Raw genomic sequence first — 57671 nt, 5'->3', positions numbered from 1 at the left:
TGCCGGCCGAGCGGGCCGAGGCGAAGAACCGCACGCTGGTGACCGGGAAGTCGCGCTCCTCCAGCAGAGCGCGCATCACCTGGCCGACCTGGCCGGTGGCTCCCACGACGCCGATGTTGACCATGGCTACCGCCCCGTTCCGGCGTAGACGACGGCTTCTTCCTCGCCGCCGAGGCCGAACGCCTCGTGCAGCGTGGCGACAGCCTTGTCTAGCTCGGTGTCCTTGACCAGCACCGAGATTCGGATCTCAGACGTCGAGATCAGCTCGATGTTCACGCCGACGCGGGCCAGCGCCTCACAGAAGGTCGCGGTCACGCCGGGGTGGCTGCGCATGCCCGCGCCCACCAGCGACACCTTGCCGATGTGGTCGTCGTAAAGCACCTTGGTGAAGCCGATCTCGCCCTGCAGGGCAGTCAGCTTCTCGACCGCGGTCGGGCCGATGTCGCGCGGGCAGGTGAAGGTGATGTCGGTCTTGCCGTCCTCGATCTTCGAAATGTTCTGCAGCACCATGTCGATGTTGATGTCAGCATCGGCGACGGCACGGAACACCTTGGCGGCATAGCCCGGTACGTCGGGCAGACCGACAACGGTGACCTTGGCCTCGCTGCGGTCGTGGGCAACTCCGGTCAGGATGGCGTCTTCCATAGGGATGTCCTCGATAGATCCTGTGACGATCGTGCCGGGTTTGTCGGTGTACGACGACCTGACGTGAATCGGAACGTTGTAGCGGCGGGCGTATTCCACACAGCGAAGCATCAGCACCTTGGCACCGCACGCCGCCATCTCGAGCATTTCCTCGAAGCTGACTGTGTCCAGGCGATGCGCGTTGGGCACGATGCGCGGATCGGCGGTGAAGATGCCGTCGACATCGGTGTAGATCTCGCAGACGTCGGCGTGCAGGGCGGCGGCCAACGCGACGGCGGTGGTGTCCGAGCCGCCGCGGCCCAGAGTGGTGACGTCCTTGGTGTCCTGGCTGACGCCCTGGAACCCGGCCACCAGCACGATCTGTCCCTCGTCGAGCGCCGACTGCAGCCGGGTGGGCGTGACGTCGATGATCTTGGCGTTGCCGTGGGTGCCAGTCGTGACAACGCCGGCCTGGGACCCGGTGAAGCTGCGGGCCTCGGCTCCCAGCGACTCGATGGCCATGGCGACCAGCGCGTTTGAGATCCGCTCACCTGCGGTCAGCAGCATGTCCAGCTCACGGGCGGGCGGTGCCGGGCAGACCTGCTTGGCCAGGTCAAGCAGCTCGTCGGTGGTGTCACCCATGGCGGAGACGACGACCACGACGTCGTTGCCGGCCTTCTTGGTCTCGACGATGCGCTCGGCGACTCGGCGAATCCGGTCGGCGTCCGACACCGAGGATCCGCCGTACTTCTGCACGACGAGCGCCACTGTCTGCCCTTTCGAAAGAGTGGGATGTCGGCTTTAAGGATAAGGGGTCAAAGCACCTGCTTTTGCCGCCCGGATCGGCGGTAACGTCTCACCAGTGGCTGACCAACGCGCCGTCCCACCCTCAGACCGTGGCGCCCGCACCCTGGTGCCGATCCACCCGCCGATCGCCGCCAGGTGGAGTCCGCGCGCCTTCGACCCGGATGCGGTGATCACGTCTGAGCAGCTGATCGCGCTTTTGGAGGCCGCTCGCTGGGCCGCGACGTGGGGGCATCGCCAGCCGGTGCGGTTCGTGGTCGGCGTGCGGGGTTCGGACCCGTTCAGCACGATGACCGGCCTGCTCCGCCGCGGCAACAGCTACGCCAACGCGGCCGGCGCACTGATCCTGGTGTGCGCCGATGCGGGAGAAGATGACCGGACCGCGCTGTACTCGGCGCTCGACGCCGGTGCCGCAATCGCGAACCTGTCCATCGAGGCCGTGGCCCGCGGCCTGATCGTGCATCCGATGGCCGGCTTCGATGTCGACGGCGCCCGTGCCGCATTCGCCCTGCCGGACGGGGTGCACCCGCTGGCGGTCGTCGCCGTCGGATCCCAGGGCGACTACGTGACGACGGCCCCGGAGGTCGCTGAGCGCGACGCGCGGCCGCGGGAGCGGCTACCGCTGGACGAGATCGTGCTCAATTGGTCAGGAGCAGGTTTTCCGCAGGTCCCCGAGCTTGGTGACGATCCGCTCGTTGAGCAGTGACATCTCGTACATCTGAGGTGGCGGCGGCGCACCCGGTGCGCGGGCTTGAGTCTGCGAGCGCAGCGTCGGCAGGCCTGTCACGAACTGGTTGGCCAGCTGGGCGATCTCGGTTGTTTGCGCCGCCAGGCCGGGATCGGTCACCTTTTGAGAGCGCTCCGCCAGGCCGTCCGCCCACTGCTGGTAGGCGGCGTCCTCGGCGACCGTCGGGATCCCCTCATTGCCCTTGGAATCGATCTTGGCGGCCTGCGACCGACTGAAGTCCAGGAAGTCGATCACCGGCTTGCATTTCTCGGGCGGCCCGTCGAAATATTTCGACCAAACGGCCACACCCACCGCAATGACCAGTACGGCGATCGTGAGGATCCACCGTGGTCGTCGTCGCATATCGCCTTCCTGAAGTCGATCGCCCTGATTCCGAGGACATGGACGGGCCGGATTCAATCCGTGCGACCGCGATCAGTCGTGGAAGTCGGGATAGGCGGTCACCGCCAGGAATCGGATGGGCAGCCGAACCAGATCGCGGGGACCATGCAGCCCTTCGCCGTCCAGAAGCAGCGTATCACCGGGTCGCATGGTGTATTCGCTGTCGTTGTGCCCGTACACCATCACGCCTTCCAGCATGTAGAGGAGCTCGGTGCCCGGATGCTGGAATAGCGGAAAGGGTTCGCTCTTGTCAGTCAACGTGACCAACACCGGTTCGAGCCTCTTGTGTTGGCCCCGCAGGGCACCCAGCAGCTCGTAGTGGTGCCCGACGCGGGTGCCGCGTCCCACGATCACCGACCCCTTGGCCGCCTCGGTGAATACGGCTTCGCGGCCGTTGTCGGCTCCACGAAACAGCGCGGTGACCGGTACATCCAAGGTGTCAGCCAGTTTCGCCAGAGTGGTGAGGCTGCAAGAAGTCTGGGCATTCTCGATCTTGGAGAGCATTGCCTTCGACAGACCTGTCTTGGCGGCCATTTCCGCAACCGACAGCCCGGTGGCGCGCCGCAATGCGCGGACCTGAGCGGCAATGGCCAACTCGAGTGTCGGCCGGCGCGCAGTCGTGCTGGACACTTCCCGCTCCGTGGGTGCGGGGTCGCCGCTGTCGCGGTGTATGCGCCCTTGCAGCTCGGTCATCGGGCGATTTTATCGCAGGGTCTACTGTCAGTGGACGCAACAACCCACGGGCACGACAACCAAAGACTGTGTCGCCGCCGCCCTACCCAGCACGATCGGCGCAGCGACTACCCGGCCTTCGGCATCGAGTCCACGGTTGCGATCGGCCGAAGGCGCCGGCGGAGCTGGCTGTGTAGGTCGCCCTCGATGAGGCGGCGAAGCCGGCCTGCGCTCGAGCCTGCCACGATCACGCGGGTGGCACCGCGACGCCGCACGATGCGCGGAATCGCGCGGTGGGCATGGCGGGTGACGACGATCTGCCCATCGACGTCCACCCCGGCCTTCCGCAGCCGATTGACGGTCGTGGTGATGGCCTCCTCGGCTGCCGCACGTTCCCGGGCGGTGGGCATGAGACCTGGGTTCGGCATCCCGAGCGAATATCCGTGAATCTTTAGCGGAAGCACAACGGCCACAGTGCAATTGGCTTCGCAAGCAGCCGCGATGAGGTCTGCGCAAGCCGCCGCATCCGGCCTCAGGACGATCACCAGGTCGCGGGGCGAGTCCGGCGGTGCATCACCCCTGCGCGCCCCGAGGCGCCGCAGTACCGCGGTCACGCGGGTTCCGCCACCGACGTCGACGCCACGGTTATCCTTCGGTCGGCGATACGTCGCCAGAAGTGCAGCGGGACATAGGCGGCCAGCACAAGCAGCCCCACGAAGAACAGCGAATGGCTTTGCGTTCCGACCACAATCGACGGACTGTTCCAGCCGCCGAAGACCCACAGCACCGCACAGAAGATCCCGACAGCGAGCGCCACCCACCTCATGAAGCCAGGCAGCCGGACGGGTCGCTCAATCGCGGGGCGTAATTGCCGGTGCGCGAAGTAGGCGAAAAAGGCCATGCCACAGGCGAAGAGATAGCCGATATTCGAGATGATGTAGATGCGCAGCGGGCTGCCGAAAAGCAGGATGACGATCGAGCAGACGACATTGAAAGCCATTGCCCGGCCGGGAACACCGTGTTTATTCAAGCGACCGAACCAGCGGGGCAATACGCCGTCCTCGGCCGTCTGGTACAGCGAGCGTGCGCAGCCCATGATCGCGTTGAGGACCGACAGCAACAGCGCCACGATCAAAGGCAGCCCGATCGCCCACTGGACCCACCCACCGGACGTACCGGTGATCTTGTTGATGAACGTGGAGAAGATGGTCAACGGGTCGGCATTGTCGGCCACGCCCAACACCAGCACGAGCACCACCGCGGTCATCACGAAGATGAAGAAGCCATAGATTCCTTCGACTGTCATCGCGATCTTGGCGTCGCGGGCCGGGTTCCGGCACTCACCGAGATAACAGGCCGCCGCCTCCATGGCCAGCACCGACCACGTCATGACGAACATCCACGCGAGGATCAGCGTCGGGCTGCCGACCACACCCGGCGCGAAGTGGAAGCCAGACAGATTGCCGAACGTCATCGAACTCGGGCGGAAGAACGGCAGCAGGATGAGCAAAGTCAGCGGCGCCATGGACACGATGCCCATGACCGTCGCGAATCCGGCCCCCAGCTTGATACCAAAATAGGCCGGCACATACATGATCGCGATGGCGACGATGGAAATGATCAACACCGCCAGAGTTATCGGGCTCCCGATATCCCCGAACGGCAGGAACGACCGCCCCTGGGGGATCGAGAAGAGCTGCGTGATGTAGGCCGATGCCAGGATCATGTTGATGGGGGCCACCGGAAACCAGCCCAGCCAGTAGGCCCAAGCCGACAATCCGCCCAGATGAGTCGCGATGCCGGGATGTATGGGTTCGAAAGACTCTGTCGCATAGGAGGGAAGCCCCCCTGTGCGGTGTGGCATAACGGCCGCCAGTTCAGCCGCGAAAAGGCACAGCAGCACCCCCAGAGCTGTGGTCACCGCAATCAGTGGCACCGCAGCCGCGCCCAGCGACTGTACGGCTGGTGGAGCGATGCCCGTCACCAGGATCGGTCCGGCCAGGCCGATAACGAACGCACCCCACCAATTGGTGCCCTTGTGCAACCCTGAGTTCTCTGCGACGTTCGTGGACGTCATGTCGTGTTCCCTTCGCCTGCCGGCTCTAAGCCCAGTGGTCGTTATGCACTGTCAGTGGACGCCTCGGGTGTTTCACATAAATAAACCGTAAGTAACGATCGGAAACACTTGACCGCTTCGGTGGTCAGTCGGCACCGTCGGCACGCGAGCGCCCGACCACCCCACCGAGGTGCGGTTATCCAGCATTCCTTCAGCAATCTCGCAGAGAGTGGCGTGGCTCCGCGCTCGTGCGACAGGATCCGGATGGACATGCGGAACCCGATACGATGGTTTAATGTCATGAGATAGCGATTCCTCCTGAGAGACAAGGGCTCAGCATGGTCGGCAACCTGCAGACACTGGCACAAGACGCGGGTACCAAATTCGTGCTCGCGCTGTTCGTCGACCTGCGCGGCAAGCCGTGCGCGAAGCTCGTTCCGGTCGAGGCGATAGACCTCTTGGCCACCGAGGGCGTCGGATTCGCCGGATACGCCGTCGGAGCCATGGGCCAGGAGCCCAAAGACCCGGATATCATGGCGATCCCCGACCCCCAGTCGTTCACGCCGATCCCGTTCATCAAAGAGGGCCTGGCGATCGTGCACTGCGATCCGCACGTCGAGGGCCAGCCGTGGCCGTACGCACCGCGGGTCATTCTCAAGTCACTGATCCAGCGGGCCGCTGACGCCGGCTTCGAACCCTGGGTCGGCGCCGAGGTCGAATACTTCCTGCTGACCCGGGCGTCCGACGGCAGCCTGGCCACCGCGGACACCGCCGACACCGCGGCCCAGCCGTGTTACGACGCACGCGGCGTCACCCGGATGTACGACCACCTCACCGCCATCTCTACGGCGATGAACACCCTGGGCTGGTCGAACTACGCCAACGACCACGAAGACGGCAACGGCCAGTTCGAGCAGAACTTCCAATTCGCCGACGCGCTGACCACCGCGGACCGGGTCATCACGCTGCGCTACCTGCTGTCGATGATCGCCGCTGAACGCGGCATGGTCGCCACCTTCATGCCCAAGCCGTTCTCCGATCGCACCGGCAGCGGCTTACATCTGCACCTGTCGCTGACCAGCGGCGGCGCGCCGGTGTTCCCCGAAAACTCCGACGACCGCGGGCTGGGACTATCCCCGACCGCTTATTCGTTCATCGGCGGCATTCTCGATCACGCCTGCGCATTGCAGGCCGTTGTAGGGCCAACGGTCAACTCCTACAAGCGAACCGGAGCGCTGACCACAGCCTCGGGCGCATCCTGGGCGCCGAAGCTACCGACGTACGGCGGCAACGACCGCACCCACTACATCCGCGTCCCGGACTCCCAGCGGGTGGAGCTACGCGGCGGCGATGGATCGGCCAACCCGTATCTGGCCATCGCAGCGGCTCTGGGTGCCGGCATCGACGGCATCAAGCGCAGCCTCGACCCCGGCGCGATCGGAAGTGCGACCGGCCGCACCGCCCTGCCTCCCACGCTGTTGCACGCCGTCGAAGAGTTCGAGGGTGACGCGGTGATCACTGGTGTGCTTGACGCCGTCGGCGCCGGGGTGGCCAGCTATTTCGCCGGGATCAAACGCGACGAGTTCTTCGCCTACCACAGCACGGTCAGTCCGTGGGAGGTCGACCAGTACCTGACCGCATTCTGACCGGCGAGGAAGGAATAACCATGTGCGGGATCGTGGGTCTTCACCTGCGCAACCCTGAGCTCTATCCCCGGCTCGGTGAACTGCTGACGGGCATGCTCTGTGAAATGTCTGGCCGCGGAAGCGATTCAGCCGGCGTGGCGGTCTACGGCGATCCCCGATGGTCGCCGCCCGGGCAGGGCACCGTGTCCGTCCTCGACGTCGATGACAGCCCGGAGCAGATGACTGCCGCACTGCATGCGGCGTTGGGCGTCGACGTGTCGGTGCACCGCGTCGACGAGACGCTGCTGGTGTCGGCCGATGCCGCACCGGAGACTTTGCACGCGGCCGTCACCGCACACTACCCGCACGCGCTGATCGCCGGCTTTGGCCGAAACTTAGCTGTGCTCAAGGGTGTTGGCCATCCCAAGGCGCTCACCGAGGCCTGGGGCCTGGCCAAAGCCCAAGGCTGGCAGGGCGTAGGCCACACCAGGATGGCCACCGAGTCCGCGGTGATCCCGGCCGGCGCTCACCCGTATGCGGTGGGGCCGGATCAATGCCTGGTGCACAACGGTTCATTCGCCAACCACGCCACAATCCGCCGCGACCTCATGGCGGCCGGCGTCGCCTTCGACAGCGAGAACGACACCGAGGTCGGTGCGCGGTACGTGGCCGAGCAGCTGGCGCGCGGCCGGGATGTGGAGACAGCCCTGAAGGAGTTGTGTGCCACATTCGACGGCTTCTACACCCTGCTGGTGTCCAACCACGACTCGTTCGCCGTCGTCCGCGACGCGATCGCCTGCAAGCCGGCCGTGATAGCCGAGACCGGGGAATGGGTAGCGATGGGCAGCGAATACCGTGCGCTGGCAGGGCTTCCCGGAGTCGAGAAGGCGGCGATCTGGGAGCCCGAGCCAGAGGTGGTGTACGCATGGACGAGGTGATCCGCCGGGCAGAAGCGCAGCGGCCCGGGGATACAACCCGGTTCGACTTGAGCACGACACCGCTGCGTGAGGTGAATGCCGCCCTGCACGCGCCTGGCATCTGCGGTGATTTCCTGATCACCAACCCTGCTGGCGCCCACAACGTGGCGGTCGGCCTCGACGCGCCGATCCACGTCGAGATCGACGGCCACGTCGGCTATTACGCCGCGGGGATGAACAAGCACGCCGAGGTCACCGTGGACGGCAACGCCGGCACCGGGGTGGCCGAGAACATGATGAGCGGCACCGTCTGGGTCAAGGGCAACGCGTCCCAGTCAGCCGGTGCCACCGCACACGGTGGGCTGCTCGTCATCGAGGGTGACGCCGCGGCTCGGTGCGGGATCTCGATGAAAGGAGTCGACATCGTCGTCGGTGGCGACGTCGGTCACATGAGCGCGTTCATGGCTCAAGCCGGCCGCCTGGTGATTCGCGGGAATGCCGGGGAAGCACTGGGTGATTCGATCTATGAAGCGCGCCTGTACGTCCGCGGCGCGGTGGCCTCACTCGGAGCCGACTGTATTGCGAAGGAGATGCGGGCCGAACACCACGAAGAGCTCGGCCGCCTGCTGAAGGCCGCCGGCTTCGAGGACGACGACACCGCCGCCTACACCCGCTATGGCTCCGCCCGTCAGCTTTACCACTTCCACGTCGACAACAGCGCGGTTTATTAGATGACATACAACCAAGACGATCGTGCCCGCCTGGGCCTGCGTGAATCGGCGACCTTCGACCGCGCCACCATCGCGGGGATTCAACGTGCCGCCGAGACCGGCATCTACGACATCCGCGGCTGGGGCGCCAAGCGTCCACTACCCCACTTCGACGACCTGCTTTTCCTGGGTGCGTCGATGTCGCGCTACCCGCTGGAGGGCTACCGCGAACGCTGCGGCACCGACGTAGTGCTTGGTGGCCGGCATGCCAAACACCCTCTGCATCTGGATATTCCGGTGACCATCGCCGGCATGTCCTTCGGTGCACTGTCAGGCCCGGCCAAGGAGGCACTGGGCCGCGGCGCAAGTGAGGTCGGCACGTCGACCACCACCGGCGACGGCGGCATGACCACCGAGGAACGGGGTCAATCCAAATATCTTGTTTACCAATATCTTCCGTCGCGCTACGGGATGAATCCTGACGACTTGCGCAAGGCCGACGCCATCGAAGTGGTCCTCGGACAGGGCGCCAAGCCCGGTGGTGGCGGAATGCTGCTGGGGCAGAAGATCTCCGAGCGGGTTGCCGGGATGCGCACCCTGCCTGAGGGGATCGATCAGCGCTCGGCCTGCCGGCACCCAGACTGGACCGGACCCGACGACCTGACCATCAAGATCAACGAGCTGCGCGAGCTCACCGATTGGGAAAAGCCCGTCTACGTCAAGGTCGGCGCCACCCGCACCTACTACGACGTGAAGCTGGCGGTGGCCGCAGGCGCCGACGTGGTCGTCGTCGACGGGATGCAGGGTGGCACCGCCGCCACCCAGGACGTCTTCATCGAGCATGTGGGCATCCCCACGCTGGCCGCGGTTCCGCAAGCGGTACAAGCACTCTCAGAACTCGGGGTTCACAGAAAGGTTCAGCTGATCGTCTCCGGCGGCATTCGCACCGGTGCCGACGTCGCCAAGGCCATGGCGCTGGGCGCCGACGCCGTCGCGATCGGCACCGCCGCGCTCATCGCACTGGGTGACAACAGCCCGAAGTACGCCGCCGAGTACGAAAACCTCGGCAGTGCAGCCGGTTTCTACGACGATTTCCAGGACGGACGCGACCCGGCCGGTATCAGCACTCAAGATCCCGAGCTGGCGGCCCGCCTGGACCCCGTGGAGGGCGGCCGGCGGTTGGCCAATTACCTGCGGGTGCTCACCATGGAAGCCCAGACCATCACGCGGGCCTGCGGCAAGGCCCACCTGCTGCACCTGGAACCCGAGGATCTCGTCGCGGTGACCATCGAGGCCGCGGCGATGGCCCGGGTGCCGCTGGCCGGTACGTCGTGGATTCCCGGGGCGGGCTTGTGAGCGAGACAGCCGACGTCGTCATCGTCGGCGGCGGCATCGAGGGATGTGCTGCGGCCTGGGCTCTGAGCCAACGTGGCATCACTGATGTGGTTGTGGCAGAACGTAATACCGTCGCATCAGGAATGACCGGCAAGTCGAGCGGGATTGTGCGCTGTCATTACGGAGTGAGCTCGCTGGCCGCGATGGCGACCGTCGGCCTCGAGGTGTTCGAAAAAGCCGAGGAGATCTTCGGCGACGATATCGGCTTCCGACAGACCGGGTATGTCGTCGGGGTCGGCGAACCCAACGTCGACGCGCTGCGCAAGAGCATGGCCGCCCAGCGCGCCGTGGGCGTACAGACCGAGGAGATCGGCACCGACGAGGTGGCCCGGCTGTGGCCGTTCGCCGACCTGTCGCCGTTCGCCGCGTTCGGCTGGGAAGCGCGAGGAGGTTACGGCGACGCCTACCAGACCGCACAGGCGTTCGCCGTCGCCGCACGCGGCGTCGGCGTGCGAATCCGACAGGGCGCCATGGTAACCGGACTGCTCACCAATGGTGACGCGGTCACCGGGGTGCGGCTGGCCGACGACAGCCAGATCAGCGCGGGCAGCGTCGTCGTCGCCACCGGGGTGTGGACACGGCCGTTCCTGGCGCCCTACGGCATCGACGTGCCGATCCGGGTGGTTCGCGAGCAGATCGTGATGGTCTCCCCCGGCGTCGAACTCGGGCCGGTGCCGGTGTTCTCCGATCTGGTGTCGCTGCAATATGTGCGCCCCGAGGTCGGCGGCGACGTGCTGTTCGGCAACAGCGACCTGTCCGACGTCGCAACCGTGGACCCCGACGACTACCTGAATCGTGCCACCGAGGATTTCGTCGACCTCACTGTCGACAAGGTGGGCACTCGCTTCCCCGGATTCACCGACGCCGCCATCACCACCAGCTACGCCGGCTGTTATGACGTCACTCCGGACTGGAATCCGGTGATCTCGGCCACCAGCCACGACGGACTGTTCGTTGCGGCCGGCTTCAGCGGTCACGGATTCAAGATCGCGCCGGCCGTCGGCCGGCTGGTGGCCGACCTGGTGGTCGACGGCCGCAGCAACGATCCGCGGATTCCCGAGACGGACTTCCGGTTGTCTCGGTTTGCCGAGGGTGAGCTGTTGAAGAGCCCGTATCCCTATGTCGGTGCCGGGCAGATGAGATAGACACACACCCCGGACCTGATTGACCTGCCGATTCGGTTTCTGTCGGTTATCGCGTTCCCGGACTTGCAGGTCTGACGCCCCGCGCCGACTGCCCTGTACCCGTAGGGGACGCCGTCTCTCTCGCGTCATCGGCGACCTTGCGGGCCGCGGACGGCCGCGTGGCGCCGCGGGCAGTCTTCTGCGCACCGGTGTCCGACGGCGCCCGACGCGTCAGGCCAACCGCGGGAGCAGGGGACGACGACGCCGGCTCGACTGATTCGGCGGTCGGCTTCGTCACGCTGGCCGACGGCTCGGGCGGCGACGGTGTCGCTATCTTCAGTGCCGCCGCGATCGCCGAGCGCACCTGCAGCAGATAGCCGAGGGGACCGGGGTTCAGCAGCCCGAACGACAGGTTGAAAAGCTGGGTCGAGCAGCAGTTCAGCGCGGTGTTGAGAAACACCGCCGGTGCGTCGATGAACGCCTGCACGACGGTCTGCGGGGTGGATGGGTACTTGGCCGTGTCGGCGATCAACTGCACGAGCATGACGCCGGGGGCGATGAACGACCCGACGAAGCTGAGCGGGACCAGGAACAGGTAACTGGACAAGGTAGCGCCGACATTGGCGAGGTGCTCGCCGATCGTCTTCACGACCTTGGCGGGGCTACCGCCGTCCTGGCCGGCAAGCCACTGCCCATACGTGGTGAAGTTCGACGCGAGCTGCGTCAGGATCGGCGTGGATGCGTTGGCGACAATCAGGGCCGACAGGTTGGCCAAGTCTTCGCTGACGTTGGCACCCAGGTCCTGCCAGGCTCCGGCGAGCGCGACGGGCGCGGCGCCAAGTACCGGCAACGGGGCCGCCGGCGGTGGCGGAGCGAACGCGATCGCCGTGGCGGTCGCAGCCGCCGCACCGGTCGCGAGCACTGATCTCATGCTCAATTGCATCCAACTACCCTCGTTCGGAGCTAACACGGCCGTCAATTTACCTTGGCTGACCAGATGCGGGTTGCGTATTGCCCGTGAACGTCCCGCCTAGTGCGGACTGCGGGCGCTCTGTCCCCGCCCGGCACGGCTATCAGCCGCGGATTTCGCAGCCGTCTTTTTCACGCTGGCCTGGTCGGCCGGCGCGGAGGAGTGCTGGGCTGCGTGGGGCGTCGCGGTGTGGGCTCTTTTCGGAAGAGCTACAGAGGCTCGGGTGGCAGACGCAGCACCGGCCACAGCCGCTGTTGCAGCCGTCGGCGGGAAGAAGAAATCGAGTAACCGACCGGAAAGGGACAGCAGTGGTGACCCGTTGCAGAGCCGATAGAAGCAGATCACTCCCTGCAGCAGTCCGAGGGTGACGATCGGCACCACTAGAGGCGAGGTGACGATGAACAACCCAGTCCGGATCGCCCGGTCGATCCGATCCCGCACGACTTCGAAATCGTCCACCGCGCTGCTGGCCACCGGCGACGCGGAGGCGGCCAACAACGCAATGTCCCTGACGTGTACGACGTGACTCACCGCCGGTGGTGCCATGTCTGGAGGCGCCGTCACCGAACCCGCCGTCACCGCGACACAAACACCAAGAGCGCAAACCGATCCCCGAACCCCCGCCCACATGGGCTGAGAAATTATCAGCTTTTTCTCAGGTTTGGGTTATTTGCGCACACATATTCACCAACTCGTACTTTGGCCAGCTGGCATGGCGGGAGTACAGTACGGAACTGTGCAGCGGGTGCTCCTTCTCGGACGCCGCGACGGGGTCTGATCCAGGCTGGCCTCCCGTCGCGGGTATTCGCGATGCGCCGGTCTGAAGTCCAATCCAAGACATCCCGGAGCCAATCGTGACCACCCAAAAGCCGACCATCGAGTCTGCGGACGCCTACGTATCTGCCCGCATCATCAAGACCCCCGCCGGGCCGCGCCGCGACGACCAGCCGTCCTGGAACACCCAGCGCGCGACGTCGATGCCGGTCAACCGATACCGCCCATTTGCTCAAGAAGTCGAGCCGATCGCCCTGGCCGACCGCACGTGGCCGGACAAGGTCATCGAGCGCGCACCCATGTGGTGCGCGGTCGACCTACGTGACGGCAACCAGGCGCTGATCGACCCGATGAGCCCCGCCCGCAAGCGTCGCATGTTCGAGCTGCTGGTCAACATGGGCTACAAGGAGATCGAAGTCGGCTTTCCGTCGGCCAGCCAGACCGACTACGACTTCGTTCGCGAGATCATCGAGCAGGGCGCCATCCCCGACGACGTCACCATCCAGGTGCTGACGCAGTGCCGGCCCGAGCTGATCACCCGCACCTTCGAGGCATGTCAAGGCGCCCCGAAGGCGATCGTGCACTTCTACAACTCGACGTCGATCCTGCAGCGCCGGGTGGTATTCCGTGCCAGCCGTGAGGAAGTCAAGAAGATCGCCACCGACGGTGCCCGCCTGTGCGTCGAGGAGGCGGCTAAGTACCCCGGCACCCAGTGGCGCTTCGAATATTCCCCTGAGTCCTACACCGGCACCGAGCTGGAGTACGCAGTCGACGTCTGCAACGCCGTCGCCGAAATCGTGCGCCCCACACCGGATATACCGCTGATCGTGAACCTGCCGGCGACCGTCGAGATGGCCACCCCCAACGTTTACGCCGACTCGATCGAATGGATGAATCGCCATCTGGCGCCTAGGGATTCGATCATCTTGAGCCTGCACCCGCACAATGACCGCGGAACCGCGGTAGCTGCAGCAGAATTGGGATACCAGGCCGGCGCCGACCGCATCGAGGGCTGCCTGTTCGGTAACGGTGAGCGCACCGGAAATGTATGCTTGGTGACGCTGGGGCTGAACCTGTACTCCCGCGGGGTGGATCCGCAGATCGATTTCTCCAACATCGACGAGATCCGCCGCACCGTCGAGTACTGCAACCAGCTGCCCGTGCACGAACGGCACCCCTACGGCGGCGATCTGGTGTACACGGCATTCTCGGGCAGCCATCAAGACGCCATCAACAAGGGCTTGGACGCAATGAAAGTTGCTGCGGACGAGGCGGATTCGGACGTCGACGATATCCTGTGGCAGGTCCCGTACCTGCCGATCGACCCCAAGGATGTCGGGCGCACCTATGAAGCCGTGATCCGAGTCAACTCGCAGTCGGGCAAGGGCGGCGTCGCCTACATCATGAAGGCCGACCACGGGCTAGTACTGCCGCGTCGGCTGCAGATCGAGTTCTCTCAGGCGATTCAGAAGATCACCGACGGTGAGGGCGGCGAGGTGTCGCCCAAGGAGATGTGGGACGCGTTCGCCGACGAGTACCTGTCGCCGATTCAGCCGCTGGAACGTATCCGCCAGAAGGTCGTCGGCGCAGAGGTCGACGGCGGCACCGATGTCATCGAGGCCACGGTGAAGATCGACGGGGTGGAAACCGAGATCGCCGGCCGGGGCAACGGGCCGCTGGCCGCATTCGTCGACGCGCTGGGCACCGTCGGTTTCGACGTCAGCGTGCTGGACTACTCCGAGCATGCGATGTCCGCTGGCGAGGAGGCCGCGGCCGCGGCCTACGTCGAGGCATCCGTCGGCGGGCGCACGGTGTGGGGTGTCGGCATCGCGACATCGATCACGACTGCATCACTGCGCGCGGTGGTCTCTGCCGTGAACCGCGCAGCGCGGTTAGGCTGAGAGCGGCGCGAATCAGCGCTCCCCCAACGACTTAAGGAGTAGGCCGTGGACTGGGGTTCAACATGGGATTTCCTGTGGCACTTCCTGATCATCTTCGCCTGGATCGCGTATTTGCTTGTGCTGTTCCAGATCCTGGTGGACCTGTTCTGGCGTGATCACACGACATCCGGCTGGATCAAGGCCGTCTGGGTGATCTTCCTGATCGTGTTCCCGTGGCTGACCGCGCTGGTCTATCTGATCGCGCGCGGACAGGGCATGGCCCAACGCGCTCGGGACGCCGCACTGACCGCCAAAAAGGAGACCGACGACTACATCCGGGATGCCGCCGGACGGTCGCCGGCGCAGGAGATCGAGCACGCCAAGCAGCTCTTGGACGCCGGAACGATCTCCCAGCAGGAGTTCGACTCACTGAAGGCCAAGGCCCTCTCCTAGGTCGCGACGACCGCACGAACAGCAGATAGATCAGCCCGGCGGGGTCATGCCCGCCGGGCTGATCGTCCGTGAGATTGCTGGATGCCAGCCCGCCCGAGCAGCCGGGCCGACAAAACCGCGACGCCCGCACGATTCATCGGAGTGGACGTCAAACAGAATCCGCCGGTGAAATATTCACCAGATCGTGGTTGCCATGGCGCGCAGTGCGTCGACAGCGGCCCCTAGCTCAGTGGATCACCGGAGCTGTCGTGGTGGTCGCAACCCCAGACACCAACGCAGGCGAAGGTGCCGTGGGTGTCGGGAATTTCGACTCCTGCCCGGAATCGGCCGAGGTGCGGTTGAAGGTGGAGCCGCTAATGGCCGCGGTGACGGCAAAGGTAGCCAGCAGCGCTATTGCCGCCACACCGAGGGTGGCGGCGAGTGCATTTTTCATATTCGAAGCTGCCTTCTGTCAACAAATTGTCAGTGGGCTCAACGTCAAGTTACGCCAACATATTTCGATTTCGCGTAAACCTCAGGGGGTTGACCAGAGACACACAGGAGGCTCTGAGGCTCGGCCGTTGTCGCAGCTAGGGGCGTTGCGGCGCTTGCTGAGCCACCAAACGAGGGATCTCATCGGCGCTTACCGGCCGGCCAAAGAAATAGCCCTGTCCGATGTCACAGCCGTGTTCCCGCAGCCACGCCGCGGTTTCGGCGTCCTCGACGCCTTCGGCGACCACCGTGATCCCGAGGTTGTGGTTCAGTTCGATCACCGCGCTGACCACGGCCGCGGCCCGCTCCTCGCTGGCCACCGAAGCGATGAAATGCCGATCGAGCTTGACTTCGTCGATCGGCAGATCACGGAGATAGCTGAAAGCTGAATAACCGCTGCCGAAGTCGTCGATCGAAATCCGGATCCCGTCGTCGCGCAGCCGTTGCAGTACCCCGGTTACGCGGCCGACCTCATCGAGCACCATGTCTTCGGTGATTTCGATGGTTAGCAGCCGTGCCGGCAGGTCGCGCTCCTGCAGCACGCTGCAAATCACGTCGGGTAGCTGCACGTCGCGCAGCAGTGGCGCGAAGAGGTTCACCGCAACCGGAACTTCCATCCCCATCGAAAGCCATCGTGCTGCGTCGTTGAGAACTTTGTTGAAGACCAGGTCGGTAACCGGCCGCATCAATCCGTGCCGCAGTATCAGTGGTAAGAACGCTGCCGGCCGTAGGACTTTCAGCCGCGGGTGGGGCCAGCGCAGCAGCGCTTCCACGCCCGCGATCCGGCCGGTGTTCAGGTCCAGTTTGGGCTGGTAGACCATGTCCAGGCCACCGCGGTCGATGGTGCGCCGCAGTTCCCCGAGCAGTCGCACCTGAGCCGCACCGCTTCCCACCGAACGGGTGTCGACGCCGTTCGGGACCTCCTCGGCCCGCGGGTCGAGCAACGTCATATCCGCGCTGAACGTCTGGACGGTCGAATTGCGGGAACGTTTGGCGAAGTACATCGCGATATCGGCCCTGCGTACGAGTTCATCGGGTGCGACATCAGAGTCGGCCGGCGAGGTGACCGCCATACCTGCACTTGGTCGCATCAAGATCTCGTGGCCGTCAATGGTGAACGGGGTGTCGAATGACGCAATCACGCGCTCACACACCAGGTGTGCCTCGTCGACTCCGCTCTCGAGTAGCAGTGCGAATTCGTCACCGCCGACCCGTGCGACAGTATCTCCCGGCCGTATGCAACCGGCGATGCGCTCGCCCACGCGGATCAGGAGGCTGTCGGCGGCGGGATGACCCATGCTGTCGTTGATCAGCTTGAAGTCATCGAGATCCAGCGACACCACCGCCACCGCGCGATCGTCGCGACGCCGCAGAGCCATCACGTGAGCCAGCCGATCCTGGAACAGGGTGCGGTTGGCCAGCCCGGTCAGCGGATCGCGCAACGCCTGGTCGGCCGCGGCAGCGAGCAACCGCCGGTTCTCCAGCCCGGAGAGCACCTGGCGTAGGCAGATCAGCGCCATCAGGACTGGCACGCCGATCTGCAGGACACCGGTGAATCCGAGCGCCGGCCCGATAGTGCCCGCGATCAACAGCGGTACATACGGCACCCACAAGGCGATCGAAGACTGCGGCACGGTTGTCGGCGGCGTTGGCGGCCGTGGCCGTCTGCTGAGCAGTGCGGCCGCGCCGAAGCACGACATTCCGAGCACCCAGCCGATGCTGGTGAGGTGGCCGGGGTGGTAGCGGTCAGCACCCTGGAGGAACGCGAACGAGACCCCGGAGAACGCCATCAGAGTGACGGCGGCCATGAGAAGCCACATCACCACGCTGTTGCCGGTTCCGGATCGAGCGACGAACACCACCGCGGCCACGAAGATGACCAGGATGAACAGCGGGTACAGCAGCGCGCGCCCTTGCATGACAGTGTCCACCCGCGTGGCCTGATACACGTTGCCCAGGACTGCCACCCACAGCACCAGGAACAGCGCCAGGGCGGCGACCAGCGCATCACAGAGCAATCGGACGCGGGAGCCCCGCGTCGGTTCGGCCGGAAATTGCACGAACGCGACGGAGACCAGCACGACAAATGCGAGGTAGAGGAAGTCCGCCGGCGATGGGAACACCGGCCGCAAGACGAGGGTGTACAACGCCCTGGTCAGCTCGCCCGCGGTCCACGCGGCCAAGGCGAGCGCCATGGTGGTCCAGGCGGTGCGGTTTCGTCCGTGGCTGGCGCGGGCCGCAACAGCGGAGCAGGCGGCTGCATAGGACCCGAAAGCCGCGAACACGAGAGCGTCGACAATCCGAACGGTGCTGTCGCCACCCCACTTGTAGGTGAACGCGATCGCCAGCAGCAGACAGCCGATCACCGAGGAAATGATCGGCAGCGTCGATCGCGCCCCGCTCGTGCGCTCGTCCACTACATCACCACCCGAGTGGCGATGTTAGCGAAGCAACACCTCAGAACAGCGCGAACTGCTGACCCTGGTCCACCGAGGGAGCGAAATCGTCAATCCCTGTGCCGTTGGCCACCGAGGCAACCGAATCCATGAACTGCCGGTCGGAGACCACCGGCACCCCGAGCTCACGCGCCAGGTAGCCCTTGCCCTGTTCAGGCGTCCGCTCGTTACAGATGACCAGTGAGGTCTGCGGGTCGACACCGTCGGAGTACGCCAGCCCGGCGTGAATGATGCGCTCGACGAGTTCTTCGTGCGTGCGCTCCACCTCGGCCGACAGGGCGACGCGCATGCCCTGGACCAGCGGGCCGCCGCGGCGGTACGGACCGGGATTCAGGTAGGGGCAGGGCATCCGGGAGGCCAGCATCTTCAGCGGGCGCAGTTCGTCGTGCGTCACCCGGCCGTTGGGCCAGCGGCGCCGCGTCGCGGGCCGCACGGGCAACCACACCTCGCGGTCGCGGGCGCGCTGCAGCGCCGGCGCCAGGACCCGGGACAGCACCAGGGCGTCGTCGAACGCGTCGTGGGCCCGGGTCTGAGGTACCGCCCAATGCCGGGCCAAGGTTTCCAGACGCAGATTGTCCAGGCCGAGGTCCAGGCGACGGGCCAGCTCGACGGTGCACATCACGGTGTCGACCGGCAGCGCGGTGTCGGCCAGTTCGGCCTCACTGGCGAGGAAGGCATAGTCGAACGCCACGTTGTGGGCGACCAGGGTGCGGCCGTGCAGCAGGTCGATGACGTCGGGGGCGATATCGGCGAACGTCGGCTGGTCTTCCAGCATCTCCGAGGTCAGGCCGTGGATGTGTGTAGGACCGGGATCGACGCCGGGATTGAGCAGGCTGACCACCGAGTGTTCGACACGTCCCTGCGGGTCCAGGGCAAGGGCGGCGAGGCTGATGATCCGGGCGTAGCCAGGGCGAAAGCCCGAGGTCTCAACGTCAACGACGACCCAGCCGTCGCCCGGCTCGCGGGCGGGTCGACCCCAGGTGTGGCTCACACAGTCAGGATGGCACGCAGGTCCGACAGTGCCTGGGACATCGAATCCGTGTCGGCCTGCGGCTCGTGAGGCACCTAAACTTGCCTCCGATGCCTAGGCCGACGATGACATTGCGGGGGCGCGCCGCGCTGGCCGCCGGTTCCGCCGCGCGCTGGGCTTCCCGGGCGACCGGCCGCGGCGCCGGCGCCATGATCGGCGGTCTGGTCGCGATGACCCTCGATCGCTCGATCCTGGGCCAGCTCGGCACTGGCCGCCGCACCGTCGTCGTGACGGGTACAAACGGCAAGTCGACCACGACGAGGATGACGGCCGCCGCACTGGCCACTCTCGGTCCCGTCGCCACCAATGCCGAGGGCGCCAACATGGACGCTGGACTAGTGGCGGCACTGGCCGGCTCACGCGATGCGTCGCTGGCCGCGCTCGAGGTCGACGAGATGCACGTCCCGCATGTCGCCGACGCGGTCGACCCCGCGGTGATCGTGCTGTTGAACCTCTCTCGTGACCAGCTGGACCGCGTCGGCGAGATCAACCACATCGAACGCACCCTGCGCACCGGGCTGGCCCGGCACCCCGACGCAGTCGTCGTCGCCAACTGTGATGACGTGCTGATGACCTCGGCGGCCTACGACTGTCCCCGCGTTGTGTGGGTCGCCGCGGGCGGTGGCTGGGCCAACGACTCGGTCAGTTGCCCGCGCAGCGGCGAGATCATCGTTCGCGACCAGTCACATTGGTACTCAACGGGTACGGATCCCGATGCGGAGCCCGGAGGCCCTCCGCCTTTCAGACGCCCCAGCCCGCAGTGGTGGTACGACGACTCCAAGATCTACGGCCCCGCCGGGCTGGAGCTGCCGATGCGGTTGTCACTGCCGGGAAAGGTCAACCGGGGCAACGCAACTCAGGCTGTGGCGGCAGCGGTGGCGCTGGGCGCGGATCCCGCGGCCGCGGTGGCCGCCGTCTCGGCTGTCGATGAAGTGGCCGGTCGTTACCAGACAGTGCCGATGGGCGCGCACACCGCGCGCATCCTGCTGGCCAAGAATCCCGCCGGTTGGCAGGAGGCGCTCTCCATGGTCGACGCGACCGCCGACGGAGTGGTGATCGCTGTCAACGGCCAGGTCCCCGATGGTGAAGACCTGTCTTGGCTGTGGGACGTCAACTTCGAGCACTTCGAGGGTGTGCCCGTCGTCGCGGCCGGTGAGCGAGGGACCGACCTGGCGGTGCGCCTGGGCTATGCCGGCGTGCCGCATACTCTGGTGCACAACACTGTTGACGCGATCGATTCATGCCCTAATGGGCACGTCGAGGTGGTGGCGAACTACACCGCCTTCCTTCAGCTGACCCGCGCATTGGGACGGATGCATCCGGCGGTCGGGACCGCGGCGGCGCGGGGCAAGAACAGTGGCTGATATTCAGATCGGGCTGGTGCTGCCCGACGTGATGGGCACCTACGGCGACGGCGGCAATGCAGTCGTGCTGCGACAACGATTGCGGCTGCGCGGGATTGACGCCGAGATCATCGAAATCACGCTGGCCGACCCGGTACCCGACTCGCTGGACCTGTACACCCTCGGCGGTGCCGAGGACTACGCACAGCGGCTGGCCACCAAACACCTTCTGACGCATCAAGGTTTGCAGCGGGCCGCAGCGCGCGGTGCCCCGGTGCTGGCGATCTGCGCGGCGATCCAGGTACTGGGGCATTGGTATGAGACCTCGGCCGGTGAGCGGGTGGAAGGCGTGGGCCTGCTGGATGTGACGACGTCGCCGCAGCCGAGCCGAACCATCGGCGAAGTGGTGTCCACACCGTTGCTCGACGGTATGACGAAGCCGTTGACGGGTTTCGAGAATCACCGTGGGGGAACAGTTTTGGGTCATGACGCGCAACCCCTGGCGGCGATAGTCAAGGGCGCGGGCAACCGCGACGGCGACGGCTACGACGGCGCGGTGCAGGGCAGCGTGGTCGCGACGTATCTGCACGGGCCGTGCCTGGCGCGCAATCCAGAGCTGGCCGATCTACTGCTCTCGCGGGTCGTCGGCCCGCTGCAGCCGCTGGACCTCACCGAAGTCGAGCAGCTGCGCCGCGAGCGACTGGCCGCCCCGCGCCGAGTGTGAGCCCTCAGTAGTCGGCGTACAGCGCCGGATTGATGTCGGCGAGGCTTTCGAAAGAAGGCTTCGCAATGTAGAAGCCTTGAAAAAGGTGGACCCCGATATCTTCGAGGCACCGCAACTCATCTCGCCGTTCCACCCCTTCGGCGATGACCTCCACCCCCAGTTCGCGGCTCACCTCAACGAGGCCGTTGCATATGATCCTGCGCGCCTTGTCACGATCGATGTCTCGAATCAGGCCCATATCGAGCTTGACCAAATCTGGCTGAAAATCCGCCAGAAGATTCAGTCCGGCATAACCGGCCCCGAAATCGTCGATCGCAACGATGAATCCACGCTGCCGATAGTCGGTCAGTATGGCCCGCAGGTGAGCCAAATCTGTGATCTGCTCGCCCTCGGTGACCTCGAATACGATGCGATCGATCGGAAAGTTGTACGTCTGTGCCGCTTCGAGCGTCGTCCGTATGCACAGTTCTGGCCGGTAGACGGCATTGGGCAAGAAGTTCACGTTCAGACGGGTCGAAATGCCCAATTCCGCCGCCATTTTGATCGCCTTGACTCGGCACGTCTGATCAAATCGGTACAGGTTGTGATCGCCGACCTGGGCGAATACTTCCGACGCCGGCTCGTTGTGTACGCCGCGAACCAAGGCTTCATGGGAATAGACCCGCTGGGCATCGGTATCGAAGATCGGCTGGAACGCCATGGAGACGTCGAAGCCCAAAGCGGCACCGTCTACACAGGCTCGGCAGTTCAGAGGAACAAAATCACTAGGCCTCCCCATAGGGGCAATCCTACGAGAGAGACACCTCAGACCATCTGGCGGCGGCCGGATAGGGCTCGGCCCAGCGTCAGCTCGTCGGCGAACTCCAGGTCACCGCCCATCGGTAAGCCCGACGCGATCCGCGACACGGTCAGCCCGGGGATATCACGCAGGATCCGCACCAGATAGGTGGCAGTCGCCTCACCCTCGGTGTTCGGATCAGTCGCGATGATCACCTCGGTGACGTCGACCCCGTCGACTCGTTCACCAATCCTGTTGAGCAGCTGACGAATTCGCAACTGATCCGGCCCGATACCGGACAGCGGGTCCAACGCGCCACCCAGCACGTGGTAGCGACCGCGGAACTCACGCGTGCGTTCGACCGCCTGCACGTCCTTGGGCTCCTCGACCACGCACACCTGCGACCCGTCGCGGCGGGCGTCGCTGCAGATGCGGCAGCGCTCGGCATCGGACACGTTGCCGCACACCTCGCAGAACTGCACCCCGTCACGCACCCTGCCCAGCGCCGCGGTCAGCCGGTCGATATCCGGCGGTTCCACCGACAGCAGATGGAACGCGATCCGCTGCGCGCTCTTGGGACCGACGCCCGGCAGCTTGCCGAGTTCGTCGATCAGATCCTGGACAGGGCCCTCAAACATGGTGGTCCAAAAGTCAGGCCCCCGGAAGGCCAGGCGCCCCGCCGGCCAGAGGACCCAGATGAGTCTGCGCCAGGATGGCGAACTGCCTTGCCGCGTCGGCGATCGCGCCGACGATCAGGTCCTGCAACGTCTCAACATCGGAAGGGTCGACGACCTTCGGGTCGATCCGGATCCCGGACACTTCCCCGCTGCCCTTCATCGTCACCTGCACCAGCCCACCGCCGGCCTGACCGTGCACCTCGGCGGCGGCCAGCGCCGCCTGGGCCTCCATCAGCTTCTGCTGCATTTCCTGGGCCTGCGCCAGCGCGGCCTGCAGCCCCGGCATCAACTGGTCACGCATCTCCTCAGCCCGCTCGCGAAATCCCTCCAGATTGGGTATCTCACCGGGTTGCATGACGGTCTCCTTGCGTCTCGGTCTCGACTTGATTTCGCCTAGGGTTTCGGGCGCTGCGTGACTTCAAGCCTAGACGGCAAAAGAGTTACGGTGACGCGCGTGCTCACGTCCACCCGCACGCGTGTCGTCGCCGCAGCATGCACTGCTATGTTGCTGGCCGCGTCGACGGTGATGACGCCGACTGCCCACGCCGTACCCAACATCGCCGGGATGATCGTGTTCCTGGATCCCGGCCACAACGGCGCCAACGACGCCTCGATGACCAAGCAGGTGCCGACCGGACGTGGCGGTACCAAGGACTGCCAGACCTCCGGCACCAGCACCAACGACGGATTCCCCGAGCACACCTTCAACTGGGATACCGTGCTGCTGATCCGCCAGATGCTGACCCAGCTCGGCGTGCGTACCGCCATGTCGCGCGGCAATGACGACCAGGTCGCGCCGTGCGTCGACGAACGTGCGGAAATGGCGAACGCCCTGGCGCCCAATGCCGTCGTGTCCATCCACGCCGACGGCGGCCCGGCCACCGGACGCGGCTTCCACGTCAACTACTCCAGCCCGCCGCTGAACGCCGCCCAGGCCGGGCCGTCGGTGCAACTCGCCAAGATCATGCGCGATCAGATGGTCGCCTCCGGGATGCCGGCCGCCAACTACATCGGCTCCGACGGCCTGTACGGGCGCTCCGATCTCACCGGCCTCAACCTGGCTCAGTACCCGTCGGTGCTGGTCGAGTGCGGCAACATGAAGAACCCGGCCGACTCCGCACTCATGGAAAGCCCGGAGGGGCGCCAGAAGATCGCGACGGCCGTGGTGCAGGGCATCGCGGCATTCCTGGCCACCCAGCCGGCCAGGACGAGCTAGCTCTCGACGGCCTTCTTGAGGTTGGCCAGCACTTGATCCTGAATCTTGCGCAGGCCCAGCGGCGCGAACGTCTTCTCGAAGAAGCCTCCGATGCCGCCCGCACCGGTCCACGTGGTCTTGACGGTGACGCTGGAGCCAGTCCCAGCCGGCGCGACGGTCCAGTTGATCACCATCGACGAGTTCGCGTCCTTCTCGATGACGGTATGACCGGCGACGTCGACAGCGACCTGCACCTCACGCACTCGTGACTTGGTGGCCTGCAGCTTCCACTTGGCGACCGTGCCCGGACCCTGACCACCCTGCAGCACCTGATACTCGCTGTACTGCGGAGACAGGATCTTCGGGCGCACGCCCTGGTAGTCGGCAATCGCGGCGAGCACGGTCGCCGGCTCGGCGTCGATCAAGATCGTGCTGGCGGCGCTGACCTGTCCCATCAGGTAATACTCCTCGGGTGACGGTGATTCGGGTGTGATCCACCAGCCATGCGGTCGCATCGGCTGTGGCTGCGGACTAGCGTAGTCGTGTGCCTGTTTCCGCAGCACTGGCTGCTCACGCAGACGGCGTCGACCGGCTCTTGGCCAGCTACCGCGCCATACCGCCGGATGCTTCCGTGCGCCTGGCCAAACCCACGTCCAACCTGTTCAGGGCCCGCGCCAAACGCACCGCCCCCGGTCTGGACACCTCTGGACTGACCAACGTGATCTCTGTCGACCAGGCCGCGAAAACCGCCGACGTCGCCGGCATGTGCACCTACGAGGACCTGGTCGCCGCGACCCTGCCATACGGGCTGTCCCCGCTGGTCGTCCCGCAGCTCAAGACGATCACGCTGGGCGGTGCGGTGACGGGCCTTGGCATCGAGTCGGCGTCGTTCCGCAACGGCCTGCCGCACGAGTCTGTCGTCGAGATGGACATCCTCACCGGCACCGGCGAGATCATCACGGCCAGTCGCGACCAGCACGCGGATCTGTTTCGGAGCTTCCCCAATTCCTATGGCACGCTTGGCTATTCGGTTCGCCTGCGCATCGAGCTGGAATCGGTCAAGCCGTTCGTCGCGCTCAAGCATCTGAGGTTTCACGCAGTGGCCGAACTGGTCTCGGCGATGGACCGCATCATCGATACCGGCGGCTACGAGGGCGTGCGGGTCGACTACCTCGACGGCGTGGTGTTCAGCGCCGACGAGAGCTACCTGTGCCTGGGCATGCAGACTCCCACGGCGGGAGCCGTCAGCGACTACACCGGGCAGCACATCTACTACCGGTCCATCCAGCACCCCGACGGGGTCAAGGACGACCGCTTGACCATCCACGACTACCTGTGGCGCTGGGACACCGACTGGTTCTGGTGCTCGCGGGCGTTCGGCGCACAGAATCCGAAGCTGCGCCGGTTCTGGCCGCGCCGCTACCGGCGCAGCAGCTTCTACTGGAAGCTGATCGGTTACGACCAGAAGTTCAACATCGCCGACCGAATCGAGGCTCGCAACGGCCGCCCACCGCTGGAACGGGTGGTCCAGGACGTGGAAGTGCCGATCGAACGCACCGAAGAGTTCGTGGAGTGGTTCTTGACCAATGTTCCCATCGAGCCCATCTGGTTGTGCCCGCTGCGACTGCACGACTCTGGCGGCTGGCCGCTGTACCCACTGCGCGCTCAACACAGCTACGTCAATCTCGGGTTCTGGTCGTCGGTCCCGGCCGGACCGAGCCCCGGCCACACCAATCGCCTGATCGAGGAGAAGATCAGCGAGCTCGACGGCCACAAGTCGCTGTACTCCGACGCCTTCTACAGCCGCGAGGAGTTCGACGACCTCTACGGCGGCGAGACGTACAAGACTGTGAAGAAGACCTACGACCCGGATTCACGACTGCTGGACCTCTACGCAAAGGCGGTGCAACGACAATGACGACCTACCGTGACAACGCAGCCCACGCGCCGGGCAGGCTCAGCTTGGCCGAGATCCTGGAGATCCTCGCCGCCGGTGGGGAGTTGCCGCTGAAGTTCACCGCCTACGACGGCAGTAGCGCCGGGCCCGAAGACGCCGAGTTGGGTCTGGATCTGCTCACGCCGCGCGGCACCACCTACCTGGCGACCGCACCCGGCGACTTGGGCTTGGCCCGGGCCTACGTCGCTGGCGACCTGGAGATGCACGGCGTGCATCCCGCCGACCCGTACGAGCTGCTGAAGGCGCTCACCCAGAAACTCGACTTCAAACTGCCACCCCCGCGGGTGCTGGTCGACATCGTGCGCTCGATCGGCATCGAGCACCTCAAGCCGATCGCCCCGCCCCCGCAGGAGGCGCTGCCGCGGTGGCGGCGCTTCGCCGAGGGACTGCGCCACAGCAAGAAGCGCGACGCCGACGCCATCCACCACCACTACGACGTTTCGAACACGTTCTACGAGTGGGTGCTCGGCCCGTCGATGACTTACACCTGCGCCTGCTATCCCGACGTGGACGCGACGCTGGAGGAGGCGCAGGAGAACAAGTACCGCCTGGTGTTCGAGAAGCTGCGGCTGAAACCCGGGGACCGGCTGCTCGACGTCGGCTGCGGCTGGGGCGGCATGGTCCGCTACGCGGCGCGGCATGGGGTGAAGGCCGTCGGTGTCACGCTGTCACGTGAGCAGGCGGCCTGGGCCCAGAAAGCGATCGGGGAGCAGGGCCTGGCCGATCTGGCCGAGGTCCGCCACAGCGATTACCGCGACGTACTGGAGAGCGGTTTCGACGCGGTGTCCTCGATCGGCCTGACCGAACACATCGGGGTGGCCAACTACGCGCCCTACTTCGAGTTCCTGAAGACGAAATTGCGTGTCGGCGGGCTGCTTCTCAATCACTGCATCACCCGCCCGGACAACAAGACCGGCCCCAGCGCCGGCGGCTTTATCGACCGCTACGTCTTCCCCGACGGGGAGCTGACCGGCTCCGGCCGCATCATCACCGAGGCCCAGGATGCGGGTCTTGAGGTGGTGCACGAGGAGAACCTGCGCCACCACTACGCGATGACGCTGCGCGACTGGAATCGCAACCTCGTCGAGCACTGGGACGAAGCGGTCGCGGAGGTTGGGCTGGCGACCGCCAAGGTGTGGGGTCTCTATATGGCCGGGTCGCGGCTGGGCTTCGAGACGAATGTGGTTCAGCTGCACCAGGTTCTGGCCGTCAAGCTGGACGAAAGAGGCGGCGACGGCGGGTTGCCGCTGCGCCCGTGGTGGACGCCCTAGGAGTTAAACGGCCGACCCGGGCAGCTGGCCGCAGCGATTCTTGATGTCTACCAACGGTTGTCGAATCCCGGTGATGTCGGCGGCCGTCTGTGGGTTGGCGGCCATATAGGCCTTCACCCGCTCGAGCACCTGCGCCCGGGGAACCCCGGCCAGACTGGTGAAGAACGCGTTCACGTCGGGATGGGTGAACAGGTAGGCCGAGGTCGCGAACTGCACACCCGTTCGCACGCCTTCCATGTCGGCGGCAGTGCAGTTTGGCGGCGGCGGGGCATCGGGATCTGCTGCTGCAGAAGGAATTTGGCCGAACATCGCGGCCACGATCGCGCCGCATCCGGCCAACGTCGCCCCTAGGCGACGGGTGTCGATGCTCATGCGTAGACGGTAGGGGCCTGTGTGCCAGGCGCGCTCTGCAGCACAGGGAACGCACAGGGAGCGACGAGATCCCTCACAGAATCGGTCAGCCGTCGATGCGGCGGGCGCCCAGCTCACTTTGCAACAGCTCGAGGGCTACTTCCTCGGGATCGCGCCGGGGCGCGGTGTCCTCGTCGCGACCGACCTCGGCGATCATGCTGTCCTCTTCGGCGCGCTGAACCTCGACCGGGTCGGCCTCGGGCTCAGGCGGCAGCGGCTCGACCTCCTGCACCGGCTGACCGATGCCGACCTCGCAGCGCACCCGCCAATCCACGCCGAGCGCGTCCTTGAGCGCATCGCGGATGACGTCGGCGTTGCGCTGTTCGGAGAGCCGCTTGGCCAGCGGCGCCGACTCGTGCCCGAGGATCAGGGTGTTGTTCTCGACGGCACGCACGATCGCCCCGGCCAGCATCACCTCGGTGGTGCGGCTGCGCTGACGAACTTTCTCCCGCACCGTCGACCACATGCTTCGAACGGCCGCCGCACCGGGCTCACCCGCCGCAGCAGTCGGTGGCGCGGCGGGTTCGGTGGCCGCCGGCGGAGGAAGGGTCGGTTCGGGCTCCGGTGCAGGCGTGGCGACGGGCTCCGGTGCGGGCCTGGGCGCCTCGGCGGCGGGCTCCGGTTTCGGCACCTCGACAACGGGCGCGGGGCTAGCTGGCTGCGCAACAGGCTCGGGCTCAGGCGCGGCAGCAGGCGGTGGCGCCTGCGTCTTGCGCACGTACTGCTTGGCCGGCGCCGGCGCCGGCGCACCGGTACTCATCGCGGCCTCGCCCGCCGGAATCGAGATGTCCATCCGGGTCTCGATGCGTTCGATGCGCTGCAGGAGTGCCGACTCGGTGTCGCTGGCCGATGGCAGCAGCAACCGGGCACACACCACCTCCAGGAGCAGACGCGGAGCCGTCGCGCCGCGCATCTCCCCCAGGCCGGCGTGCACCACCTCGGCGTAGCGGGCCAGAGTGGCAGGGCCGATGCGGTCAGCCTGGTCGCGCATCCGCTCCAGCACATCATCCGGGGCGTCGACCACGCCGCGGGCCGCGGCGTCCGGGACTGCTTGCAGCACAATCAAATCCCGGAACCGCTCGAGCAGGTCGATGCCGAACCGGCGAGGGTCGTGTCCGGCGTCGATCACCGACTCCACCGCACCGAACAACGCGGCCGCGTCACCGGCGGCCAGTGCGTCGACCGCGTCGTCGATCAGGGCGACGTCGGTGGCACCCAGCAGCGCCAGCGCCCGCTGATAGGCGACGTGATTACCTTCGGCACCCGCCAGCAGCTGGTCGAGCACGCTCAAAGTGTCGCGGGGTGAGCCGCCACCCGCGCGAATCACGAGCGGATACACCGCATCGTCGACCTGGACGCTCTCCGATGCGACGATCTTCTCGATCAGCGTGCGCATCGTCCGCGGAGCCAACAGCCGGAACGGATAGTGGTGGGTGCGCGACCGGATAGTCGGCAGCACCTTCTCCGGCTCGGTGGTGGCGAACACGAAGATGAGGTGCTCGGGTGGCTCCTCGACGATCTTCAGCAGCGCGTTGAAACCGGCCGTGGTGACCATGTGCGCTTCGTCGACGATGAAGATGCGGTAGCGCGACTGCGCGGGTGCGTAGAACGCGCGGTCACGCAATTCGCGGGTGTCGTCCACACCGCCGTGGCTGGCGGCGTCGAGTTCTACCACGTCGACCGAGCCCGGGCCGTTGGGCGCCAGCGCCACGCACGAATCGCAGACACCACACGGCGTCGGTGTCGGGCCCTGCTCGCAGTTCAGTGAGCGGGCCAGGATGCGTGCCGAGGACGTCTTGCCGCAGCCGCGCGGGCCGGAGAACAGGTACGCATGGTTAATCCGGTGCGCCGACAGCGCGGTGGACAGCGGTTCGGTGACGTGCTCCTGGCCCACGACCTCGGCGAAGGTTGCCGGCCGGTACTTGCGGTAGAGCGCCACGGGTGAAGGCTACCGACTGTCTGTGACAGCGGCGGGGCCCAGCAGGGACTCAGTGGCCGCCAGCAGTGCGCAGGTGGCCAGGCCGTCGATCGCGTCCGTCAGATCCGACACCGGCGGGAACGTCGGGGCAATGCGAATGTTCTTGTCGTCCGGATCTTTTCGATACGGGAACGATGCGCCGGCCTCGGTGACCGCAATACCGGCATCCTTGGCTAGCGCCACGGTGCGCTTGGCGGTTCCCGGCAGCACGTCCAGGCTGATGAAGTAGCCGCCCTTGGGTTCGGTCCAGGACGCGATCTTGGAGTCGGTCAGCCGCGTGTCGAGGATCTCCAGGGCCAGCGCGAACTTGGGTGCGAGCAGCTGCTGGTGGCGCAGCATGTGAAGCCGCACACCGTCGGCGTCCTTGAAGAACAGCAGGTGCCGCAGCTGGTTGATCTTGTCGGGGCCGATCGACTTCTTACCGGCATACTGCAGGTACCACGCGATGTTGCCCAGTGAGCCGCCGAAGAAGCTCACGCCGGCGCCGGCGAAGGTGATCTTCGACGTCGAGGCGAAGATGTAGGGCCGGTTGGGGTGGCCGGCCTTGTCGGCCAGGCCCAAGATGTCGACCTGCCGCGGGAAATCGAGCGTCAGGGTGTGCACGGCGTAGGCGTTGTCCCAAAACAGCCGGAAATCCGGTGCGGCAGTGTGCATTTGCACCAGCCTGCGCACTATTTCCCACGAGTAGGTGGTGCCGGTCGGGTTGGAGAACACCGGCACGCACCACATGCCCTTGATCGCCGGGTCGGCGGCGACGAGTTCCTCGATGAGGTCGACGTCGGGCCCGTCCTCGCCCATCGGGATGCCGATCATCTCGATGCCGTAGCTCTCGGTGATCGCGAAGTGGCGGTCGTATCCCGGTGCCGGGCACAGGAACTTCAGCACCGGTTCCTGACTCCAGGGCCGCGGCGAGTCCACGCCGCCGTGCAGCAAGGAGAACACGATGATGTCGTGCATCAGCTCCAGGCTGGCGTTGTTGCCGGCGATCAGGTTGGGCACCGGAATGCCGAGCAGCTCACTGAACACCGACCGCAGACCGGTCAGACCGTGCAGGCCGCCGTAGTTGCGGGTGTCTGTGCCGTCCTCGTCGCGGTACTGCTCGCCGGGCAAGCTCAAGAGCTGGTTGGACAGGTCGAGCTGCTGAGCTGACGGCTTACCCCGCGTCAGGTCCAAGGACAGCTTCTTGGCCTGCAGGTCGGCGTAGTTCTGCCGCTGCAATTCGTGCTGCGCTTGCAGTTCCTCGGGGCCCAGGGACAAAAACGACACCATGCGCCTTTCACAAGAAGGGGACCCCGCGCACCCGCCAGAGCCCATTGACCCTTGCTGCCTTCCGGCCCTGGGGGAGTTCACAGGATAGACGCCGCGCGGGGTCCAGAGCGAGTGTAATACCCGGAGGGGAGCGGCCCACCAGGCAGCCGGGGCGAGGCACTTCCCAAGTCGGCTACCATGGCCGACGGAGGATTCGCCTAGTGGCCTATGGCGCTCGCCTGGAACGCGGGTTGGGTTAACAGCCCTCAGGGGTTCAAATCCCCTATCCTCCGCACCTGTCCGAGGTGCGATCGGGGGGTCAAAGCGCCTGGTCGCACCTCGGATTTCGATTGTGAGGAGGGGTATGGGGCGCGTGGTCGCGACTGCAGTGCACCTCACGTTGTGGGTGCTGTCCGGCGCTCTGTACTTCCTGTTCGTCCTGCCGCGGTGGTGGGAATTGATGGGCGATACGTCCCACACGCTGGGCACGGTGTTGCGGATCGTCGCCGGGGTGTTGATGGCACTGGCCGCGCTGCCGGTCCTGCTCACCCTGCTGCGCAGCCGCAAACCCGAGCTCCGCACCACGCAGCCGGCGCTGCGGTTGCGGTTGTCGTCGGTGGTGCTGCACGTGCTGGCCGGCGTTCTGATCGTGGGGACTGCCGTCGCCGAAATCTGGGTCAGCCTGGACGCCGGCGGGCCGTGGCTCTTCGGGGTGTACGGCGCCGCCGCCGCGGTCGCGGTCCTGGCGCTGCTGGCCTTCTACCTGGCCTACACCGCCGAACTGCCGCCCAAGCCGCCCAAGCCGGCGAAGCCCAAGAAAGACAAGAAGAAGCGCGGCAAGGATTCCGAGGCTGAGGAGTCGGCCGACGCTGAGGAGTCCCCGGCCCAAGCCGAGGGGTCAGACGACGCCGAATCGGCCGGTGAGCCTGCGGCGACCGAAGAAGCCGAGGAACCAGCCGTCAAGGACGAGCAACCGGCCGAGGTGACCGCGGAAACCGATCCCGAGCCGGAAGCTGCGGACGAATCCGGTGGACTGCGCAACAAGCGCCCGACCGGCAAGACGAACCACCGGCTGCGCCGGCGCAACCGCGTCGGCATCGCGGTCGACGAGCCGGAGTAGGCCGGGGCGTCCGGGCTCTCGCTGATTTTTGCCGTTTCAGCCCGGCGGGCTCTTGGGGCTGAGAAGCGGGAGAAAAATGGTGTCGACGATGTCCTCGATGGTTTCGTCTGACAACGGTCGCAACGTCATGAGAATTTCGTAGCGAAATAGATCGACGGGTAGGCGGGCGATGCGTTCGGTGACCTGTTCTAGTCGAATTTCGCCGCGGTCGACGGCCCGCTGGATCGCCTGCTCCATGTGGGGGTTGCGGCCTCCTTGGACGAAGGTACTGAGATCGGCCAGGCTGGTGCCGGTTTGGCGGTAGAAGCCGCCGAGCTGGGTGAACAACTGCGTCGCCAATCCGACTCTGACTTTGTTGGCTTGCTGCAGTAGCGCGATGACGTCGCCGCGGAGGCTGCCGGTGTCGGGGCTGACGATGACGTCTTTACCCACCTCGCACTTCAACGCGGCCAGCACCAGTTCCTGCTTGCTGGGCCAGCGCCGGTAAAGAACCGCGCGACTGGTACCCGCCCGCGCCGCAACGGCGTCGATCGTGAAGCTGTCGTAGCCGCGTTCGGTCAGTTCCTCCCACGCGGCGTTGAGCAGCGCCTCTTCCAAAGCGCGGCCACGGCGTCGTTGCGGCGCACCGCCAACGTTAAGAGACATTGCGTATCCTAAAACACGGGTCTATGTTCAGGATACGAACTGTATCTAACTGCTGGAAGGGGCTATCTATGCGCATTCTGATTTCCGGGGCAGGTATCGCAGGTCTGAGTACCGCGATCAACCTCGGCGCCGACGGCCACGATGTCACCGTCCTCGAACGCGCCGGCCATCTGCGGGTCAACGGCTCCCCCATTGACATTCGCGGTGACGCGATCGAGATCGCCGACAAGATGGGCGTGCTCGGACAGATCCGCGACCTCCGGATCGACATGAGCGAACGCGTGCAGTTCGTCGACAGCAGCGGCGCCGTGGTGGCAGAACCGCCTCTTGACCAGATCAACGACTCCCCCAACGACATAGAGATCCCCCGCGAAGACCTCGCCACCATCCTCCACGACCAACTCGGACCGTCAGCACAGCTGCGGTTCGGCGAATCCATCGCCGAACTCGACGACGACGATCGCGGCGTCAACATCCGGTTCACCTCAGGCGCCGCCGACCGCTACGACCTCGTGGTGGGCGCCGACGGCATGCACTCGGCGGTCCGCCGGCTCACGTTCGAACCCGAACAGCAATTCCTCCGCCACCTCGGCTTCTATGTCGCACTGGCCGCTCTACCCGACTACACCCCCGTCGACCGAACCAATCCGATGTACAACTACCCGGGTCACATGACCGGCATCGCGGCTTTCAACGACAAAGCCTTGGCGGTCTTCATGTTTCGATCACCCTGGATCGACTATGACTATCACGATCTCACTGCGCAGAAGCAGATCCTCGTCGATGCTTTCGCCGGTCACACCGAATGGCGAGTCCCCGAACTGGTTGACGCCGCGGTCCAAGATCCGGAACTGTACTTCGACTCAGTCAGCCAGATTCACATGTCCAGCTGGCACCGCGGTCGAGTCGTCCTCGTCGGGGACGCCGCGCACTGCGCTTCCAATCTGTCGGGACGCGGGACCAGCCTCGCTCTGACCGGTGCATGGTTTCTCGCTCAAGCACTCCGCGACCACCCCGGTGACGTCACCGAGGCGTGGCAGCAATATGAACACGACCAGCGCCCCCACGCCACACGGTCGCAGGCAACCGCGGCACCGGGAGGCGAACGGCTGGTCCCGGCCACCCAAGACCAAATCGACGCCCGCAACCGATCCTTCTCCCCAACCACGGAGAAGCGGGACAGCATCTGATCACTCAGACATCTCGATCTGCGCATGGGCAACCATTCGAGGTCCTGCGCACCCTATGCTGAGCGAGTGCACAACACTTCCCCGTATCGGGTCGTCCAGTGGACGACCGGCAATGTCGGCAAGAGCTCCGTCCAGGCGATCGCCACCAACCCCACACTCGAACTAGTCGGCTGTTACGCCTGGTCAGCGGACAAGACCGGTCGCGATGTCGGCGAGTTGGTCGGCATCGAGCCACTGGGGGTCACGGCGACCAACGACATCGACGCGCTACTGGCCCTCAAGCCAGACTGCGTGGTCTACAACCCGATGTGGATCAACGTCGACGAACTGGTCCGCATCCTGTCCGCCGGCGTCAACGTGGTCGCCTCCGCGTCGTTCATCACCGGCCATAACCTCGGCGAGGGCCGCGCCCGCATCGAGGAGGCGTGCAAGGCCGGCGGGTCGACGATGTTCGGCTCGGGCGTGAGCCCCGGGTTCGCCGAACTCCTGGCGATCGTGGCAGCCACCGCCTGCGATCGCGTCGACAAGGTCACCATCGCCGAGTCGGCGGACACCACCCTCTACGACTCCCCCGACACCGAGCGGCCAGTCGGATTCGATATGCACATCGACGATCCCGCGCTGCAGCCGATGGCGGCCAAGGGCACCGCGGTGTTCGCGGAGGCCGTGCAGCTGGTCGCCGACTCCCTCGGCGTCGAGCTGGACGAGATCAGATGCGTGTCGGAGTACGCCCAGACCACGGAGGATCTGCCGATGGCGTCGTGGACCATCAAGGCCGGCCACGTGGCCGGGGTCTACGCCAGTTGGCAGGGCATCGCCAACGGCAAGACGGTCATCGACATCAACGTCCGCTGGAAGAAGGGCACCACACTTCAGCCCGACTGGCAGCTCGACGGCGACGGCTGGAAGATCACCATCGACGGCCGCCCGACGGTCAACATGCAGGTCGGTTTCCTGCCCCCGATGGACATGATCGAGAACGCCAAGTCCATCGAGGACTTCTTCGTACTGGGCCACATCATGACGGCGCTGCCGCCGATTCACGCGATCCCGGCCGTCGTCGCCGCACCCCCCGGCATCGCCACGTACAACGATCTGGCTTTGCCGAAGGCCCGCGGGGTGGTGCCCCGATAGAGGCAGAGGCTCGCGCACGCGGCGGCGGAGGTCGGCGGTACTCGAATCTTTCTGCACGCCAACGACTTAAGGCACCCGTCAGGGAAACCGCACCCGCCGCAACACCGACGGCTGTGAATTTGCCCGCGGCTTCCCGTCTGCGTCGGCGCGCCTAAGACGTCAAACGCCAACCGATGCCAACATGCACCGGTGCACACCCACGCCGCTCGGATCTTTGCTGCGGCGGCTATCACGAGTGCCGCACATCTGACCTCGATGACCATGCCGGTCGCGCTGGCCGACACCTGCCCCGATATCCACGTTGTCTATGCGCGCGGAACCGACACTGTGCCGCCGGTCGATCCGGTGGGACAGGCGCTGGTCAACGCATTAAGTGCACAAGCGCCCGGCAAATCGCTGTCCGTTTACGGCATCAACTACCCAGCCAATCTGGATCTGGCCGGAGGTACCACCACCGGCGCCACCGACGGCTGGGTACACGTTCAGAATCTGGTGGCGGCGTGCCCGAACACCCGGCTGGTGTTGAGCGGGTATTCGCAGGGCGCCGACATCATCGACCTGCTCACTACCACTGCAGGAACAGCGTTCGGCACTCCAACCCCAATGCCTGACGCCGTTGCCAGCCACGTCGCTGCGGTCGTGGTCTTCGGTAACCCGTCGAGGAAGCTCGGCGGGGGGCCGCTGACCACGAGAAGCGTTCTGTACGGCTCCAAGGCGATGGACTACTGCCTGGTAGGCGATCCCATCTGCTCGAACGGGATGGACCTCGCCGCCCACGGTCAGTACGTCACCGCGGGTGTGGTCAACCAGGCGGCACAGTTCGCGGCCAGCCGGCTGGCACCGGCCACCAACTGACCGCGAACGGTCTGCGCCTTACGGCTCCGGGGTGATCGTCGCCGGGGTCTGCAGTGTGAGGCCGATGTTGGAGATGTTGATCACGCCGAATGCGGTGAAGTTCTCGTACGCCGTGGCCGAGCTGGTGATCTGCAGCGTCAGATCGCCCGGGTCCACCGAATCATCCGACGTGTACACGATGTTGGCCAGGTTAAACGTCACGCTGTGCGTGCGCCCGTCGAGGGTGACCGGTACCGGCGTGACGAGGTTGCCGACCACCAGGCCGGTGTTGTTGTCCACCAGCTGCGCGTAGACGAAGCGGCTGGTCCCGATGCCCTGGTAGTCGAAGCTCAGCGTCGGCGCCCCGACCGTCTGATCCAGTCCGGTCAAATTCAGCTTGACGTTGATCGCGTTGCTGGCCTTCGACGCCAAACCCAGCGAATACGGAATCGAGGCCTGCGGGGCCGGGCCCGAGCCGCCGATGATCGGAACAATGCCCAGAGTCCCACCCGATGCCCCGCTGGCAGCGGTGAAATTCGGACCGAAGAACGCACTGCCCGCAGTCGGCAGATCGTTGGAGGAGAACCAGTTCCCGAACTGGTCGGTGTACTGGAAGTTCGGCGCCGCCGGCACCGCCTCACCCTTGACGTACTTGTCGAGCCAGTTCAGGGTCGCGTCCAGGTTGCGGGTACCGGTCGTGTCGGGGGTCAGGCAGACTCCGTGGCCGACGCAGGACCAGATCATCTGGGCGGGCACGCCCGGCGCCAGCGCCTCTGCGTTGTCGATGGCCTGCTGCAGGGTGAACAGCACGTCGATCGTGCCCTGCAGGAAGAGCGTTGGCGCGCTGATGTTTCCGACCACGAAATCGGGCCCGCTGCTCGCCAGCACGGCTTTCGCAGTGTTGGTGAGGATGCCCAGCAGGTCGCCGGTGATGACGCCGACGTAGATCTGGTTGTTGATCCGTGCGTTGCTCAGCACGAGCGACAGCAACAGCAGCGAGGAGTAGGCGGTCTTGAATGCGCCGTCCGGATAGAGCGAGCTGTTCAGCGAATTCCAGGCGATGGCCGGCACGATGGCCTCGAGACGAGGATCGGTGCCCGCGGACGTCAGCTGGATGCCGCCACCGTAGGAGCCGCCGACCATGCCCACCTTGGGATCGTTGGGCCCGTTGAGAGCCGACGTCGGCTGGGTCGCGATCCAGTTGATCATCGCGGTGACATCGCGGCCTTCGAAGGCCGGGCTGTCCAATTGCAGGATGCCGCCGGAATCGAACTCGCCACGGGGATCCCAGGTGACGACGTTATAGCCGTCGTTGCGCAGCGATTGCACACCGGGAGTGAGTTCGCTGATCCCGTACGGCGTGTACGGATCAGTCTGGCCGGCAGTGGCCAGGCCCGGGCCGTTGAGGATGGTCGGTGCCACGTCACCGGCCGGAACTCCGTTGGGGCCCAACGTCGACGCCGGGAACCAGTTGAGGCTGATCAATGTGCCGTCGAACGACGGCATCTTGTACGTGAATGCCAGTGGCTTGGCCGTCGGGTTCAACGCCGACGGATCCCCGGTGAACGTCACGAGCTGCGAGTACCCGATGATGGGCGCCAGCAGCGTACCGAGGATCGGCGTCTGGTGAATGACGACGAGCACCTGCGGCACGAATCCGCCCAGAATCGGGATGCTTTCAAGGATCTTGTCGAACTGCGTCTTCTCCGATACCAAGATCTTGAACTGCTCACTGCCCGAGGTCAGGATCGACTTGTCCGGCAGGTAGGTGAAGTTGCCCAGCACGTAGTTGGTGTCACCCGTGCTCGAGAACGTGATCTTGCCGCCGGCACTCGGGCCGCTGATCAGGGTGTAAATCAGCGGATTGGTACCAGTGGTGGTCGCCCCGGTGCTGCCGTTGATGATGCCGTCGACGATGGCGAGGACCGGGTTGACGACGATCGGATTGCTGCTTTGGATCAACGCCGCGGTGGTGGTCAGCGATGACGTCACGCTGCTCGCCGCGGCGCTTTCCCGGCGCTGCAGGGCGGCAAACGCAAGTGCGAGCGGCGAATCAGCGGGCACCGTCGGCAGTCCACCGGAGAGCTGGTCGATTGCGTCATGCACCGCGGTGGTCAGGCGCGTGGCAATCGGCGTGCTCGCCGACACCGACTGCGCGCTCGTGGTCGTCACGTTGTTTGCCGTGGCCTCAGCCGAGCTGGACCCCTGAGACGACACCGCAGTGGCCGCCTTGCCCTGGCCCACCCCGGCGCTCGTGCTCTGCGAACTGGACTTGGCTCCGCCGGTGCTGACCACCTGGCCCGAGCCGGCGCTGGCCGACCGCTTCGACGACGCGATTGCCGGGGACGATCCCTTCGACCCGGCACTCGAGGAACTGCCCGTCGAGGAATTCCCGCTTCCCGCCGACGATCCCGTCGACGAGTCAGCCCAAGCGACACCGTATCCCGTGGAGAACAACGCGGCGCCAACCCCGAGGGCCACCGCCAACCCGCCAACCCGACCGACAAACCGTGAAGCGCCCATGAGTGTGTCCCTCCCGACCGACGGCAACAGTGCCTGTGCGGAGGGTAAACCCGCCAGCGCTTACGGGTCGGCAAATTCCGGAATTCGTCAGCTGGGGATTTGCTGAACTTGCCGACGCAAGCGAGTCTCGTTCAGCGGCAACGAATCAGGCGTAGTCGAAGTTCGTCGAACCCTGGCCATAGGGCGTGGTGTTGTCGGAGTAGGTGTAATCGATGTAGACCGGGCCGTGCTGGTACGGCGCATACCCGGTGTTGATCAACCCGCTCGAGATCACCGTCGGCGCGTTCTGCGAGGTGACGATGTAGGAGTACAGCAACACCCCGTCCGAGGTGTACACCGAAATCTGGGTTCCCACCGGCACGTTGCTCTGATAGCCGATCATGGAGGACAGGATCGTGCCGTACACACCGCCGGAGTCGATGATCGCGCCGACGTTCTGCGCCGACCCGTTGTTGATCTTCACCTGCAGGTACGCATCAGGCGAACCGGAGACCGACGTGCGAGTGGGCAGCGGGTTGGGGCCGAAGACCATCACGCCGGCGATACCGAGGAACAGGCTCTGGTAGAGGAACACACCCTGACTGAGGTCACCGGGCAGCGAGGTCGTCACGAGGCTTGGTCCGGGGCCGGCGGAGTTGGCGCCGATGCCGAGCACACCGGAGGCCCCACCGAGCTGGTGGAAGAAGGCCAAAGCCGCCGCAGCGTCGGCGGGGTCGACGATGTTGACACTCGTCGGCCCGGAAACGATGCCGTTGCCGAAGTCAACCGTCGTGGTGTAGGTGGTGTAGCCGTAGCTCAACCCGCCGCTGTAGCCGCTGGTACCGGTACCGGTCGCCGGGCCGAGGGGTGCCGCGTCACCCACCGAAGCGGAAGTGACCACCAGGCCCGACGATCCGGTGTCGACGAGAACGGGCGTGCTGGGTCCGCCGTTGATCGAGATGTAGACGATCGGCTCGGTCGTGGACTTCATGCTGACCAGGACCACGCCGTACACCCGGCCGTTCTGGGCGGCCGTGGTGACCAGGTTCTGGATCGGCGAGATGCTGCTCGTCCCCTCAAAAGCACCCACCAGCGGTAGGAACACGTTCGCGGCGGTCAGCGCGGTGGTGGCCAGCGTCGGGAGGAGCAGCGCGCCCAGCAGGCTGACCCCGGCGAGCTCGTGCACGATCGGGACGCCGGACGTACTGGCGTAGAGCGACTGGGCTTTTGGTGTTGCGATTTCCCAGGTACTCAACGCCAACGCAGCCTGCGAGAGCAATATCTGCGGAGCGATGGACACCAAGCCCGCGGCGAAGTTGCCACTGCCCCACGTCTGTTGCTGCAACAGCGACTGGGCCGAAGTGATCTGCGACTGGGCCAGGTTCACCGCGACATCCGCCACAGTCGGCGGTGTCGATGGCAACCAGGAATAGCTGCTCGGGGTCGAAGTGGCGGCGGTGCTCGACGAGCTGTCGCTGGCTGCGGCGCCGGTGTCGGTCGTGGTGGTGCGCACGAGGGCGGAATGAGCCAGCCCAGGCGTGCTGGTGGCGGTTGTCTGGGTCTCGGTTGCCTCGGTGTCGGCGACAGCTGCCGCGGTGGCATTACTCGCCGCGGCGGCTGAGGCGTTTCGCGAGCTGGTCTTTGCGCTCGACGATGTCGCGGCGTTGTGACGCGCCGAGTGGGCCGTACCGCTGCCCGCCCCCGCCCCGGTGTCGGCGCAGGCCACGGCGGACCCGCCAACCAGCGCGGCGCCGAGGCCCAGCGTGACGGCACCGGCACCCAGCCACGCGTAAGGCTGGCGGCGTGCGCGGCCTTTGCTGTTCCGACGGCTCTGCCCGCTGTCACTGTGCCTCATCGCATCACCCTTCAGCGTCACAGCGGCGACGGCCGATCTGCCCAGTCGTTAGTTTGCTGAGTGTCTATCACAGGTCGCCGCCGAGGCAATAGCCAACCCGCCTGGCTCTCACCTATGAATGTGATGGGTCGGCTGAATGTGATCGGTCGGCGAAGATTCCGACAGGACACCCGGTCGCCACGCGTATGGTCTGAACTGACGAGGCTCCCGGAGGATGCGATGCCGAAGTTGGACGACATTGACCTTGCCGACCTGGATCAGTTCACGGCCGGCTTTCCCTATCGCGTCTTCGACGATCTGCGTCGAGACGCGCCTGTCTGGTGGCATCCACCGACGGCCCACACCCCCGGCGGTGAGGGCTTCTGGGTGCTCAGCCGTTACGCCGACATCGTCGCCGCGGCCGCAGACGATGCGACGTTCTCGTCCGAGACGGGCGGTGACCGCGAGGGCGGCGGCACCACGCTGGAAGACATGCCGATGGAATTCGCCGTCGGCGCGCTGCTGAACATGATGGACGACCCGCGGCACGCGCAGTTTCGCCGCCTGCTGACACCGAGCACGACACCTCGCGCGCTGCGAGCCATCGAGGACGACCTTCGCCGCCGGGCTGTCGACATCGTCGACGCGGCAATCGCCAAGGGCGAGTGCGACTTTCTGATCGACGTGTCCGCCGAGTTGCCGTTACAGGCTGTGGCGGAGCTGGCGGGAGTGCCCCAAAGCGATCGTCATGAGTTGATGAACTGGGCCAACGTCACACTCGACTACGAGGGGCGCGAAGTCGGCGAGATCAGCGACCGCGTCGCCCAAGCGCAAGCACGGATGTTCACCTACGGCACGAACTTGCTGGTACGCAAGCGATCTGAACCCCCCACCACCGATCTGCTGTCGATCGTGACGCACGCGCTGATCAACAACGAGCCACTCAGCGAGAACGAGCAGCGCCTGTTCCTCAGTTTGATCGTGGCCGCCGGTAGCGAGACGACCCGCAACTCCATCGCCATCGGCATGGCGGCCTTGAGCGAGCGACCGCAGACCTGGGAACGGTTGCGCGAAAATCGCGAACTGCTTCCAACAGCGGTCGAGGAGCTGCTGCGCTGGGCATCGAGCACTCCGTACAACCGGCGCACCGCCACACGCGACATCGAGATGCACGGCCAGCAGATCAGGGCCGGCGACAAGGTCTCGCTGTGGTGGGCTTCGGCCAACCGCGACCAGGACGTGTTCGGCGACCCCTACGCCTTCGACATCGACCGAAACCCTAACCCGCACTTAGCCTTCGGACGCGGAGTCCACTTCTGCCTCGGTGCATCACTGGCTCGCATGGAGATGCGGGTGATTTTCGACGTCCTGCTGGACCGGGTCGATTCCGTGACGCTGACCGGCCCCATCGAATACGTCCGCAGCAATAAGCACAGCGGAGTCCGGCACATGCCCGTCACGATCACTCCCCGTTGAGGATCAACCCATGTCGATTTCCGAGCAGTACATCGATGCGGTCAACCGGGGAATTACGTCCATGCCGCCGACGTGTTCAGGATCTGAGGCAATCGAGCATCGATTGAGCATTCGCGCTTCAACTTTCGCGGCCTGATTCTCGAACGTCAGCGCTCAATCAACGCGGTTGCCGCCGCCGTCCCTGGGATCACCGGGCGAATTGCATCAGATCAGGCGCTTTCGACAGCACCCGTCCAGTCGAGCGTCTGCTTAGTCAGCACTAGACCTTGTTGCCGTCGTCGTCCCAGTGCGCCGCGACTTTCTTGCTGGGCTGCACGCGCGGCGGTTCGCCCGGCATCTTCGGATAGCTCGGCGGGTAGGGCAGGTCACTGAGACCTCGCTCTTCGTCGGCGGCCACCATCTCCAGCAGTGAATCGATCGAATGGGCAACCGAATCCAGCTCGGCCATCGGGTCACCGCGCTCGGCGATCAGCGCCGGGACCGTTGCCATTGTGAAGTCGTCAGGATCCGCGGTGGCCAGTTCCTTCCACGTCAGCGGAGTGGACACCGTGGCGATCGACGTCGCCCGCACCGAGTACGCACTGGCGAAGGTCCGGTCGCGGGCGTTCTGGTTGTAGTCGACGAAGACCCGTTGGCCGCGCTCCTCCTTCCACCAGGAGGTGGTCACCAAATCCGGTGCGCGACGCTCCAATTCGCGCGCCAGGGCGATCCCGGCGCGGCGGACCGCGATGAAGTCCCAGTCCGGCCGGATGCGCACGAACACGTGCACCCCGCGCCCGCCGGAGGTCTTCGGGTAGCCGACCAGTCCGAGTTCGTCGAGCACCGGCTTGAGGATGTCGACGGCGATGGTGCGCGCCTCGGCAAATCCGGTGCCCGGCTGCGGGTCGAGGTCCACTCGCAACTCGTCAGGGTGCTCGGTGTCCGGGCAGCGAACCTGCCACGGGTGCAACGTCACTGTGCCCATCTGGGCGGCCCACACGATCGCGGAGGGATGGGTCACCTTCAGTGCGTCGGCGGTTCGCCCGGACGGGAACGTCACCCGACAGGTCTGCAGATAGTCGGGATGCTTCTCGGGAACCCGCTTCTGGTAGATCTCCTCGCCCTCGATGCCGTCGGGGAAGCGCTGCAGATGTGTCGGCCGGTCCCGTAATGCGGTGAGCAGAGGCCCGGCGCCAACCGTTCGGTAGTACTCGACCAGCTTGCCTTTGGTGCCGTTCGACCCGAGCTTGGGGAAATACACCTTGTCCGGGTTGGTGAGTCGGACGGCGACACCGTCGACGTCGACCTCTTCGGCCTTGGCCGCCATCAGCGGGACGGGTTGAATTGGAGTCCGCTCACCCTTTTCAACTTACCGGCGTGAAGCCAACGCGCACGAGACGAGAATGAACCGATGCAGCTGCCCGTCAACCCACCGGTATCGCCGATGCTCGCCAAGTCGGTGTCCGCTATCCCGCCCGACGCCTCCTACGAACCCAAATGGGACGGGTTCCGTTCGGTGTGTTTTCGCGACGGTGATGACGTCGTCTTGGGCAGCCGCAACGAGAAGCCGATGACCCGGTACTTCCCTGAGCTGGTCAGCGCGGCGATCGCGGAGCTGCCCGAGCGGTGCGTGATCGACGGCGAGATCGTGATCGCCACCGAGGCCGGCTTGGATTTCGAAGCGTTGCAGCAGCGGATTCACCCCGCCGACTCCAGGGTGCGCATGCTCGCCGAGAAAACCCCGGCCGCGTTCATCGCGTTCGATCTGCTCGCGCTCGGCGACGATGACTACACCGGGCGGCCGTTCCGCGAGCGGCGAGCCGCGCTGGTGCAGGCGCTGGCCGGTAGCGGTCCGACCTTTCACGTCACGCCTGCCACCACGGATCTCGAGACCGCGCAGCGATGGTTCGCCGAGTTCGAGGGCGCCGGGCTCGACGGTGTGATCGCCAAACCGTTGACCGTCACCTACCAGCCCGACAAGCGGATGATGTTCAAGGTCAAGCACGAGCGGACCGCGGACTGCGTGGTCGCCGGCTACCGGGTGCACAAGTCCGGCGCCGACGCGGTCGGCTCGCTACTCCTGGGGCTCTACAACGACGACGGCGCACTGGCATCGGTGGGTGTGATCGGCGCTTTCCCGATGGCCGAACGGCTCCGGCTGTTCACCGAATTACAGCCTCTGGTAACCGAATTCGAGGGCCATCCGTGGAACTGGGCGGCGCTCGAAGCGGGCGAACGCACACCACAGAAGAATGCCGGGTCCAGGTGGAACGCCGGCAAGGATCTCTCGTTCGTCCCGCTGCGCCCCGAGCGGGTGGTCGAGGTGCGCTACGACCACATGGAGGGCGCGCGGTTCCGGCACACTGCCCAGTTCAATCGCTGGCGTCCCGATCGCGACCCGCGATCCTGCACCTACGAACAGCTCGAGCGGCCGGTGACTTTCAGTCTCGGCGAGATCATTCCGGGGTTGGAGCCCCGCTAGTCCAGCGAGCCCGGCGGCCGCGAGACACACTGGGCGGAATACAGCTCGACGCCGAGAGTGTCCATCAGCTGGAGCTGCGTCTCGAGGTAGTCGATGTGGTGTTCTTCGTCGGACACGATGTCCTCGAACAGATTGGCCGTGGTGGAGTCCTGCTTCTCCCGGCACAGCACGATGGCGGGCTTGAGTCGGTTGACCACCTCGTACTCGAGGGCGAGGTCGCTCTCGAACTGCTCGCGGATCGTCTGGCCGATGTTCAGCGTGCCGATCCGCTGGTAGTTGGGCAGCCCGTCGAGGATCAGGATGCGGTCGGTGACCCGCTCCGCGTGACGCATCTCGTCGAACGATTCGTCCCGGGTGTGCTTGGCCAGCTCGGTGAACCCCCAGTTGTCCTGCATCTTGGAGTGCAGGAAGTACTGGTTGATCGCGGTCAGTTCACTCGTCAACTGCTGATTGAGGAGAGTGAGAATCTCGCTGTCGCCTTGCATGACTTCTCCTGTCAAATGTCGCCGAGCCGCAATCCATACCGTAATTAACGAACCTAATACAGATTCGCCGACGAGGCGACGCTTATCGTGGTCAAAACGGGTTGTCGTGCTTGAACTTTGGCATATTCGCATGCCCGGCGGCAAATAAATTGAGGCTTGGCTGACTTCGAAGAAATTCGGTTAGTCTTGCCTTAGCCGATGGCTGAAATGAGCGGTCGGCTGACAATAATTTCGGTTCTCGAATTCCGCCCGCGGCGGGTAATCGAATTCCGCTGCGCAGTGCCGCCCGCCGGACCCCGTGGAGGCCCGGGGCCAAGTTAGCTTAGGTTAAGCTAACTAACTCCAGGCGCCGATAGCAGAGGACACCGATATGGGACGAGGCTTCGGAGGCGCAATGCTGCGCGGCTTCGGGGGGCGCGATCACGTCGCGACCGTGGAGCAGATCGCCCGCATCGCCCCGCACTGCGTCCGCATCACGATGTCGTCGCCGACCGTGTTCGAGGATGTCAGCTCCGGCCCGACGACATGGCTGCGGTTCTGGTTCCCCGATCCCGAAGGCGGAAAGACCGAGTTCCAGCGCGCGTACACCCTGGTGTGGGCCGATCCCGAGGCCGGCAGATTCGCCGTCGACGTCGTACTGCACGAGCCGGCCGGCCCGGCGTGCGCCTGGGCATCGGCGGCTAAGCCGGGCATGACCATCCCAGTCGTGTCCCTGGGCTCGACCCGGTTCGAAGTCCCCGAGGAGCTGCCTGCCGGCTTCCTGCTCATCGGTGATTCGGCATCGATCCCGGCGATCAACTCCATCCTGGCGGTGCTGCCACAGGACGTGGACGTCGAGGTGTACCTCGAACGCCACCGCGACGAAGACGAGCTCATCCCGCTCACCGAGCACCCGCGCCGCCGTCTGCACTGGGTGACCCGAACTGATGACAGCTCGCTGGCCGATGCCATCGAGAACCGAGATTGGTCAAACTGGTTCGCGTGGGCCGGCCCCGAAGCCGGAGCGCTCAAGCATCTGCGCAAACGACTGAAGGACACGTTCGGGTTCCCCAAGACCGAGCTGAAGGCCCAGGCGTATTGGACGCAGGGCCGGGAGATGGGCAGCAGTCGTGACGACGGCGTGGCGGCGCCCGCACCCGCCCCTCCCGTCGCCGCCAAGGGCACGTGGCGTTCGCAAGCGGGCAAAGACCTACTGGCGCCGGTGAAGCCACAATTGATCATCGCCGGTGTGCTGCAGGCGTTGCTGACCCTGCTGCAGCTCGCGCCGTTCGTGGTCCTGGTCGAGCTGGCTCAGCTGTTGCTCAGCGGCGCCGACTCATACCGGGTATGGAATACCGTGACCGCTTTCGTCGTGCTGCTGACCACCGGCACCACGCTAGGCGCGGTGCTGGTGCTGTGGCTGCACATGGTCGACATGCGGTTCAGCGCGGAGGTACGCCGCCGTCTGCTGGACAAGCTCGCCCGAATGCCTTTGGGCTGGTTCACCGATCGCGGATCCGGCTCGGTCAAGAAGCTCATCCAGGACGACACCCTGTCGCTGCACTACCTGGTCACCCACGCGGTGTGTGACGCGGTCGCGGCGCTGGTTGCTCCGATCGCGGTTTTGATCTACCTGTTCACCGTCGACTGGCGGATGGCGCTCATCCTGTTCCTGCCGATCCTCGTCTACATCGTGACCACCTGGACGATGGTCTATCAGAGCGGGCCGAAGATCACCGAGGCATCCCGGTGGGCCGAGCGGATGAACGGCGAGTCGGCGGCATTCCTGGAGGGCCAGGCCGTGATTCGGGTGTTCGGCGGTGCGGCGGCTTCCTCGTTCCGCCGGCGGCTGGACGAGTACATCGCCTTCCTCAATGAATGGCAGCGGCCATTCATCGGCAAGAAGACCTTCATGGATCTGGTTACCCGGCCCAGCACATTCCTCTGGCTGATCGCCACGGCAGGCACCTGGCTCGTCGTCGACGGTCGGATGGCGCCCACGACACTGCTGCCATTCCTGGTGCTGGGTACCACGTTTGGCAGCCGGCTGTTGGGCATCGCCTACGGGCTGGGCGGCATCCGGGAAGGCACTCAGGCCGCCAAGCGCATCGCGGTCACGCTCGACGAGACCGAACTGAGCATTCAGGCGCAAACGGCACCACCGTCGACGGCCACTGCCACAGTGACATTCGACGGCATCAGCTTCGGCTATCGGCCCGGGGTACCGGTGATCCACGACGTGACACTGGCCCTGAAGCCGGGCACCGTGACGGCTCTGGTGGGCCCGTCCGGTTCAGGTAAATCGACGCTGGCGGCGCTGTTGGCACGGTTCCACGACGTCGACGCCGGTGCGGTGCGCATCGGCGGGCGTGACATCCGAACTCTGACGGCCGACGATCTCTACACCCAGGTCGGCTTTGTGTTCCAAGACGTGCAGCTGGTCGGGGGCACCGTCCGCGACAACATCGCGCTCGCCCGCCCGGAGGCCAGCGCCGCCGAGGTCGAGCACGCGGCGCGCACCGCCCAGATCCACGAACGTATCCTGCGGCTGGCAAGCGGATACGACACGGTCCTGGGTGCGGACAGCCAACTGTCCGGCGGCGAGAAACAACGCCTCACCATCGCCCGCGCACTGCTCGCCGACACGCCGATCCTGATTCTCGACGAGGCCACCGCGTTCGCCGATCCCGAATCGGAATACCTTGTGCAGCAAGCATTGAGCTCACTGGTCAAGAATCGGACAGTGCTGGTGATCGCCCACCGGCTACACACCATCACCGGCGCCGACCAGATCGTGGTTCTCGACCACGGCCGGATCGCCGAGATCGGCACCCACACCGCACTACTGGCCGCCGACGGCCGCTACCGCCGCCTGTGGGACAGCCGGCTCGCCGGCACCCCCCGGGCTCTGACCGGTGAGGCCGCCCGATGATCGGCTCCCTGATCCGATTGCTCCCGGCGCACGCTCGCGGCCCGTTCACCACCTACGTAGCGTTGACGGTCATTTCCGTCGTCCTGCGCGCGGCCAGCGCACTGCTCCTGGTACCGCTGCTGGTCGCGCTGTTCAGCGCTCACCCCGCCGACACGTGGGCCTGGGTCGGCGCGCTCACCGCGGTCACGATCGGCGGCTGGGTGGTGGACATGTCGTTGGCGCGCATCGGTTTCGGCATCGGCTTCACGCTGGCCGAAACCACCCAGCACGCGATGGCCAACCGGCTCACCGAGACTCCCCTGCACTGGTTCAGCGCCGACAACACCGCGGTTGCCCGCCAGGCCATCGCCGCCAGCGCTCCGGAGCTGGTCGGTTTCGTCGCGAACCTGCTGAGCCCGTTCATCGGTGCGTTGCTGCTGCCCGCCGCGATCACAATCGGCTTATTCTTCGTGTCCTGGGAGGTGGGTGTGGCCGCCGCGATCGCACTGCCGTTCCTGCTGGGCGCGCTAGCTGCCAGCCTGCGACTGGTACGTAAGGCAGATGCCGCCGACGCCAGCGCGCACAGTGCACTGACCGAACGCCTCGTGGAGTTCGCGCGCACCCAGCAGGCGTTGCGGGCTAGCCGCCGCGTGACGGTCGCGCGCAGCCAGACCGGCGAGGCCATCGCCGCCGTGCGCGGTGCGACCTTGCGGCTGTTGCTGTTCCAAATCCCCGGCCAGCTTCTCTTCAGCGTGGCCAGCCAGATCGCGCTCATCCTGCTGGCAGGCACGATCACCACGCTGACGCTGCAGGGTCACATCGGCGCACCCGCGGCAGTGGCGCTGGCGATCGTTATGGTGCGCTTCCTCGAGCCGTTCACCGTGCTGGCCGATCTGTCCAGCGCGGTGGAATCCTCGCGGGGGCTGTTGGAGCGGCTGAACACCGTCACCACCGCGCCGCTGGACAAGCAGACCAAGGACGGTGCACTCCCGTCTGGTGAATCACAGCCGCCCCGAATCGAATTGCGGTCCGTCGGCTTCGGCTACCACGACGCCGAGGTGCTCAAGGACGTCAGCTTCACCCTCGAACCGGGAACCACCACCGCCGTCGTCGGCCCGTCCGGCTCCGGCAAAAGCACGATCCTGTCCCTGATCGCCGGGCTGCACACACCCGGGCGCGGGCAGATTCTCTTTGACGGCACCGACGTCACCGGTATCGGCCCCGATGCCCGGCGCGCGCTGGTCAGTGTGGTGTTCCAGCATCCGTATCTGTTCGACGGCACGATCGCGGACAACATCCGGGTCGGACGACCCGATGCCGACGACGACGCCATCCACCGCGCCATGGCACTGGCACGCGTCGACGACATCGTCGAACGGCTGCCGGACGGTGCGCTGACCAAGGTCGGCGAGGCCGGTACGGCTCTGTCCGGCGGTGAACGCCAACGTGTCAGCATCGCAAGGGCTCTGGTGAAACCGGCCGGGGTGCTGCTGATCGACGAAGCGACCAGCGCCCTGGACACCGAGAACGAGGCGTCGATCACGCACGCCATCCAGGCCGATCCGCATCAGCGCACCCGAGTCATCATCGCGCACCGGCTCGATGCCATCCGCAACGCCGACCAGGTCCTGTTCATTGACAACGGTGTGGTGGTCGAGCAGGGCAGCATCGACGAACTCACCGCTCTCGGTGGGCGATTCGCCGAGTTCTGGCATCAGCAGGCGTCCAGCGCCGGCTGGCAGATCGCCCCGGACTCCCCCGGTCGGGTATGAGAGCGCTTTCCGCTGCCAAGCGGGCCTGGATCCCGCTGGTGCTCGTAGTAGTGCTCGCCATCGGCGTTTTCGCGGTAACGCGAGTACGCGGGATTTTCGGCTCCCATCACCTGCCCACCTATGCCGGTAGCAAGTCGGACGACAAATACAAGTCGGATCCCAAACGCGTGGTCTACCAGATCTTCGGACCGCCCGGTGCCGTGGCCGACATCAACTATCTCGATGACTACGGCACTCCCCATCAGGTCAACGGGGCCGTGCTGCCGTGGTCGGTCGAGATCGTCACCAATGCCCCCGCCATGGTGGGGAACGTGTTGGCGCAAGGCAACAGCGATTCGATCGGCTGCCGGGTCACGTCCGATGGAGAGGTCAAGATTGAACGGACTTCTACCGACGTGAACGCTTACGTCTATTGCTTTGCGAAGTCGGCATGATGGGCTCGTCACGCCGCGATCCGACGCCCGTCGCGCACTGGATTCGGCGACTGGCCATCCCCATAATCCTCGGCTGGCTGGGAATCGTCGTCCTCTCCAGCGTCCTCATCCCGCCGCTGGAGACGGTCGCCCAGATGCGGGCAGTCCCGATGAGTGCGCCGGACGCGCCGTCGGTGCAGGCGATGACGCAGATGGGCCGCGTGTTCGGGGAGTCCGAGTCGGACAGCTTCGCGATGATCGTGCTGGAGGGCGATCAACCGCTCGGGGCTGACGCGCACACCTACTACGACACCCTGATCAAGACACTGCGCGCCGACACGGCCCATGTCACGCACGTTCAAGACTTCTGGGGCGATCCGCTCACCGAGGCGGCCGCCCAAAGTGCCGACGGCAAAGCCGTTTACGTCCAGCTGAACCTGGCCGGCAACGTCGGCACCACCCAGTCCAACGACTCGGTCGCCGCAGTGCGCAAGGCGGTGGCCGACACACCCCCAGCGGCGGGGGTCAAGGCGTACGTCACCGGTCCCGCCGCACTGCAAACCGACATGAACGACGCCGGCGCACGAAGCATGGCCAAGATCGCACTGGTCACCTTCGCTGTGATCATCGTGATCCTGTTGCTCTTCTATCGCTCGCTCATCACCGTCGTGCTGTTGATCGTGACGGTACTCATCCAGGTGGCGGCCGCGCGCGGTATCGTGGCCGCGCTGGGCTACTACAACGTCATCGGTCTGTCGACATTCGCAGTCAATCTGCTTGTCTCACTGGCAATCGCGGCAGGAACCGACTACGCGATCTTCCTCGTCGGCCGCTACCAGGAGGCCCGCCAGGCCGGCGCGGACCGCGAGGCCGCCTACTACGAGATGTTCAACGGCACTGCCCACGTCGTGCTGGGATCCGGCCTCACCATTGCCGGCGCAACCTATTGTCTGAGCTTCACCCGCATGCCGTACTTCCAGTCATTGGGCCCACCGTGTGCGGCAGGCATCGTCGCCGGTGTCGCGGTCGCGCTCACGCTTGGCCCGGCGATCGTCACGGTGGGAAGCCGGTTCGGGCTGCTGGAACCCAAGCGCCACATGCGGATCCGCATGTGGCGCAAGATCGGCGCGGCGACCGTCCGCTGGCCGGGTCCGATCCTCACGGGCTCGCTGGCCATCGTGATCCTCGGGCTCGCAGCGCTGCCCGGATACCGCACCAGCTACAACGACACCAAATACATTCCCCAGAACATCGCGGCCAACGAAGGTTTACAGGCAGCCGACCGCCACTTCAGCCAGGCTCGGATGAACCCCGAGATCCTGATGATCCAGGCCGACCACGATCTGCGTAACCCTGCTGACTTCCTCGTCATCGATAAGATCGCCAAAACCATCTTCCGGGTTCCCGGTATCGCACGGGTCCAGACGATCACCCGCCCCGACGGGATGCCGATCGCGCACACGTCCATACCGTTCATCGTGAGCATGCAGAACGTCGGCATGATCCAGAACATGAAGCTCATGAAAGATCGGATGGCCGATATGAAGCGGCAGGCCGACGAGATGGGCACCACCGTCGCCACGATGAAACGCATGTACGACCTGATGAGCCAGCTCACCGGCGTGACACACGAGATGGTCGGCCAGACTGTCGAGCTACAGGGAACCATCCACGAATTGCGGGACCGGATAGCCGATTTCGATGATTTCTACCGGCCGATCCGTAACTACCTCTACTGGGAACCGCACTGCTACGACATCCCGCTCTGCTGGTCCACTCGTTCGATATTCGACACCATGGACGGCGTCGACACGATGACGGCCACCATGGACAAGGTCATCGCCAACATGGGCGAGATGGACCGGTTGATGCCGGAGATGCTCGATCAGGTCGGACCGATGATCACGACCATGGAAAACATGCAGCAGATGATGCTGACGACGTTCGCCACGATGTCGGGCATGTGGAATCAGATCGACGAACTGAGCCAGAACTCGACTGCGATGGGCAAAGCCTTCGACGACGCCAAGAACGACGACTCGTTCTATCTGCCGCCGGATGTGTTCGACAATCCCGACTTCCAGCGCGGGATGCGCAGTTTCGTCTCCCCCGACGGCAAGGCGGTGCGCTTCATCATTTCGCATCGCGGGGATGCCGCCACGCCGGAAGGCATTTCACACGTCGAACCGATCAAGATCGCAGCGATCGAAGCGGTCAAAGCCACCCCGCTCGAAGATGCGACGATTTCCCTGGCCGGCACGGCTGCCACCTTCAAGGACATGGCCGACGGCTCGAAATACGATCTCATCCTCGCCGGTATCGCGGCGCTGTGCCTGATCTTCATGATCATGGTGGTGATGACGCGAAGTCTGGTCGCCGCTGTGGTCATTGTGGGAACCGTGCTCGTCTCGTTGGGTGCGTCGTTCGGGCTGTCGATCATCATCTGGCAGTACATCTTCGGCATCGAGCTGCACTGGCTCGTGCTGGCCATGTCGGTGATCGCCCTGCTGGCCGTCGGGTCGGATTACAACCTGCTGCTGGTGTCCCGGTTCAAGGAAGAGCTGCCGGCGGGCGTCAAAACCGGCATCATCCGCGCGATGGGCGGAACCGGCAGCGTCGTGACGGTGGCCGGCCTGGTGTTCGCCGCCACCATGTCGTCGATGGTGGTCAGCGACCTGCGCATCATCGGGCAGATCGGCACGACCATCGGGCTCGGGCTGCTGCTGGACACTCTCGTGGTGCGCTCGTTCATGACACCGGCCATCGCCGCGCTGCTGGGCCGGTGGTTCTGGTGGCCGATCAATGTCATTCGGCCCCGCGCCGCGCCGTCCGCGCGAGCCACAACGGAGACGCCGGTTCCGCAGCTGAGTTAGATTGCGGGCGTGACCCGCCCAACGCCGGGCGCGGGCCGGTTCGCCCCCAGCCCGTCCGCCGACCTGCACATCGGCAACCTGCGTACCGCTGTGCTGGCGTGGTTGTTCGCGCGCTCGACCGGACGGCGCTTCCTGCTCCGTGTCGAGGATCTCGACGACCGCACCCACGACCAGGTGGCGCACCGGCAGCTCGACGATCTGGCTGCCATCGGCGTGACGTGGGATGACGAGCCACAGTGGCAGTCCCGCCAGCGGGAGCGCTACGACGCGGTGATCGACGGGCTGGTCGCGCGCGGTCTGGCCTACGAATGCTACTGCAGCAGAAAGGATATCCTCAGCGCACCGAGGGCGCCGCACGCCCCTGAGGGGGCCTACCCCGGCACCTGCCGGGGCTTGAGCGACGCCGAACGGGCCGCCAAACGCAAGGCCGGTCGCCCGCCCGCGCTGCGACTGCGCGCAGACACCGACGAGTACACAGTCACCGATCTGCTGCACGGCACCTACACCGGCGTCGTCGACGACCTCGTATTGCGTCGCGGTGACGGCGTCCCGGCCTACAACCTGGCCGTCGTCGTTGACGATGCATTTTCCGGCATCGACCAGGTGGTGCGTGGTGACGACCTGCTGTCGTCCTCCCCACGCCAGGCGTACCTGGCGAACCTCCTCGGCTATCCGCAGCCCTCCTACGCCCACGTGCCGCTGGTCGTCAACGGCGAAGGCAAGCGGCTGGCCAAGCGTGACGGCGCGGTTACACTCGGCGAACTCGGGGTCCGGCGGGCCTTCGCCCTGATCAGCGAGTCATTGGGCTGGCCGGAAGCCGACATGGCCGGGCTCTTGCGCCGGTTCGATCCCCACCGGCTGCCCCGCGAGCCGTGGGCATATCAACCCGTTTGATCGCAACCCTTGGCGGCCATCCCGGGCCTCACTAGAGTCCGGCGGATGCGTCATCTACCACGCGCTGCACTGCTGGCCGTTGTGATGACCGCGGCTGTACTCCTTGGCGGCTGCGGATCGAAGTCCGATGGTGGCGGGCCGCTCGCCTCCGGTGTGCTGCGGGTCGGCACGGAGGGTACTTATGCGCCGTTCAGTTTCCAAGATCCCGCAACCGGACAACTCGCCGGTTATGACGTCGATGTTGCCAACGCGGCCGGCCAGAAACTTGGCAAGAAGGTCGAGTTCGTCCAGACCCCATGGGATTCCATCTTCGCCGCCCTGGAAGCCAACCGATTCGACGTGGTGGCCAACGAAGTCACCATAACCCCCGAACGGCAGAGTAAATACGACCTGTCCGAGCCCTATTCGGTGGGCGAAGGCGTCATCATCACCCGGGCCAACGACGACTCGATCACGTCGCTGGCCGATCTCAAGGGCAAGACCGCGGGTGCCAGCATCACCAGCAACTGGGCGCAGGTGTCCCGGGACGCCGGCGCGAAAGTGGCGCCGGTGGAGGGATTCACGCAGGCGATCACCCTTCTCAACCAAGGCCGGGTGGACGCGGTCGTCAACGACAGCATCGCCTTCCATGCCTACCAAGCTGAAACAAACAACCAGTCGGTGAAGATCAGCGCCACGATCGGAGAAAAGAGCGAGCAAGGTTTCGCGGCCCGCAAGAACAGCGGCCTGCTGCCCGAGTTGAACAGAGCTATCGACGAGCTGAAGGCCGACGGTACCCTGGCCGCGATCTCGCAGAAGTACCTGAAAGCCAACGCCACCGGAGCGCCGGCCGCCGGCGGCGCCGAGGCCGGCCACCGCACAGTGTGGCAGCTCATCGCAGACAACCTGTGGCCGTTGGCCAAAGCCGCGATCACGGTGACCGTTCCGCTGACCGTCATCAGCTTCATCATCGGACTGGTGATCGCGCTCGCGGTGGCCCTGGGCCGGTTGTCCAAGAACGTGTTGGTGTCCAACATCGCCCGGTTCTACATCTCGATCATTCGCGGAACGCCGCTGTTGGTGCAGCTGTTCATCATCTTCTTCGCGCTGCCGCAGATCGGGATCAAGCTCGAGCCGTTCCTGGCTGCGGTGATCGCGTTCAGCCTCAACGTCGGCGGCTACGCGGCGGAGATCATCCGCTCGGCGATCCAGAGCATTCCCAAGGGCCAGTGGGAGGCTGCCGAGACCATCGGCTACCACTACGCCGGTGCGTTACGGCGGATCATCCTCCCGCAGGCCGCCCGGGTGGCAGTGCCGCCGCTGTCTAACACACTGATCTCGCTGGTCAAGGACACGTCCCTCGCCTCGACCATCCTGGTGACCGAATTGCTGCGCACCGCGCAGGTGGCCGCCGCGCCGACCTTCGAATTCTTCGCGCTGTACGGCACCGCGGCGGTGTACTACTGGATCATCTGCCTGGTGCTCTCGTTCGGTCAGAGCCGCCTTGAACACCGGCTGGAAAGGTACGTGGCACGATGACTGACACCGCCGACGTCGAATACCGTGTCGTGGCCGAGAACGTGCAGAAAGCGTTCGGCGACAACAAGGTACTCAAGGGTGTCTCGTTCACCGTGGCGCGGGGCACGGCGACCGCGATCATCGGGCCGTCCGGGTCGGGGAAGACGACGCTGTTGCGCACCCTGAACGCACTCGACCGGGCCGATGCCGGTGTGATCCGGGTCGACGACATCGAAATCGACTTCTCCACACCGACACCGAAACCCGAGGTGCGCAGGTTCCAGTCGCGAAGCGGCTTCGTGTTCCAGGGACACAACCTCTTTCCGCACAAGACGGTCCTGCAGAACATCATCGAAGGCCCGGTGATCGTGCAGAAGAGACCCAAGGAAGAAGCGATAGCCGACGCTGTCGAACTCCTGGACCAGGTTGGGCTGGCCGCCAAAAAGGATCAGTATCCCTATCAACTGTCCGGCGGGCAGCAGCAGCGGGTCGGCATCGCCAGGGCACTGGCGCTCAAACCCAAGCTCGTGTTGTTCGACGAACCCACCTCAGCACTGGACCCCGAACTGGTCGGCGAGGTGCTCTCGGTGATCAAGGACCTCGCGGACGAGGGCTGGACTCTGGTGATCGTCACCCACGAAATCCAGTTCGCCAAGCAGGTTTCCAGCCAGGTGTTGTTCACCGACGGCGGCATCATCCTGGAAAAGGGACCACCCGACGAGGTGATCGGGAATCCGAAGGAAGCGCGCACCCGCCAGTTCCTGGAGCGTGTGCTCAATCCGCTGTAGCCGGACCGGGCCCTGTGTCACAGTGTCACAGTGCCGAAGCAGATGGACATCGACGCGGACGTCGTCATTGTGGGCGCCGGGCTCTCGGGGATGATCGCGGCCCGCAAGCTGCTCGCAGCCGGGCTGACACCGGTGGTGCTGGAGGCCGACGAACGCGTCGGCGGGCGCATCCTCACCGAGGAAGTCCTGCCCGGACTACCCGTCGAACTCGGCGCCCAGTGGATCGGCGACACCCACGAGCGGATGTTCCGGCTGGCCGCCGAACTCGGAGTCGAAACGTACCCACAGTTCGAGGACGGCGAGACCTCCTACGAGTTCGGCGACACCGGTGTGCTGCGCGAGAACGAGTTTCACACCCGCTTCGCCGGCGAGCTGGCCGAACTCGAGCGGGTGCTGCGCCGGTTGGACGAGCTGGCCGCCGAGGTTCCCGTAGAGGCCCCGTGGTTGGCACCGCGGGCCGCCGAATGGGACGCCGTCACCGCGGGTGCCTGGTATGACGCGCAGGGACTTTCACCGATCGCGCGCACACTGTTGGAGATCTGCACGGTGGGGATCCTGGCGGTGCCGACAGCCGAAGTGTCGTTCCTGCATCTGCTGTTCACCATCCAGACCTGCGGTGTGACCTCGGAGCTGTTCGCCGAATCGGAGGGCGGCGCACAGACCACACGGTTCGTCGGCGGCACCAGCGAGATCCCCCGCCGCCTGGCGGCCCTGATCGCCGACCACATCGTACTGAAGGTGCCTGTTCAACTCATCGAGCATTCGGCCGCTAGCGTGACCGTGCACTGCCGCGGTGGATTAGTGGCACGCGGACGCCGGGTCATCGTCGCCATCTCCCCGACACTGGCCGGCCGAATCATGTACGACCCCCCGCTTTCCGGTGTCCGCGACCAGCTCACCCAGCGCCTGCCGAACGGCTCGTCTATGAAAGCGTTCTTCGTCTACGACGAACCCTTCTGGCGCGCTGACGGATTCAACGGCCAGCTCATCTCCGACCGCGGGCCGGCCCGGATGTCCAACGACACCTGCATACCCGGCGACGACCACGGGGTGATCCTGATGTTCCTGGAGGGCGACCAGGCCCGCACCTTCGGCCGCCTCCCCGAAGACGAGCGCCGTGCGGCACTCATCGACGAGCTGGTACGGCACTACGGCAACAAGGCGGCCAAGCCGGAGTTCTACATCGACGGAGAATGGTCGGACCGGCAGTGGACACGTGGCTGTTACAACGCCAACCTCGGACCCCACGTATGGACGTCCTACGGGTCCGCCCTCAGCGCCCCGATCGGCGTGATCCATTGGGCATCAACGGATACCGCGACCTACTGGAGCGCATACATGGAGGGTGCGGTCGACGCCGGTGAACGTGCCGCGCAAGCGGTGATCGACGAGCTGGCTTGATAGCCCACAATTCAGGGCTTCGGTGTGCCGTCGATTCCCTTGGTGCCGTCGCTATCCGTACCTTTGCCGCCCTGGCCGCCGGCACCGCCGACGCCCAGCGAACCGCCGTCACCACCGTCGCCGCCGTTGCCCCCGATGCCGCCGACACCCTTTGAGTCACCGCCATTCCCACCGGCGCCGCCGTCGCTGAATTGCGAAAGTGCGCTACCACCCTGGCCTCCTACACCGCCCAGCGCACCCGTGGCCAGGGTTGATCCCACTCCGGCGACACCGCCGTAGCCGCCGAGTCCACCATCGCCCAGCGACTGCCCGCCTGAGCCGCCGTCACCGCCTGCTCCGCCGTTGCCATTGGCCGTAGCGCCGTCACCACCCGCGCCGCTGCCACCGAGGCCGCCGTCACCACCGTTGCCGACGGAGCCACCGCTGCCGCCGTTTCCGCCGTCACCGCCGCTGTCTCCGACATGTGTGGCGTCAAAACCGTTGCCGCCGTTGCCACCGTCACCGCCGGAGGTCGCCCAGACGCCACTGGGGCCACCCGTCCCGTCGTTCGCGCATCCGCAACTCACACCGGCCAATCCGCCCGCACCACCAGCGCCGGCGCTGCCGGGATCACCACCGTCTCCCCCTTTACCCCCGTTGACAGCTCCGGCGTCACCGGCCGCGCCCTTGCCGCCGTTGCCGCCTAGACCGGCCGCACCGCCGCTGCCGCCGTCACCACCGTTGCCGGCGACGGCGGTGAGTGTGAACAGGAACAGCACATGTGACGAACCGCCCTCCCCGCCGACACCCC

At 65.6% G+C, this 57671-nt stretch carries 51 protein-coding genes, 1 tRNA gene, 1 other RNA gene and 1 pseudogene (1 of these 54 running past the window's edge); 29 read left to right on the top strand and 25 right to left on the bottom strand.

Annotated features, from left to right (window positions below):
• Both CG716_RS11430 and CG716_RS11425 read right to left on the bottom strand, forming a co-directional pair.
• Nucleotides 1-124, bottom strand: the 5' portion of a protein-coding gene (locus CG716_RS11430) for an aspartate-semialdehyde dehydrogenase (protein WP_094479544.1). Its footprint begins 923 nt before the window's first position; 124 of the gene's 1047 nt are visible here — the first part of the coding sequence; the start codon lies at nt 122-124; the stop codon falls past the left edge of the window.
• Between the two features lie 2 nt (nt 125-126).
• Nucleotides 127-1392: an aspartate kinase gene (locus tag CG716_RS11425; RefSeq protein ID WP_094479542.1), complete on the bottom strand. Its 1266-nt coding sequence runs from the start codon at nt 1390-1392 to the stop codon at nt 127-129.
• Between the two features lie 94 nt (nt 1393-1486).
• Between CG716_RS11425 and CG716_RS11420 the strand changes: the two genes are divergently transcribed.
• Nucleotides 1487-2134, top strand: a complete 648-nt coding sequence (locus tag CG716_RS11420) for a nitroreductase family protein (RefSeq protein ID WP_094479540.1) — start codon at nt 1487-1489, stop codon at nt 2132-2134.
• Here the strand turns inward: CG716_RS11420 and CG716_RS11415 are convergent.
• From CG716_RS11415 to CG716_RS11400, 4 genes are all read right to left on the bottom strand, one after another.
• On the bottom strand, nt 2075-2518 hold the full coding sequence (locus CG716_RS11415) for a hypothetical protein (RefSeq protein ID WP_094479538.1): 444 nt from the start codon (nt 2516-2518) through the stop codon (nt 2075-2077). The two genes, CG716_RS11420 and CG716_RS11415, sit on opposite strands and share 60 nt — an antisense overlap.
• Before the next feature lie 72 nt (nt 2519-2590).
• A complete protein-coding gene (locus CG716_RS11410; RefSeq protein WP_094479536.1) occupies nt 2591-3250 on the bottom strand; it encodes a helix-turn-helix domain-containing protein in 660 nt (219 codons plus the stop codon).
• 107 nt (nt 3251-3357) lie between these two features.
• A complete protein-coding gene (locus tag CG716_RS29875; RefSeq protein ID WP_133066922.1) occupies nt 3358-3639 on the bottom strand; it encodes a hypothetical protein in 282 nt (93 codons plus the stop codon).
• Between the two features lie 200 nt (nt 3640-3839).
• The gene (locus CG716_RS11400) at nt 3840-5306 is read right to left on the bottom strand and encodes an APC family permease (protein ID WP_094479532.1); all 1467 of its coding nucleotides are present in this window, start codon (nt 5304-5306) and stop codon (nt 3840-3842) included.
• Between the two features lie 317 nt (nt 5307-5623).
• Between CG716_RS11400 and glnT the strand changes: the two genes are divergently transcribed.
• Genes glnT through CG716_RS11375 form a run of 5 tightly spaced genes read left to right on the top strand, consistent with a single transcriptional unit; the run spans nt 5624 to nt 11077 of the window.
• The gene (glnT, locus tag CG716_RS11395) at nt 5624-6931 is read left to right on the top strand and encodes a type III glutamate--ammonia ligase (protein ID WP_094479530.1); all 1308 of its coding nucleotides are present in this window, start codon (nt 5624-5626) and stop codon (nt 6929-6931) included.
• A 20-nt stretch (nt 6932-6951) separates the two neighbouring features.
• Nucleotides 6952-7848 (top strand): class II glutamine amidotransferase domain-containing protein, encoded by an 897-nt coding sequence (locus CG716_RS11390; protein ID WP_094479528.1) that lies wholly within the window; start codon nt 6952-6954, stop codon nt 7846-7848.
• Nucleotides 7836-8558, top strand: a complete 723-nt coding sequence (locus CG716_RS11385) for a GltB/FmdC/FwdC-like GXGXG domain-containing protein (RefSeq protein WP_094479526.1) — start codon at nt 7836-7838, stop codon at nt 8556-8558. The genes CG716_RS11390 and CG716_RS11385 overlap by 13 nt, the downstream gene beginning before the upstream one ends.
• Complete coding sequence (locus tag CG716_RS11380) at nt 8559-9893, top strand: FMN-binding glutamate synthase family protein (RefSeq protein ID WP_094479524.1); 1335 nt, start codon at nt 8559-8561, stop codon at nt 9891-9893.
• Complete coding sequence (locus CG716_RS11375) at nt 9890-11077, top strand: NAD(P)/FAD-dependent oxidoreductase (protein WP_094479522.1); 1188 nt, start codon at nt 9890-9892, stop codon at nt 11075-11077. The genes CG716_RS11380 and CG716_RS11375 overlap by 4 nt, the downstream gene beginning before the upstream one ends.
• Before the next feature lie 46 nt (nt 11078-11123).
• Here the strand turns inward: CG716_RS11375 and CG716_RS11370 are convergent, their stop codons facing one another.
• Nucleotides 11124-11987, bottom strand: coding sequence for a hypothetical protein (locus CG716_RS11370; RefSeq protein WP_133066921.1), 864 nt, complete (start codon nt 11985-11987; stop codon nt 11124-11126).
• Nucleotides 11988-12086: 99 nt separating this feature from the next.
• Nucleotides 12087-12590, bottom strand: coding sequence for a hypothetical protein (locus CG716_RS11365; RefSeq protein WP_133066920.1), 504 nt, complete (start codon nt 12588-12590; stop codon nt 12087-12089).
• 290 nt (nt 12591-12880) lie between these two features.
• Here CG716_RS11365 and leuA point away from each other — a divergent pair, with 290 nt between their 5' ends.
• Together leuA and CG716_RS11355 are read left to right on the top strand one after the other, a co-directional pair.
• Entirely contained in the window at nt 12881-14701 is a 1821-nt protein-coding gene (gene leuA / locus CG716_RS11360; RefSeq protein WP_094479516.1) for a 2-isopropylmalate synthase, read from the top strand.
• A gap of 45 nt (nt 14702-14746) precedes the next feature.
• Entirely contained in the window at nt 14747-15133 is a 387-nt protein-coding gene (locus CG716_RS11355; RefSeq protein WP_094479514.1) for an SHOCT domain-containing protein, read from the top strand.
• 226 nt (nt 15134-15359) lie between these two features.
• Here CG716_RS11355 and CG716_RS11350 read toward each other — a convergent pair whose 3' ends face one another.
• The 3 genes from CG716_RS11350 to CG716_RS11340 all read right to left on the bottom strand — a co-directional run bounded on the left by CG716_RS11350 (nt 15360) and on the right by CG716_RS11340 (nt 19051).
• Complete coding sequence (locus tag CG716_RS11350; RefSeq protein ID WP_094479512.1) at nt 15360-15566, bottom strand: hypothetical protein; 207 nt, start codon at nt 15564-15566, stop codon at nt 15360-15362.
• A gap of 136 nt (nt 15567-15702) precedes the next feature.
• Nucleotides 15703-18021, bottom strand: coding sequence for a putative bifunctional diguanylate cyclase/phosphodiesterase (locus CG716_RS11345; protein ID WP_094479510.1), 2319 nt, complete (start codon nt 18019-18021; stop codon nt 15703-15705).
• A gap of 40 nt (nt 18022-18061) precedes the next feature.
• Nucleotides 18062-19051: a DEDDh family exonuclease gene (locus CG716_RS11340; protein ID WP_094479508.1), complete on the bottom strand. Its 990-nt coding sequence runs from the start codon at nt 19049-19051 to the stop codon at nt 18062-18064.
• Nucleotides 19052-19140: 89 nt separating this feature from the next.
• On the opposite strand from CG716_RS11340, the gene CG716_RS11335 reads away from it, so the two are divergent.
• Complete coding sequence (locus tag CG716_RS11335; protein WP_207760641.1) at nt 19141-20454, top strand: Mur ligase family protein; 1314 nt, start codon at nt 19141-19143, stop codon at nt 20452-20454.
• Nucleotides 20447-21157, top strand: coding sequence for a type 1 glutamine amidotransferase (locus CG716_RS11330; protein WP_207760640.1), 711 nt, complete (start codon nt 20447-20449; stop codon nt 21155-21157). Before CG716_RS11335 ends, CG716_RS11330 begins: the two co-directional genes overlap by 8 nt.
• Before the next feature lie 4 nt (nt 21158-21161).
• On the opposite strand, the gene CG716_RS11325 is transcribed toward CG716_RS11330, so the two are convergent.
• The 3 genes from CG716_RS11325 to CG716_RS11315 all read right to left on the bottom strand — a co-directional run bounded on the left by CG716_RS11325 (nt 21162) and on the right by CG716_RS11315 (nt 22913).
• Nucleotides 21162-21875, bottom strand: coding sequence for an EAL domain-containing protein (locus CG716_RS11325; RefSeq protein WP_207760639.1), 714 nt, complete (start codon nt 21873-21875; stop codon nt 21162-21164).
• A gap of 86 nt (nt 21876-21961) precedes the next feature.
• Nucleotides 21962-22573, bottom strand: a complete 612-nt coding sequence (gene recR / locus CG716_RS11320; RefSeq protein WP_094479502.1) for a recombination mediator RecR — start codon at nt 22571-22573, stop codon at nt 21962-21964.
• Between the two features lie 13 nt (nt 22574-22586).
• Entirely contained in the window at nt 22587-22913 is a 327-nt protein-coding gene (locus tag CG716_RS11315; RefSeq protein WP_165774124.1) for a YbaB/EbfC family nucleoid-associated protein, read from the bottom strand.
• A 201-nt stretch (nt 22914-23114) separates the two neighbouring features.
• Here CG716_RS11315 and CG716_RS11310 point away from each other — a divergent pair, with 201 nt between their 5' ends.
• Nucleotides 23115-23828 carry an Rv3717 family N-acetylmuramoyl-L-alanine amidase gene (locus tag CG716_RS11310; RefSeq protein WP_094479500.1) on the top strand — a complete coding sequence of 238 codons (714 nt, stop codon included), beginning with the start codon at nt 23115-23117 and terminating at the stop codon, nt 23826-23828.
• Here the strand turns inward: CG716_RS11310 and CG716_RS11305 are convergent.
• Complete coding sequence (locus CG716_RS11305) at nt 23825-24262, bottom strand: SRPBCC family protein (RefSeq protein WP_094479821.1); 438 nt, start codon at nt 24260-24262, stop codon at nt 23825-23827. The two genes, CG716_RS11310 and CG716_RS11305, sit on opposite strands and share 4 nt — an antisense overlap.
• Nucleotides 24263-24351: 89 nt before the next feature.
• On the opposite strand from CG716_RS11305, the gene CG716_RS11300 reads away from it, so the two are divergent.
• Together CG716_RS11300 and CG716_RS11295 are read left to right on the top strand one after the other, a co-directional pair.
• Nucleotides 24352-25725 carry an FAD-binding oxidoreductase gene (locus CG716_RS11300; RefSeq protein ID WP_094479498.1) on the top strand — a complete coding sequence of 458 codons (1374 nt, stop codon included), beginning with the start codon at nt 24352-24354 and terminating at the stop codon, nt 25723-25725.
• Entirely contained in the window at nt 25722-27035 is a 1314-nt protein-coding gene (locus CG716_RS11295) for a class I SAM-dependent methyltransferase (protein ID WP_094479496.1), read from the top strand. Before CG716_RS11300 ends, CG716_RS11295 begins: the two co-directional genes overlap by 4 nt.
• Nucleotides 27036-27038: 3 nt before the next feature.
• On the opposite strand, the gene CG716_RS11290 is transcribed toward CG716_RS11295, so the two are convergent.
• From CG716_RS11290 to ffs, 4 genes are all read right to left on the bottom strand, one after another.
• On the bottom strand, nt 27039-27407 hold the full coding sequence (locus tag CG716_RS11290; protein WP_094479494.1) for a heme-binding protein: 369 nt from the start codon (nt 27405-27407) through the stop codon (nt 27039-27041).
• An 85-nt stretch (nt 27408-27492) separates the two neighbouring features.
• Nucleotides 27493-29385, bottom strand: coding sequence for a DNA polymerase III subunits gamma/tau (locus tag CG716_RS11285; RefSeq protein WP_094479492.1), 1893 nt, complete (start codon nt 29383-29385; stop codon nt 27493-27495).
• Nucleotides 29386-29394: 9 nt separating this feature from the next.
• Entirely contained in the window at nt 29395-30690 is a 1296-nt protein-coding gene (locus CG716_RS11280) for an aspartate aminotransferase type Ic (protein WP_094479819.1), read from the bottom strand.
• A gap of 14 nt (nt 30691-30704) precedes the next feature.
• Nucleotides 30705-30801, bottom strand: an RNA gene (ffs, locus tag CG716_RS11275) — signal recognition particle sRNA small type.
• A 78-nt stretch (nt 30802-30879) separates the two neighbouring features.
• Here ffs and CG716_RS11270 point away from each other — a divergent pair.
• A tRNA-Ser gene (locus tag CG716_RS11270) sits at nt 30880-30965 on the top strand.
• Nucleotides 30966-31036: 71 nt separating this feature from the next.
• On the top strand, nt 31037-31792 hold the full coding sequence (lucA, locus tag CG716_RS11265; RefSeq protein WP_094479490.1) for a lipid uptake coordinator LucA: 756 nt from the start codon (nt 31037-31039) through the stop codon (nt 31790-31792).
• Nucleotides 31793-31828: 36 nt separating this feature from the next.
• Here the strand turns inward: lucA and CG716_RS11260 are convergent, their stop codons facing one another.
• Nucleotides 31829-32437, bottom strand: coding sequence for a TetR/AcrR family transcriptional regulator (locus CG716_RS11260; RefSeq protein WP_207760638.1), 609 nt, complete (start codon nt 32435-32437; stop codon nt 31829-31831).
• 68 nt (nt 32438-32505) lie between these two features.
• On the opposite strand from CG716_RS11260, the gene CG716_RS11255 reads away from it, so the two are divergent.
• The 3 genes from CG716_RS11255 to CG716_RS11245 all read left to right on the top strand — a co-directional run bounded on the left by CG716_RS11255 (nt 32506) and on the right by CG716_RS11245 (nt 35616).
• On the top strand, nt 32506-33627 hold the full coding sequence (locus CG716_RS11255) for an FAD-dependent monooxygenase (RefSeq protein WP_094479486.1): 1122 nt from the start codon (nt 32506-32508) through the stop codon (nt 33625-33627).
• A 24-nt stretch (nt 33628-33651) separates the two neighbouring features.
• Nucleotides 33652-34761, top strand: a complete 1110-nt coding sequence (locus CG716_RS11250; RefSeq protein WP_420093184.1) for an NAD(P)H-dependent amine dehydrogenase family protein — start codon at nt 33652-33654, stop codon at nt 34759-34761.
• Between the two features lie 189 nt (nt 34762-34950).
• Nucleotides 34951-35616, top strand: coding sequence for a cutinase family protein (locus tag CG716_RS11245; protein ID WP_234817810.1), 666 nt, complete (start codon nt 34951-34953; stop codon nt 35614-35616).
• A gap of 18 nt (nt 35617-35634) precedes the next feature.
• Here CG716_RS11245 and CG716_RS11240 read toward each other — a convergent pair whose 3' ends face one another.
• Complete coding sequence (locus CG716_RS11240; RefSeq protein WP_165774109.1) at nt 35635-37767, bottom strand: CocE/NonD family hydrolase; 2133 nt, start codon at nt 37765-37767, stop codon at nt 35635-35637.
• 49 nt (nt 37768-37816) lie between these two features.
• Here CG716_RS11240 and CG716_RS30170 point away from each other — a divergent pair, with 49 nt between their 5' ends.
• Entirely contained in the window at nt 37817-38224 is a 408-nt protein-coding gene (locus CG716_RS30170; RefSeq protein ID WP_165774108.1) for a YfiR family protein, read from the top strand.
• A 39-nt stretch (nt 38225-38263) separates the two neighbouring features.
• Here CG716_RS30170 and CG716_RS30165 read toward each other — a convergent pair whose 3' ends face one another.
• The gene (locus CG716_RS30165; RefSeq protein ID WP_165774107.1) at nt 38264-39952 is read right to left on the bottom strand and encodes a PecA family PE domain-processing aspartic protease; all 1689 of its coding nucleotides are present in this window, start codon (nt 39950-39952) and stop codon (nt 38264-38266) included.
• 219 nt (nt 39953-40171) lie between these two features.
• On the opposite strand from CG716_RS30165, the gene CG716_RS11230 reads away from it, so the two are divergent.
• On the top strand, nt 40172-41407 hold the full coding sequence (locus tag CG716_RS11230) for a cytochrome P450 (protein WP_094479479.1): 1236 nt from the start codon (nt 40172-40174) through the stop codon (nt 41405-41407).
• A 259-nt stretch (nt 41408-41666) separates the two neighbouring features.
• Here CG716_RS11230 and ligD read toward each other — a convergent pair whose 3' ends face one another.
• The gene (gene ligD / locus CG716_RS11225; RefSeq protein WP_165774106.1) at nt 41667-42713 is read right to left on the bottom strand and encodes a non-homologous end-joining DNA ligase; all 1047 of its coding nucleotides are present in this window, start codon (nt 42711-42713) and stop codon (nt 41667-41669) included.
• Nucleotides 42714-42797: 84 nt separating this feature from the next.
• Here ligD and CG716_RS11220 point away from each other — a divergent pair, with 84 nt between their 5' ends.
• Nucleotides 42798-43868: an ATP-dependent DNA ligase gene (locus CG716_RS11220; protein ID WP_094479475.1), complete on the top strand. Its 1071-nt coding sequence runs from the start codon at nt 42798-42800 to the stop codon at nt 43866-43868.
• Here the strand turns inward: CG716_RS11220 and bfr are convergent.
• On the bottom strand, nt 43865-44353 hold the full coding sequence (gene bfr / locus CG716_RS11215; protein ID WP_094479474.1) for a bacterioferritin: 489 nt from the start codon (nt 44351-44353) through the stop codon (nt 43865-43867). The two genes, CG716_RS11220 and bfr, sit on opposite strands and share 4 nt — an antisense overlap.
• A 370-nt stretch (nt 44354-44723) precedes the next feature.
• Here bfr and CG716_RS11210 point away from each other — a divergent pair, with 370 nt between their 5' ends.
• Genes CG716_RS11210 through CG716_RS11175 form a run of 8 tightly spaced genes read left to right on the top strand, consistent with a single transcriptional unit; the run spans nt 44724 to nt 56881 of the window.
• The gene (locus CG716_RS11210; protein ID WP_094479472.1) at nt 44724-47264 is read left to right on the top strand and encodes an ABC transporter ATP-binding protein/permease; all 2541 of its coding nucleotides are present in this window, start codon (nt 44724-44726) and stop codon (nt 47262-47264) included.
• Nucleotides 47261-49015 (top strand): ABC transporter ATP-binding protein, encoded by a 1755-nt coding sequence (locus CG716_RS11205; protein ID WP_094479470.1) that lies wholly within the window; start codon nt 47261-47263, stop codon nt 49013-49015. The genes CG716_RS11210 and CG716_RS11205 overlap by 4 nt, the downstream gene beginning before the upstream one ends.
• Nucleotides 49012-49449, top strand: coding sequence for an MmpS family transport accessory protein (locus tag CG716_RS11200; RefSeq protein WP_094479468.1), 438 nt, complete (start codon nt 49012-49014; stop codon nt 49447-49449). Before CG716_RS11205 ends, CG716_RS11200 begins: the two co-directional genes overlap by 4 nt.
• Nucleotides 49446-52301 (top strand): MMPL/RND family transporter, encoded by a 2856-nt coding sequence (locus CG716_RS11195; protein ID WP_094479466.1) that lies wholly within the window; start codon nt 49446-49448, stop codon nt 52299-52301. Before CG716_RS11200 ends, CG716_RS11195 begins: the two co-directional genes overlap by 4 nt.
• Before the next feature lie 9 nt (nt 52302-52310).
• On the top strand, nt 52311-53195 hold the full coding sequence (gene gluQRS / locus CG716_RS11190) for a tRNA glutamyl-Q(34) synthetase GluQRS (protein WP_094479464.1): 885 nt from the start codon (nt 52311-52313) through the stop codon (nt 53193-53195).
• A 45-nt stretch (nt 53196-53240) separates the two neighbouring features.
• Nucleotides 53241-54713: an ABC transporter permease subunit gene (locus tag CG716_RS11185; RefSeq protein ID WP_094479462.1), complete on the top strand. Its 1473-nt coding sequence runs from the start codon at nt 53241-53243 to the stop codon at nt 54711-54713.
• Nucleotides 54710-55480 (top strand): amino acid ABC transporter ATP-binding protein, encoded by a 771-nt coding sequence (locus CG716_RS11180; RefSeq protein ID WP_094479460.1) that lies wholly within the window; start codon nt 54710-54712, stop codon nt 55478-55480. Before CG716_RS11185 ends, CG716_RS11180 begins: the two co-directional genes overlap by 4 nt.
• Nucleotides 55481-55522: 42 nt before the next feature.
• A complete protein-coding gene (locus tag CG716_RS11175; RefSeq protein WP_094479458.1) occupies nt 55523-56881 on the top strand; it encodes a flavin monoamine oxidase family protein in 1359 nt (452 codons plus the stop codon).
• An 11-nt stretch (nt 56882-56892) separates the two neighbouring features.
• On the opposite strand, the pseudogene CG716_RS31090 reads toward CG716_RS11175, so the two are convergent.
• Nucleotides 56893-57671, bottom strand: a pseudogene (locus CG716_RS31090) (PE family protein); the annotation flags it as partial.

It is taken from the genome of Mycolicibacterium sphagni (assembly GCF_002250655.1).
In the GTDB taxonomy this organism is placed as follows: Bacteria; Actinomycetota; Actinomycetes; order Mycobacteriales; family Mycobacteriaceae; genus Mycobacterium; species Mycobacterium sphagni.
Note: the sequence above shows the minus strand (reverse complement) of the source record. Positions and strands in the feature narration are given on the sequence as shown.

Excerpts from the sequence above, each read along its gene's own strand:
- CG716_RS11415 (WP_094479538.1), bottom strand. The coding sequence starts at position 2,518 with ATGCGACGACGACCACGGTGGATCCTCACGATCGCCGTACTGGTCATT.
- CG716_RS11410 (WP_094479536.1), bottom strand. The coding sequence starts at position 3,250 with ATGACCGAGCTGCAAGGGCGCATACACCGCGACAGCGGCGACCCCGCA.
- CG716_RS29875 (WP_133066922.1), bottom strand. The coding sequence starts at position 3,639 with ATGCCCACCGCCCGGGAACGTGCGGCAGCCGAGGAGGCCATCACCACG.
- CG716_RS11400 (WP_094479532.1), bottom strand. The coding sequence starts at position 5,306 with ATGACGTCCACGAACGTCGCAGAGAACTCAGGGTTGCACAAGGGCACC.
- glnT (WP_094479530.1), top strand. The coding sequence starts at position 5,624 with ATGGTCGGCAACCTGCAGACACTGGCACAAGACGCGGGTACCAAATTC.
- CG716_RS11390 (WP_094479528.1), top strand. The coding sequence starts at position 6,952 with ATGTGCGGGATCGTGGGTCTTCACCTGCGCAACCCTGAGCTCTATCCC.
- CG716_RS11385 (WP_094479526.1), top strand. The coding sequence starts at position 7,836 with ATGGACGAGGTGATCCGCCGGGCAGAAGCGCAGCGGCCCGGGGATACA.
- CG716_RS11380 (WP_094479524.1), top strand. The coding sequence starts at position 8,559 with ATGACATACAACCAAGACGATCGTGCCCGCCTGGGCCTGCGTGAATCG.
- CG716_RS11370 (WP_133066921.1), bottom strand. The coding sequence starts at position 11,987 with ATGAGATCAGTGCTCGCGACCGGTGCGGCGGCTGCGACCGCCACGGCG.
- CG716_RS11350 (WP_094479512.1), bottom strand. The coding sequence starts at position 15,566 with ATGAAAAATGCACTCGCCGCCACCCTCGGTGTGGCGGCAATAGCGCTG.
- CG716_RS11335 (WP_207760641.1), top strand. The coding sequence starts at position 19,141 with ATGCCTAGGCCGACGATGACATTGCGGGGGCGCGCCGCGCTGGCCGCC.
- recR (WP_094479502.1), bottom strand. The coding sequence starts at position 22,573 with ATGTTTGAGGGCCCTGTCCAGGATCTGATCGACGAACTCGGCAAGCTG.
- CG716_RS11315 (WP_165774124.1), bottom strand. The coding sequence starts at position 22,913 with ATGCGTGACCAGTTGATGCCGGGGCTGCAGGCCGCGCTGGCGCAGGCC.
- CG716_RS11310 (WP_094479500.1), top strand. The coding sequence starts at position 23,115 with ATGTTGCTGGCCGCGTCGACGGTGATGACGCCGACTGCCCACGCCGTA.
- CG716_RS11305 (WP_094479821.1), bottom strand. The coding sequence starts at position 24,262 with ATGGGACAGGTCAGCGCCGCCAGCACGATCTTGATCGACGCCGAGCCG.
- CG716_RS11295 (WP_094479496.1), top strand. The coding sequence starts at position 25,722 with ATGACGACCTACCGTGACAACGCAGCCCACGCGCCGGGCAGGCTCAGC.
- CG716_RS11290 (WP_094479494.1), bottom strand. The coding sequence starts at position 27,407 with ATGAGCATCGACACCCGTCGCCTAGGGGCGACGTTGGCCGGATGCGGC.
- lucA (WP_094479490.1), top strand. The coding sequence starts at position 31,037 with ATGGGGCGCGTGGTCGCGACTGCAGTGCACCTCACGTTGTGGGTGCTG.
- CG716_RS11260 (WP_207760638.1), bottom strand. The coding sequence starts at position 32,437 with ATGTCTCTTAACGTTGGCGGTGCGCCGCAACGACGCCGTGGCCGCGCT.
- CG716_RS11255 (WP_094479486.1), top strand. The coding sequence starts at position 32,506 with ATGCGCATTCTGATTTCCGGGGCAGGTATCGCAGGTCTGAGTACCGCG.
- CG716_RS11250 (WP_420093184.1), top strand. The coding sequence starts at position 33,652 with ATGGGCAACCATTCGAGGTCCTGCGCACCCTATGCTGAGCGAGTGCAC.
- CG716_RS30165 (WP_165774107.1), bottom strand. The coding sequence starts at position 39,952 with ATGAGGCACAGTGACAGCGGGCAGAGCCGTCGGAACAGCAAAGGCCGC.
- CG716_RS11230 (WP_094479479.1), top strand. The coding sequence starts at position 40,172 with ATGCCGAAGTTGGACGACATTGACCTTGCCGACCTGGATCAGTTCACG.
- ligD (WP_165774106.1), bottom strand. The coding sequence starts at position 42,713 with ATGGCGGCCAAGGCCGAAGAGGTCGACGTCGACGGTGTCGCCGTCCGA.
- CG716_RS11220 (WP_094479475.1), top strand. The coding sequence starts at position 42,798 with ATGCAGCTGCCCGTCAACCCACCGGTATCGCCGATGCTCGCCAAGTCG.
- bfr (WP_094479474.1), bottom strand. The coding sequence starts at position 44,353 with ATGCAAGGCGACAGCGAGATTCTCACTCTCCTCAATCAGCAGTTGACG.
- CG716_RS11210 (WP_094479472.1), top strand. The coding sequence starts at position 44,724 with ATGGGACGAGGCTTCGGAGGCGCAATGCTGCGCGGCTTCGGGGGGCGC.
- CG716_RS11205 (WP_094479470.1), top strand. The coding sequence starts at position 47,261 with ATGATCGGCTCCCTGATCCGATTGCTCCCGGCGCACGCTCGCGGCCCG.
- CG716_RS11200 (WP_094479468.1), top strand. The coding sequence starts at position 49,012 with ATGAGAGCGCTTTCCGCTGCCAAGCGGGCCTGGATCCCGCTGGTGCTC.
- CG716_RS11195 (WP_094479466.1), top strand. The coding sequence starts at position 49,446 with ATGATGGGCTCGTCACGCCGCGATCCGACGCCCGTCGCGCACTGGATT.
- CG716_RS11185 (WP_094479462.1), top strand. The coding sequence starts at position 53,241 with ATGCGTCATCTACCACGCGCTGCACTGCTGGCCGTTGTGATGACCGCG.
- CG716_RS11180 (WP_094479460.1), top strand. The coding sequence starts at position 54,710 with ATGACTGACACCGCCGACGTCGAATACCGTGTCGTGGCCGAGAACGTG.
- CG716_RS11175 (WP_094479458.1), top strand. The coding sequence starts at position 55,523 with ATGGACATCGACGCGGACGTCGTCATTGTGGGCGCCGGGCTCTCGGGG.